This window comes from Mycobacterium sp. NTMscope_Eco_3, from assembly GCF_976985685.1.
Map to the genome: position 1 here is coordinate 4,340,478 of NZ_CDRJYZ010000001.1, position 56,724 is coordinate 4,397,201.

General features: G+C 68.6%; 51 protein-coding genes and 2 riboswitches (2 of these 53 running past the window's edge). Of the genes, 25 read left to right on the forward strand and 26 right to left on the reverse strand.

The window, feature by feature from the left end:
- The 3 genes from AC0KTM_RS20000 to AC0KTM_RS20010 form a co-directional block, all read left to right on the forward strand.
- Positions 1-616: the 3' portion of a sugar porter family MFS transporter gene (locus AC0KTM_RS20000; protein WP_238956751.1), read on the forward strand. 737 nt of this gene lie to the left of the window's left edge; the window shows 616 of its 1,353 coding nt (coding positions 738-1,353); its start codon lies off the left edge, out of view; it ends in the stop codon at positions 614-616.
- The gene (gene nagA, locus AC0KTM_RS20005) at positions 607-1,719 is read left to right on the forward strand and encodes an N-acetylglucosamine-6-phosphate deacetylase (protein ID WP_238956752.1); all 1,113 of its coding nucleotides are present in this window, start codon (positions 607-609) and stop codon (positions 1,717-1,719) included. The genes AC0KTM_RS20000 and nagA overlap by 10 nt, the downstream gene beginning before the upstream one ends.
- A gap of 12 nt (positions 1,720-1,731) precedes the next feature.
- A riboswitch (guanidine-III (ykkC-III) riboswitch) is annotated at positions 1,732-1,795 on the forward strand.
- Positions 1,796-1,806: 11 nt separating this feature from the next.
- Positions 1,807-2,121 carry a DMT family transporter gene (locus AC0KTM_RS20010; protein ID WP_225329314.1) on the forward strand — a complete coding sequence of 105 codons (315 nt, stop codon included), beginning with the start codon at positions 1,807-1,809 and terminating at the stop codon, positions 2,119-2,121.
- Here AC0KTM_RS20010 and yhjD read toward each other — a convergent pair.
- Positions 2,118-3,155, reverse strand: coding sequence for an inner membrane protein YhjD (gene yhjD, locus AC0KTM_RS20015; protein ID WP_238956753.1), 1,038 nt, complete (start codon positions 3,153-3,155; stop codon positions 2,118-2,120). The genes AC0KTM_RS20010 and yhjD overlap by 4 nt on opposite strands.
- A gap of 11 nt (positions 3,156-3,166) precedes the next feature.
- Positions 3,167-4,186, reverse strand: coding sequence for a tryptophan--tRNA ligase (trpS, locus tag AC0KTM_RS20020; protein ID WP_238956754.1), 1,020 nt, complete (start codon positions 4,184-4,186; stop codon positions 3,167-3,169).
- Positions 4,187-4,383: 197 nt separating this feature from the next.
- Between trpS and AC0KTM_RS20025 the strand changes: the two genes are divergently transcribed.
- Positions 4,384-5,193: an alpha/beta fold hydrolase gene (locus AC0KTM_RS20025; RefSeq protein WP_238956755.1), complete on the forward strand. Its 810-nt coding sequence runs from the start codon at positions 4,384-4,386 to the stop codon at positions 5,191-5,193.
- Here AC0KTM_RS20025 and AC0KTM_RS20030 read toward each other — a convergent pair.
- Together AC0KTM_RS20030 and AC0KTM_RS20035 are read right to left on the reverse strand one after the other, a co-directional pair.
- A complete protein-coding gene (locus AC0KTM_RS20030; RefSeq protein ID WP_238956756.1) occupies positions 5,186-6,427 on the reverse strand; it encodes an NADP-dependent isocitrate dehydrogenase in 1,242 nt (413 codons plus the stop codon). The two genes, AC0KTM_RS20025 and AC0KTM_RS20030, sit on opposite strands and share 8 nt — an antisense overlap.
- An 18-nt stretch (positions 6,428-6,445) precedes the next feature.
- Positions 6,446-8,683, reverse strand: coding sequence for an NADP-dependent isocitrate dehydrogenase (locus AC0KTM_RS20035; protein ID WP_238956757.1), 2,238 nt, complete (start codon positions 8,681-8,683; stop codon positions 6,446-6,448).
- Between the two features lie 159 nt (positions 8,684-8,842).
- Positions 8,843-8,960: riboswitch (SAM riboswitch) on the forward strand.
- A gap of 175 nt (positions 8,961-9,135) precedes the next feature.
- Here AC0KTM_RS20035 and AC0KTM_RS20040 point away from each other — a divergent pair.
- The 4 genes from AC0KTM_RS20040 to AC0KTM_RS20055 are packed head-to-tail and all read left to right on the forward strand — an operon-like array spanning position 9,136 to position 12,863.
- Positions 9,136-10,512: a bifunctional o-acetylhomoserine/o-acetylserine sulfhydrylase gene (locus AC0KTM_RS20040; protein WP_238956758.1), complete on the forward strand. Its 1,377-nt coding sequence runs from the start codon at positions 9,136-9,138 to the stop codon at positions 10,510-10,512.
- A gap of 13 nt (positions 10,513-10,525) precedes the next feature.
- Complete coding sequence (gene metX, locus AC0KTM_RS20045) at positions 10,526-11,674, forward strand: homoserine O-acetyltransferase MetX (protein ID WP_238956759.1); 1,149 nt, start codon at positions 10,526-10,528, stop codon at positions 11,672-11,674.
- Positions 11,671-12,405, forward strand: coding sequence for a class I SAM-dependent methyltransferase (locus tag AC0KTM_RS20050; protein WP_238956760.1), 735 nt, complete (start codon positions 11,671-11,673; stop codon positions 12,403-12,405). The genes metX and AC0KTM_RS20050 overlap by 4 nt, the downstream gene beginning before the upstream one ends.
- A 23-nt stretch (positions 12,406-12,428) precedes the next feature.
- Positions 12,429-12,863 (forward strand): VOC family protein, encoded by a 435-nt coding sequence (locus AC0KTM_RS20055; protein WP_238956761.1) that lies wholly within the window; start codon positions 12,429-12,431, stop codon positions 12,861-12,863.
- 28 nt (positions 12,864-12,891) lie between these two features.
- Here the strand turns inward: AC0KTM_RS20055 and AC0KTM_RS20060 are convergent, their stop codons facing one another.
- Positions 12,892-14,256 carry an HNH endonuclease signature motif containing protein gene (locus tag AC0KTM_RS20060; protein WP_238956762.1) on the reverse strand — a complete coding sequence of 455 codons (1,365 nt, stop codon included), beginning with the start codon at positions 14,254-14,256 and terminating at the stop codon, positions 12,892-12,894.
- A gap of 402 nt (positions 14,257-14,658) precedes the next feature.
- On the opposite strand from AC0KTM_RS20060, the gene AC0KTM_RS20065 reads away from it, so the two are divergent.
- Positions 14,659-15,042, forward strand: a complete 384-nt coding sequence (locus AC0KTM_RS20065) for a hypothetical protein (RefSeq protein ID WP_238956763.1) — start codon at positions 14,659-14,661, stop codon at positions 15,040-15,042.
- A gap of 463 nt (positions 15,043-15,505) precedes the next feature.
- Entirely contained in the window at positions 15,506-16,063 is a 558-nt protein-coding gene (locus tag AC0KTM_RS20070) for a DUF732 domain-containing protein (RefSeq protein WP_238956764.1), read from the forward strand.
- Here the strand turns inward: AC0KTM_RS20070 and AC0KTM_RS20075 are convergent.
- Together AC0KTM_RS20075 and AC0KTM_RS20080 are read right to left on the reverse strand one after the other, a co-directional pair.
- Positions 16,060-16,341 (reverse strand): DUF3017 domain-containing protein, encoded by a 282-nt coding sequence (locus AC0KTM_RS20075; protein WP_225329302.1) that lies wholly within the window; start codon positions 16,339-16,341, stop codon positions 16,060-16,062. The two genes, AC0KTM_RS20070 and AC0KTM_RS20075, sit on opposite strands and share 4 nt — an antisense overlap.
- Entirely contained in the window at positions 16,338-17,183 is an 846-nt protein-coding gene (locus tag AC0KTM_RS20080; protein ID WP_225329301.1) for a bifunctional methylenetetrahydrofolate dehydrogenase/methenyltetrahydrofolate cyclohydrolase, read from the reverse strand. Before AC0KTM_RS20080 ends, AC0KTM_RS20075 begins: the two co-directional genes overlap by 4 nt.
- A gap of 192 nt (positions 17,184-17,375) precedes the next feature.
- Between AC0KTM_RS20080 and AC0KTM_RS20085 the strand changes: the two genes are divergently transcribed.
- The 3 genes from AC0KTM_RS20085 to AC0KTM_RS20095 are packed head-to-tail and all read left to right on the forward strand — an operon-like array spanning position 17,376 to position 23,678.
- Positions 17,376-18,590, forward strand: coding sequence for an NADH:flavin oxidoreductase (locus AC0KTM_RS20085; RefSeq protein WP_225329300.1), 1,215 nt, complete (start codon positions 17,376-17,378; stop codon positions 18,588-18,590).
- Between the two features lie 30 nt (positions 18,591-18,620).
- Positions 18,621-21,287, forward strand: coding sequence for an FHA domain-containing protein (locus tag AC0KTM_RS20090; RefSeq protein WP_238956765.1), 2,667 nt, complete (start codon positions 18,621-18,623; stop codon positions 21,285-21,287).
- Positions 21,288-21,323: 36 nt separating this feature from the next.
- Entirely contained in the window at positions 21,324-23,678 is a 2,355-nt protein-coding gene (locus AC0KTM_RS20095; protein WP_472416486.1) for an ATP-binding cassette domain-containing protein, read from the forward strand.
- 19 nt (positions 23,679-23,697) lie between these two features.
- Here AC0KTM_RS20095 and AC0KTM_RS20100 read toward each other — a convergent pair whose 3' ends face one another.
- The 6 genes from AC0KTM_RS20100 to AC0KTM_RS20125 form a co-directional block, all read right to left on the reverse strand.
- Positions 23,698-24,249, reverse strand: a complete 552-nt coding sequence (locus AC0KTM_RS20100) for a pentapeptide repeat-containing protein (RefSeq protein WP_472416488.1) — start codon at positions 24,247-24,249, stop codon at positions 23,698-23,700.
- Entirely contained in the window at positions 24,246-24,833 is a 588-nt protein-coding gene (locus tag AC0KTM_RS20105; protein WP_374109702.1) for a GTP-binding protein, read from the reverse strand. The genes AC0KTM_RS20100 and AC0KTM_RS20105 overlap by 4 nt, the downstream gene beginning before the upstream one ends.
- Positions 24,814-25,197, reverse strand: a complete 384-nt coding sequence (locus AC0KTM_RS20110; RefSeq protein WP_238956767.1) for a DUF742 domain-containing protein — start codon at positions 25,195-25,197, stop codon at positions 24,814-24,816. The genes AC0KTM_RS20105 and AC0KTM_RS20110 overlap by 20 nt, the downstream gene beginning before the upstream one ends.
- Positions 25,198-25,203: 6 nt before the next feature.
- Positions 25,204-25,605 carry a serine protease inhibitor gene (locus AC0KTM_RS20115; RefSeq protein ID WP_225330588.1) on the reverse strand — a complete coding sequence of 134 codons (402 nt, stop codon included), beginning with the start codon at positions 25,603-25,605 and terminating at the stop codon, positions 25,204-25,206.
- A complete protein-coding gene (locus AC0KTM_RS20120; protein WP_472417522.1) occupies positions 25,602-28,391 on the reverse strand; it encodes an ATP-binding protein in 2,790 nt (929 codons plus the stop codon). Before AC0KTM_RS20120 ends, AC0KTM_RS20115 begins: the two co-directional genes overlap by 4 nt.
- A gap of 249 nt (positions 28,392-28,640) precedes the next feature.
- Positions 28,641-29,246 (reverse strand): class I SAM-dependent methyltransferase, encoded by a 606-nt coding sequence (locus tag AC0KTM_RS20125; RefSeq protein ID WP_225330118.1) that lies wholly within the window; start codon positions 29,244-29,246, stop codon positions 28,641-28,643.
- A 17-nt stretch (positions 29,247-29,263) separates the two neighbouring features.
- Between AC0KTM_RS20125 and AC0KTM_RS20130 the strand changes: the two genes are divergently transcribed.
- A complete protein-coding gene (locus AC0KTM_RS20130; RefSeq protein ID WP_238956768.1) occupies positions 29,264-29,725 on the forward strand; it encodes a tRNA (cytidine(34)-2'-O)-methyltransferase in 462 nt (153 codons plus the stop codon).
- Positions 29,726-29,728: 3 nt separating this feature from the next.
- On the opposite strand, the gene AC0KTM_RS20135 is transcribed toward AC0KTM_RS20130, so the two are convergent.
- Both AC0KTM_RS20135 and AC0KTM_RS20140 read right to left on the reverse strand, forming a co-directional pair.
- Positions 29,729-30,373 carry a nitroreductase family protein gene (locus AC0KTM_RS20135; protein ID WP_225330120.1) on the reverse strand — a complete coding sequence of 215 codons (645 nt, stop codon included), beginning with the start codon at positions 30,371-30,373 and terminating at the stop codon, positions 29,729-29,731.
- Positions 30,374-30,462: 89 nt separating this feature from the next.
- Positions 30,463-33,750, reverse strand: a complete 3,288-nt coding sequence (locus AC0KTM_RS20140; protein WP_472416490.1) for an error-prone DNA polymerase — start codon at positions 33,748-33,750, stop codon at positions 30,463-30,465.
- 55 nt (positions 33,751-33,805) lie between these two features.
- On the opposite strand from AC0KTM_RS20140, the gene otsB reads away from it, so the two are divergent.
- Entirely contained in the window at positions 33,806-34,954 is a 1,149-nt protein-coding gene (gene otsB, locus AC0KTM_RS20145) for a trehalose-phosphatase (protein WP_472416492.1), read from the forward strand.
- Here the strand turns inward: otsB and AC0KTM_RS20150 are convergent, their stop codons facing one another.
- A complete protein-coding gene (locus AC0KTM_RS20150) occupies positions 34,955-35,821 on the reverse strand; it encodes a MaoC family dehydratase (RefSeq protein ID WP_472416494.1) in 867 nt (288 codons plus the stop codon).
- A gap of 83 nt (positions 35,822-35,904) precedes the next feature.
- On the opposite strand from AC0KTM_RS20150, the gene AC0KTM_RS20155 reads away from it, so the two are divergent.
- Positions 35,905-36,621 (forward strand): histidine phosphatase family protein, encoded by a 717-nt coding sequence (locus AC0KTM_RS20155; RefSeq protein WP_472416496.1) that lies wholly within the window; start codon positions 35,905-35,907, stop codon positions 36,619-36,621.
- A gap of 65 nt (positions 36,622-36,686) precedes the next feature.
- Complete coding sequence (locus tag AC0KTM_RS20160) at positions 36,687-38,705, forward strand: SDR family oxidoreductase (RefSeq protein WP_225330124.1); 2,019 nt, start codon at positions 36,687-36,689, stop codon at positions 38,703-38,705.
- Here the strand turns inward: AC0KTM_RS20160 and cmaA1 are convergent, their stop codons facing one another.
- Complete coding sequence (cmaA1, locus tag AC0KTM_RS20165) at positions 38,706-39,593, reverse strand: cyclopropane mycolic acid synthase CmaA1 (protein WP_225330125.1); 888 nt, start codon at positions 39,591-39,593, stop codon at positions 38,706-38,708.
- A gap of 39 nt (positions 39,594-39,632) precedes the next feature.
- On the opposite strand from cmaA1, the gene AC0KTM_RS20170 reads away from it, so the two are divergent.
- The 4 genes from AC0KTM_RS20170 to AC0KTM_RS20185 all read left to right on the forward strand — a co-directional run bounded on the left by AC0KTM_RS20170 (position 39,633) and on the right by AC0KTM_RS20185 (position 43,777).
- On the forward strand, positions 39,633-40,658 hold the full coding sequence (locus AC0KTM_RS20170; protein WP_238956771.1) for a nucleoside hydrolase: 1,026 nt from the start codon (positions 39,633-39,635) through the stop codon (positions 40,656-40,658).
- A 5-nt stretch (positions 40,659-40,663) separates the two neighbouring features.
- Positions 40,664-41,131: a hypothetical protein gene (locus AC0KTM_RS20175; RefSeq protein WP_225330127.1), complete on the forward strand. Its 468-nt coding sequence runs from the start codon at positions 40,664-40,666 to the stop codon at positions 41,129-41,131.
- Positions 41,132-41,234: 103 nt separating this feature from the next.
- Complete coding sequence (kasB, locus tag AC0KTM_RS20180; RefSeq protein ID WP_238956772.1) at positions 41,235-42,494, forward strand: 3-oxoacyl-ACP synthase KasB; 1,260 nt, start codon at positions 41,235-41,237, stop codon at positions 42,492-42,494.
- Between the two features lie 125 nt (positions 42,495-42,619).
- Positions 42,620-43,777, forward strand: coding sequence for an alpha-hydroxy-acid oxidizing protein (locus AC0KTM_RS20185; RefSeq protein WP_225330129.1), 1,158 nt, complete (start codon positions 42,620-42,622; stop codon positions 43,775-43,777).
- Here the strand turns inward: AC0KTM_RS20185 and AC0KTM_RS20190 are convergent.
- Positions 43,768-45,330, reverse strand: a complete 1,563-nt coding sequence (locus AC0KTM_RS20190; protein WP_472416498.1) for a DNA polymerase Y family protein — start codon at positions 45,328-45,330, stop codon at positions 43,768-43,770. The genes AC0KTM_RS20185 and AC0KTM_RS20190 overlap by 10 nt on opposite strands.
- A gap of 48 nt (positions 45,331-45,378) precedes the next feature.
- Positions 45,379-46,068 carry a hypothetical protein gene (locus tag AC0KTM_RS20195; protein ID WP_472416500.1) on the reverse strand — a complete coding sequence of 230 codons (690 nt, stop codon included), beginning with the start codon at positions 46,066-46,068 and terminating at the stop codon, positions 45,379-45,381.
- A 250-nt stretch (positions 46,069-46,318) separates the two neighbouring features.
- Between AC0KTM_RS20195 and AC0KTM_RS20200 the strand changes: the two genes are divergently transcribed.
- Together AC0KTM_RS20200 and AC0KTM_RS20205 are read left to right on the forward strand one after the other, a co-directional pair.
- The gene (locus AC0KTM_RS20200; RefSeq protein ID WP_238956774.1) at positions 46,319-46,915 is read left to right on the forward strand and encodes a TetR/AcrR family transcriptional regulator; all 597 of its coding nucleotides are present in this window, start codon (positions 46,319-46,321) and stop codon (positions 46,913-46,915) included.
- The gene (locus AC0KTM_RS20205) at positions 46,912-48,192 is read left to right on the forward strand and encodes a cytochrome P450 (protein WP_238956775.1); all 1,281 of its coding nucleotides are present in this window, start codon (positions 46,912-46,914) and stop codon (positions 48,190-48,192) included. The genes AC0KTM_RS20200 and AC0KTM_RS20205 overlap by 4 nt, the downstream gene beginning before the upstream one ends.
- Here the strand turns inward: AC0KTM_RS20205 and AC0KTM_RS20210 are convergent.
- Genes AC0KTM_RS20210 through AC0KTM_RS20220 form a run of 3 tightly spaced genes read right to left on the reverse strand, consistent with a single transcriptional unit; the run spans position 48,152 to position 50,945 of the window.
- Positions 48,152-49,351, reverse strand: a complete 1,200-nt coding sequence (locus AC0KTM_RS20210; protein ID WP_472416502.1) for a cytochrome P450 — start codon at positions 49,349-49,351, stop codon at positions 48,152-48,154. The two genes, AC0KTM_RS20205 and AC0KTM_RS20210, sit on opposite strands and share 41 nt — an antisense overlap.
- Entirely contained in the window at positions 49,348-49,944 is a 597-nt protein-coding gene (locus AC0KTM_RS20215; protein WP_238956777.1) for a TetR/AcrR family transcriptional regulator, read from the reverse strand. Before AC0KTM_RS20215 ends, AC0KTM_RS20210 begins: the two co-directional genes overlap by 4 nt.
- On the reverse strand, positions 49,941-50,945 hold the full coding sequence (locus AC0KTM_RS20220; protein WP_238956778.1) for an NAD-dependent epimerase/dehydratase family protein: 1,005 nt from the start codon (positions 50,943-50,945) through the stop codon (positions 49,941-49,943). Before AC0KTM_RS20220 ends, AC0KTM_RS20215 begins: the two co-directional genes overlap by 4 nt.
- Before the next feature lie 85 nt (positions 50,946-51,030).
- On the opposite strand from AC0KTM_RS20220, the gene AC0KTM_RS20225 reads away from it, so the two are divergent.
- On the forward strand, positions 51,031-51,843 hold the full coding sequence (locus tag AC0KTM_RS20225; protein ID WP_238956779.1) for an SDR family NAD(P)-dependent oxidoreductase: 813 nt from the start codon (positions 51,031-51,033) through the stop codon (positions 51,841-51,843).
- A gap of 8 nt (positions 51,844-51,851) precedes the next feature.
- Positions 51,852-52,427, forward strand: coding sequence for a carboxymuconolactone decarboxylase family protein (locus AC0KTM_RS20230; RefSeq protein ID WP_238956780.1), 576 nt, complete (start codon positions 51,852-51,854; stop codon positions 52,425-52,427).
- On the opposite strand, the gene AC0KTM_RS20235 is transcribed toward AC0KTM_RS20230, so the two are convergent.
- From AC0KTM_RS20235 to guaA, 4 genes are all read right to left on the reverse strand, one after another.
- The gene (locus AC0KTM_RS20235) at positions 52,372-53,052 is read right to left on the reverse strand and encodes a TetR/AcrR family transcriptional regulator (RefSeq protein WP_238956781.1); all 681 of its coding nucleotides are present in this window, start codon (positions 53,050-53,052) and stop codon (positions 52,372-52,374) included. The genes AC0KTM_RS20230 and AC0KTM_RS20235 overlap by 56 nt on opposite strands.
- A complete protein-coding gene (locus AC0KTM_RS20240) occupies positions 53,039-54,184 on the reverse strand; it encodes a sulfotransferase family protein (RefSeq protein WP_238956782.1) in 1,146 nt (381 codons plus the stop codon). The genes AC0KTM_RS20235 and AC0KTM_RS20240 overlap by 14 nt, the downstream gene beginning before the upstream one ends.
- On the reverse strand, positions 54,181-55,386 hold the full coding sequence (locus AC0KTM_RS20245; RefSeq protein WP_238957378.1) for a DUF1214 domain-containing protein: 1,206 nt from the start codon (positions 55,384-55,386) through the stop codon (positions 54,181-54,183). The genes AC0KTM_RS20240 and AC0KTM_RS20245 overlap by 4 nt, the downstream gene beginning before the upstream one ends.
- Before the next feature lie 178 nt (positions 55,387-55,564).
- Positions 55,565-56,724 carry the 3' portion of a glutamine-hydrolyzing GMP synthase gene (gene guaA / locus AC0KTM_RS20250; protein WP_238956783.1) on the reverse strand. The gene runs 445 nt beyond the window's last position, so the window shows 1,160 of its 1,605 coding nt (coding positions 446-1,605); its start codon lies off the right edge, out of view; it ends in the stop codon at positions 55,565-55,567.

The window sequence follows — 56,724 nt, forward strand, 5'->3', positions numbered from 1 at the left end:
CACCATCTTCGTCGTCGTACTCGGCTTCCTGATCCAGATCACCGGCATCAACGCGATCATCTATTACAGCCCCCGGATATTTCAGGCCATGGGCTTCACCGGCAATTTCGCGCTGCTGGGGTTGCCGGCGCTGGTGCAGGTGGCCGGGTTGGCCGCCGTCGGGACGGCGCTGCTGCTGGTCGACCGGGTGGGCCGACGGCCAATCCTGTTGTGCGGCACCGCCATGATGATCGCCGCCGACGTCGTGCTGATGGCCGTGTTCGGCCGTGGGATCGGCGGCGCGGTCGCCGGGTTCGCGGGCGTGCTGCTGTTCATCTTCGGCTACACCATGGGTTTCGGCTCGCTGGGCTGGGTGTACGCCAGCGAAAGCTTCCCGTCCCGGCTGCGGTCGCTTGGGTCGAGCACGATGCTGACCTCCAACCTGGTGGCCAACGCCATCATCGCCGCCGTCTTCCTGACCATCCTGCATTCATTCGGCGGCGCAGGCACTTTCGCGGCGTTCGCCGCGCTCGCGTTGATCGCTTTCGCCTTCGTCTATCGGTATGCGCCGGAGACCAAGGGCCGCCAGCTCGAGGACATCCGCCACTTCTGGGAGAACGGCGGCCGGTGGGGCTGATCGCCGCGGGAACCATGGTCCTGGACGGGCGGATCTGCCGGCCGGGCTGGCTCGAGACCTCCGCCGGGCAAATCGCGGCCTGCGCGCCCGGGCCGCCGCCCCGCCCGCCCGACCGGGACTTCCCGGATTGCGCTGTGGCGCCGGGGTTTATCGACATGCACGTGCACGGCGGCGGTGGGGCCTCCTACACCGACGCCGACGGCATCGGCGACGCCGCTGCCTTCCACCGGCGCCACGGCACCACCACCACGTTGGCCAGCCTGGTGACCGCCGCCCCCCCGGAATTGCTCAGCGGGGTGCGCGCACTCACCGACGCCACCAGGCGGGGCACCGTCGCGGGCATTCATCTCGAAGGCCCCTGGCTGAGCCGGGCGCGCTGCGGGGCCCATGACCCCGCTCAGATGCGCGACCCGGACCCAACGGAGATCGACGCGGTGCTGGCCGCCGGCGGCGATGCGATCAAGATGGTCACCCTGGCGCCGGAGCTGCCCGGGGCCGACGCCGCGATCCGGCGCTTCGTGGACGCGGGAGTCGTTGTGGCGGTGGGACATACCGACGCGAGCTACGAGCAGACCCGGCACGCCATCGCGTTGGGCGCCACGGTCGGCACGCATCTGTTCAATGCGATGCCGCCGCTGCATCACCGCGAGCCCGGCCCGGCGCTCGCGTTGCTGCGGGATTCACGGGTGACCGTCGAGCTCATCGCCGACGGCGTGCACCTGCACCGGGACGTGGCGCGCGCGGTCATCGAGGCGGCCGGCGTGGACCGGGTCGCGGTGATCACCGACGCGATCGCCGCAGCGGGCGGCGCCGACGGCGCGTATCGACTCGGCGCGGTGCGCATCGATGTGGTTTCCGGCGTCGCGCGGGTGCAGGGGACGTCGACGATCGCGGGCAGCACGGCCACCCTGGATCAGTTGTTCGCCAGGGTGGCCGCCGACGCCGGGCTGGCCGCGGCGGTTCAGGTGACGTCGGCGACGCCGGCGCGCGCGCTGGGGCTCGATCGCGTGGGCAGCCTGCGGCCCGGCTATAACGCCAATCTTGTGGTGCTCGACCGTGATTTGCGGGTGACCGCCGTCATGGTGCGCGGCGACTGGCTCTGAGCGTTATCATCAGAGACGTCAGCACCTGACACCGGACGAGGGGCCCCGTACCCGGCCAGCGACAAGACGGCGCCGTGGAGGTGCGCAATGGCATGGCTCGTCTTGATCGCGTCGGGGGTCTTGGAGGCGGTGTGGGCGACCGCCCTGAACAAGTCCGACGGCTTCTCCCGGCTCGGCCCCTCGCTGGTCTTCGTTGTCGCGCTGGCGCTTTCGATGGCCGGACTGGCGACCGCGATGCGCACCCTGCCGGTCGGAACCAGCTATGCGGTATGGGTCGGCATCGGGGCCGTGCTCACGGTGGGCTACGCGGCGGTCATCGGCGACGAACCGGCGTCGTTGACCAAGCTGTTGCTGATTGCCGGGATCGTGGCCTGCATCGCGGGTTTGAAGGTGATCAGCTAGCGGCCACGGCGGGCAAGCCCGGCGATTCGGGAAAGGGCCAGCGCCCCAACGGCTCCCAGGGTCATCGCGGTCAGCGTCTGGCGAGTGCCCAGGCCCTCGTCCATGTGCACCCGCGGCGCGATGATCGCCGGAGCGGGGGGCTCGACGTGGCGGTCGCGCGGATCGGTGGACGCCGTCGCCCCCCACGCGGTGCAGAACAGGACGAGATAGGCGGTGATGTAAGCGAACACCATCAACCCCAGCACCGGGCCGAAGGCCGCGCCCGCGGGGCTGCGCAACACCGTCTTCAGATAGATCGACCCCACCTGTTTGAACACTTCGAAGCCGACGGCCGCGATCAGCCCGGCCCGCATCGAATCGACGAAACTGACCTTTTCCCGGGGCAGGCGCGCGATCATCCACGTGAACAGCAGCCACGACACGAACGTCGCGATCAGGATCGAGAAAACCCAGAAGAGCCAGTCGAACACCGCAAACTGCGGTACGCCAAGCCATTTCAGCAGTGTGGCCATGGGTGCGGCGTGGCCGATGGTGGTCAGCGCGACGGTGGCCACGATCACCGCGAACGTCCCCACCATCGCCAGCAGATCGGAGAACTTGCTGCGCACGAAGCCCGTCGACTCGGCCTGCGAGTCCCACCACATCTCGGTCAGCGCTTGGCGCAGGTGTGAAATCCAGCCCAGGCCCGCCCACACCGCGGTGACCAGACCGATGACACCGACCGAAGTCCGGGCGTCGATCGCCGAGTTCATCAACTCCTGCAGCTGATTTCCCAGCGTGCCCGACACCTGGGACCGTATGTGATCGTCGATCGTGCTCAGCAGGTGGGGCCGGCGGGCCAGCACGAATCCGAACACCGCGAAACCGACCATGAGCAACGGAAACAACGCGAAAATCGTGTAATAGGTGAGTCCGGCGGCAAAGAACCCGCCGTTGCGTTCGTCGAAACGCTGGTAGGCGCGGATGACATGGTCGAGCCACCCGTACCGGGCCCGCAGCCGATCAAGAATGCCTTCCTTGGCCGGCTCGCTCATGGTGGAACTTCTTACCTCCGTTGCGGAAGGAACCCAAGCCGATCGTAAACCCGTTGGACCGTTTTCCCGGCGACATCCTGGGCCCGTTCGGCTCCGGCCGCCAAGATGGCCTCCAATTCGGCCAAGTCGGCCGTCAGTTCGTCGACGCGGGCCTTGATCGGGGTGACGAACTCGACCACCGCCTCCGCGGTGTCCTTCTTTAAATCGCCGTAACCCCTTCCGGCATAGCCCTCGACGAGCTTGTCGACGCCGATGCCGCTGACCGCGGACTGGATGGTCAGCAGGTTGGAGACGCCGGGCTTGGCGTCGGTGTCGAAGCGGATCTCGCGCTCGCTGTCGGTCACCGCCGAACGAATCTTCTTGGCCGACAACGCCGGATCGTCGAGCAGGTTGATCAGCCCGGCGTCGGTGGCCGCGGATTTGCTCATCTTCGACGTCGGGTCGGACAGGTCGTAGATCTTCGCGGTCGCCTTGGGGATCAGCATGTCCGGCACCACGAACGTGTCCGGGAATCGGGCGTTGAACCGCTGCGCCACGTCGCGGGCCAGCTCGAGATGCTGGCGCTGGTCTTCGCCCACCGGCACCAGGCCGGTGTCGTAGGCCAGCACGTCGGCGGCCTGCAGCACCGGGTAGGTGAATAAACCCACGGTGGTGGAGTCGGCGCCCTGGCGCAGCGACTTGTCCTTGAACTGCGTCATCCGCGACGCCTGCCCGAAGCCGGTGAAGCAGCCCAGCACCCAGGCCAGCTGGGTGTGGCCGGGCACGTGGCTCTGCACGAAGACGGTGCTGCGGGCCGGGTCGATGCCCAGGGCCAGGTATTGGGCGGCGGTGACCAGGGTCCGCCGCCGCAGCGCCTCGGGATCCTGGGCGACGGTGATGGCATGCAGGTCGACCACGCAGAAGTACGCGTCATGGTCGTCCTGCAGGTCGACCCACTGGGTGAGGGCGCCCAACGCGTTACCCAGGTGAAGCGAATCGGACGTGGGCTGCACGCCGGAGAAAATGCGGCTGGATCCGGTAGCGGTGCTCATGATGCACCGATCTTTTCACGTGCGGCGGCGGGCGCTCAGTGTGCGGCCACCCGCACGTTCGGCGCCGAGTGTGCGGCCAGCCGCGCGCCCGCGATCAGGCCGTGTTGCGGTACCGGCGGTACCGCCTTTAATGTCGGGATATGACGACTCGTACGCCGACCCACCTTGGCCCCGAGGATGGTTCCGGAGAGCCGGTCGTGCTGCTGCACGGGTTCCTGATGTCGCAGACGGTGTGGGATCCGGTGGCGCCGCGGCTCGCCGACACCGGCCGTTACGAGGTCTTCGCCCCGACCATGGCCGGGCACAACGGCGGACCCTATGCGGGCACCTGGCTGCTGAGCTCGTCGGTGCTGGCCGACCATGTCGAGCGTCAGCTCGACGAACTCGGCTGGGAGTCCGCGCACCTGGTGGGCAACTCGCTGGGCGGCTGGGTGGCCTTCGAGCTCGAGCGCCGCGGGCGGGCGCGCAGCGTCACCGGCGTCGGCGCCGCGGGCGGCTGGACGCGCTGGAGCCCGGTCAAATTCGAGGTCATCAGCAAGTTCATCGCCGGGATGCCGGTCCTGGGACTGGCCCGGCTGCTGGGCCCGCGGGCGCTGCGGCTGCCGCTGAGCCGCCGCCTGGCGACCCTGCCGCTGAGCGCCACCCCGGAGGGGGTCAGCGTGGAGCAACTGCGCGGCGTGGTCGATGACGCCGCGCACTGCCCGGCCTATTTCCAGCTGCTGATCAAGTCGCTGCTGCAGCCCGGGCTGCTGGAGCTGGCGCAGACCGCGGTGCCCGTGCAGCTGGTGCTGTGCGAGAAGGACCGGGTGGTGCCGCCGAGCAGGTTCAGCCGCCATTTCACCAACTTCTTGCCCGAGGGAACGAAGATCACCAAGCTCGACGGCGTCGGGCACGTGCCGATGTTCGAGGCGCCCGAACGCATCACCGCGGCCATCGCCGACTTCATCGACGAGTGCGCCGCGGGCCCGGACCGGCTCTCCGAGCGGCACCGGCCGCCGGCTAGTTAGCCAGCTCCTTTTTTAGGTTCTCGGCGATCGAGTCGAGGAATTCCTCGCTCTGCTGCCACTGTTGATCGGGGCCGATCAGGATGGCGAGGTCCTTGGTCATCTTCCCGCTCTCGACGGTGGACACGATGACGTTTTCCAGCGTCTGCGCGAACTCGATCACCTCGGGGGTGTCGTCCAGCTTGCCGCGGTGCGCCAGCCCGCGCGTCCAGGCGAAGATCGAGGCGATCGGGTTGGTGGAGGTCGGTTTGCCGGCCTGATACTGCCGGAAGTGCCGGGTGACCGTGCCGTGCGCGGCCTCGGCCTCGACCGTCTTGCCGTCGGCGGTCATCAGCACCGAGGTCATCAACCCCAGCGAGCCGTAGCCCTGAGCGATGGCGTCGGACTGCACGTCGCCGTCGTAGTTCTTGCACGCCCACACGTAGCCGCCCTCCCACTTGAGGCAGGCGGCCACCATGTCGTCGATCAGCCGGTGCTCGTAAGTCAGGCCCTCGGCCTCGAAGTCTTCCTTGAATTCCTCGTCGTAGATGCGCTGGAACTCGTCCTTGAACATGCCGTCGTAGGCCTTGAGGATGGTGTTCTTGGTCGACAGGTACACCGGCCATTTCGCGTTCAGGCCGTACTTGAACGACGCGCGCGCGAAGTCGCGCACGGAGTCCTTGAAGTTGTACATCCCCATCACCACGCCGCCGTCCTCGGGGATGGACACCATCTCGTGCACCATCGGCTCGCTGCCATCGGCGGGGGTGAACGTGATGGCGACGGTGCCGGGCTTGTCGACCTTGAAGTTGGTCGCGCGGTACTGGTCGCCGAACGCGTGGCGGCCGATGACGATCGGCTTGGTCCAGCCCGGAACCAGGCGCGGCACGTTGGAAATGACGATCGGTTCGCGGAAGATGGTGCCGCCCAAGATGTTCCGGATCGTCCCGTTCGGCGAAAGCCACATCTTCTTGAGGTTGAACTCGGAGACGCGGGCCTCGTCGGGGGTGATCGTCGCGCACTTGACGCCCACGCCGTGCTTCTTGATGGCGTAGGCCGCGTCGATCGTCACCTGGTCGTCGGTGCGGTCGCGGTGCTCGATGCCCAGGTCGTAGTAATCCAGATCGATGTCGAGGTGCGGAAGGATCAACATCTCCTTGATCAGCTTCCAGATGACGCGGGTCATCTCGTCGCCGTCGAGCTCGACCACGCGGCCCTTGACCTTGATCTTGGCTTCTTTGGAACCCGGGCTCGACATCGGTGCCTTCCTGCGGCGTCAGCCTTGTGCGGCGGCGAGCACCTCGTTGAACGTCTTGCTCGGCCGCATCACCGCCGTCGTCTTCTCGCTGTCGGGGTAGTAGTACCCGCCGATGTCGACCGTCTCACCCTGCACCTCGGCGAGCTCGGCCACGATGGTGTCCTCGTTCTCGCCCAACGACTCGGCCAGCTTGGCGAAGCGCTCGCGCAACTCCTCGTCGTCGTTTTGCGCGGCGAGTTCCTGCGCCCAGTACAGCGCCAGATAGAACTGGCTGCCCCGGTTGTCGAGTTCACCCGTCTTGCGCGACGGACTCTTGTTGTTGTCCAACAGCTTTCCGATCGCGGAATCCAGCGTCTTGCCCAGCAGCTTGGCGCGCTCGTTGTCGGTCTTGATGCCGATGTCCTCGAAACACGCTCCCAGAGCGAGGAATTCACCGAGGGAATCCCAGCGCAGGTGGTTCTCCTCGACGAGTTGATGGACGTGCTTGGGGGCCGAGCCGCCCGCGCCGGTCTCGTACATTCCGCCGCCGGCCATCAACGGCACGATGGACAGCATCTTGGCGCTGGTGCCCAGCTCCAGGATCGGGAACAGGTCGGTGAGGTAGTCGCGCAGGATGTTTCCGGTCGCGGCGATGGTGTCCTGGCCGCGCATCGCGCGCTCGAGCGTGTACCGCATGGCCCACACCTGCGGCATGATCTGGATCTGCAGGCCCTCGGTGTCGTGCTCCTTCAGGTATTCCTTGACCTTCTTGCGCAGCTCGACCTCGTGCGGGCGTTCGGTGTCCAGCCAGAAGACCACGGTCATGCCCGAGTTGCGTGCCCGGTTGACGGCCAGCTTGACCCAGTCGCGGATCGGTTCGTCGCGGACGATGGGCATGCGCCAGATGTCGCCGGTTTCCACGTTCTGGGTCAGCAGGACTTCCCCGGTGTCGAGGTCGACGATGTTGGCGACGCCGCTCTCGGGGATCTCGAATGTCTTGTCGTGCGAGCCGTATTCCTCGGCCTGCTGCGCCATCAGCCCGACGTTGGGGACCGTGCCCATGGTCGCGGGATCGAACGCGCCGTGCGTCTTGCAGAAGTTGATGATCTCTTGGTAGATCCGGGAGAACGTGGACTCCGGGTTGACGGCCTTGGTGTCCTTCTGCCGCCCGTCGGCGCCCCACATCTTGCCGCCCGCACGGATCATCGCCGGCATCGACGCGTCGACGATCACGTCGCTGGGCGAGTGAAAGTTGGTGATGCCCTTGGCCGAATCGACCATGGCCAGCTCGGGGCGGTGCTCGTGGCACGCGTGCAGGTCGCGGATGATCTCGTCGTGCAGCGACGCGGGCAGCGCCTCGATCTTGCTGTACAGGTCGACCAATCCGTTGTTGACGTCGACGCCGAGTTCGTCGAAGAGCTCCTGGTGCTTGGCGAAGGCCTCCTTGTAGAAGATCTTCACGGCGTGCCCGAAGACGATGGGGTGCGAGACCTTCATCATCGTCGCCTTGACGTGCAGCGAGAACATCACGCCCGTCTCGTAGGCGTCCTGCATCTGCTCCTCGTAGAACTCGATGAGGGCCTTCTTGCTCATGTACATGGAGTCGATGACGTCGCCCGTGCGCAGCGAGACCATGGGCTTGAGCACGATCGTCTTGCCGCTCTCGGTCTCGAGCTCCATCTTCACGTTGCGCGCGCGGTCCAGCGTCATCGACTTCTCGCCGTGGTAGAAGTCGCCGCCCTTCATGGTCGCGACGTGCGTGCGTGACGCCGGCGACCATTCCGCCATGCTGTGCGGGTGCTTGCGCGCGTACTCCTTGACGGCCTTGGGTGCGCGCCGGTCCGAGTTGCCTTGTCGCAGTACCGGGTTCACCGCGCTGCCGAGGCACTTGGCGTAGCGGTCGCGAATCTCCCTGTCCTCGTCGGTCTTCGGGCTCTGCGGAAAGTCCGGAATCTTGAATCCCTTGCCTTGCAGCTCCTTGACGGCGGCGATCAGCTGGGGCACCGAGGCGCTGATGTTCGGCAGCTTGATGATGTTGGTGTCGGCCAGCTTCGTCAGCCGGCCCAGCTCCGCGAGGTTGTCCGGGACCCGCTGCTCTTCGGTCAGGTGTTCGGGGAACTCGGCGAGGATCCGGGCCGCCACCGAGATGTCGCTGGTCTTGATCTTGATCCCCGCGGGTTCGGCGAAGGCACGCACGATCGGCAGGAACGCGTAGGTCGCCAGCAGCGGCGCCTCGTCGGTCAGCGTGTAGATGACGGTCGGCTGTTCGGCGCTCACGGTCTCTCTCCCGGCGGCAAGATCTTCGATATCGGACAATTCTGTGGGGGGCTCAGCAATCTAACTGCCACGTTATCAAGGGTGTTTGGACAGGTGTCGACCTGCATGTGCACCGCCACGGTTGGCGGCGGGTCGGCACAGTACGATAATCTTCGTATTGGTCATGAGCGCCAGCATCAAGCCCCGGCTTGCTGGCCGGCAACCCTCCAACCGCGGTGGGGTGCCCCGGGTGATGACCAGGTCTATGTAGCCACAGGCTGCACGGCAAGCGCGGGTCCGCCATAACGGACCCCTGACTAGAGGGGACACGTGATGTGCTTCTGTCCAGCTCCTTCGGCTCCGCTCACCCTTACGGATCGGCCGATGTGCGCAATCGTCCGCCGCTGCTAGTCGGCCGGCCACCGAGAGACCGCTGAGACCCGAGCCCATATCCCAGGAGAGAGCCAACCCACGTGAGTTCCGACAACGGTACTACCAGCGACAACACGGATCCGACCGCGCATTGGTCGTTCGAGACCAAGCAGGTGCACGCCGGCCAGCAGCCCGACCCGGCCACCAACGCCCGCGCCCTGCCGATCTACCAGACCACCTCCTACGTCTTCGACGACACCACGCACGCCGCCGCCCTGTTCGGGTTGGAGGTTCCGGGCAACATCTACACCCGGATCGGCAACCCGACCACCGACGTCGTCGAGCAGCGCATCGCCGCGCTCGAGGGCGGTGTGGCGGCGCTGTTCCTGAGCTCCGGCCAGGCGGCGGCGACGTTCGCGATCTTGAACCTGGCGTGTGCCGGAGATCACATCGTCTCGAGCCCCAGGCTCTACGGCGGGACCTACAACCTGTTCCACTACTCGCTGGCCAAGCTCGGAATCGAGGTCACCTTCGTGGAAGACCCCGACGATCTGGATTCGTGGCGGGCCGCGGCGCAACCGAACACCAAAGCCTTCTTCGCCGAGACCATTTCCAACCCGCAGATCGACATCCTGGACATCCCCGGCGTCGCCGGGGTCGCCCACGACAACGGCGTCCCGCTGATCGTCGACAACACGGTCGCCACGCCCTACCTGATCCAGCCGTTTCGGCACGGCGCGGACATCGTCGTGCACTCGGCCACCAAGTACCTCGGCGGCCACGGCTCGGCGATCGCCGGGGTCGTCGTCGACGGCGGCACCTTCGACTGGACGCAGGGCCGGTTCCCGGGATTCACCACACCCGACCCGAGCTACCACGGCGTGGTGTTCGCCGAGCTCGGCCCGCCGGCCTACGCGCTCAAGGCGCGCGTGCAGCTGCTGCGCGACCTCGGTTCGGCCGCCGCACCGTTCAACGCGTTCCTGGTCGCCCAGGGCATCGAGACGCTGAGCCTGCGCATGGAACGTCACGTCGCCAACGCGCAACGCGTGGCCGAGTTCTTGGCGGGCCACGAGGGCGTGCTGTCGGTGAACTACGCCGGACTGCCCGGCTCGCCCTGGCATGAACGGGCAAAGAAGCTGGCGCCCAAGGGAACCGGGGCGGTGCTGTCGTTCGAACTGGCCGGCGGTGTCGATGCCGGCAAGGCCTTCGTGAACGCGCTGAAGTTGCACAGCCACGTCGCCAACATCGGCGACGTGCGTTCGCTGGTGATTCATCCGGCGTCCACGACGCACGCCCAGCTGTCCCCGCAGGAGCAGCTGAGCACCGGGGTCAGCCCGGGGCTGGTGCGGCTGGCCGTCGGCATCGAGGGGATCGACGACATCCTCGCCGACCTGGAGCTCGGCTTCGCCGCGGCAGCCAGATTCGGTGCGGCCGCGGGGGCGTCCGGCACCGATCCGAAGGCCGTGGCGGCGTTCTAAAGGAATCCTGCCCATGACGATCTCCGACGTGCCCACCCAAACGCTGCCTGACGAAGGCGAAATCGGCTTCGTCCATATCGGCGCGCTGACCACCGAGAGCGGCGCGGTCATCGACGACGTGCACATCGCCATCCAGCGCTGGGGCGAGTTGTCGCCGACACGCGACAACGTGATGGTGGTGCTGCACGCCCTGACCGGTGACTCGCATATCACCGGGCCGGCCGGGCCCGGACATCCCACCGGCGGCTGGTGGGACGGCATGGTCGGCCCGGGCGCGCCGATCGACACCGACCGCTGGTGCGCGGTGGCCACCAACGTGCTCGGCGGTTGCCGCGGCTCCACCGGGCCCAGCTCGCGGCGGCGGGACGGAAAGCCCTGGGGCTCAAGGTTCCCGCGGATTTCGATCCGCGACCAGGTGCAGGCCGACATCGCCGCGCTGGCCGCGCTGGGGATCGACGAGGTCGCCGCGGTGGTCGGTGGATCCATGGGCGGCGCAAGGGCTTTGGAGTGGATGGTCGGCCACCCAAACCGGGTCCGGGCCGGGCTGCTGCTGGCCGTGGGCGCGCGCGCCACCGCCGACCAGATCGGCACCCAGTCCACGCAGATCGCTGCCATCAAGGCCGACCCGAACTGGCAGGGTGGCGACTATCACGACACCGGGCTGGCGCCCGACACCGGACTGGCGATCGCGCGGCGCTTCGCGCATCTGACCTACCGCGGTGAGGTGGACCTCGACACCCGGTTCGCCAATGACGGGCAGGGCGACGAGGATCCGGCCGACGGCGGCCGCTACGCGGTGCAGAGCTACCTGGAGTACCAAGGCGACAAGCTGCTCGAGCGCTTCGACGCGGGCAGCTACGTGGTGTTGACCGAGGCGCTGAACAGTCACGACGTCGGCCGGGGGCGCGGCGGGGTGGCCCAGGCGCTGGGTGGGTGCCCGGTCCCGGTGGTGGTGGGCGGCATCGCGTCCGACCGGCTGTACCCGCTGCGCCTGCAGGAGGAGCTGGCGGAGCACCTGCCGGGCTGCACCGGCCTGCAGGTGGTCGACTCCGATTGCGGGCACGACGGCTTCCTGGTGGAAGTCGATGCGGTCGGCGAATTGATCCGCAAGACACTGGTGTTGGCCGACGCGGACAGCAGGGAAGGCACGTCGCAACGGTGACCCGCTCGCGGCAGGACCGTTCTTTGTCATTCGGCTCGGCGGCCGCGGCCTATGAGCGTGGCCGCCCCTCCTATCCCCCGGAGGCGATCGACTGGCTGTTGCCGGTCGGCGCGCGCCAGGTGCTCGATCTGGGTGCGGGCACCGGCAAGCTGACGACCCGGCTGGTGGAGCGCGGCCTGGACGTGGTGGCCGTCGACCCGATCCCGGGCATGCTGGAAGTGTTGCGGACCTCGCTACCCGAGACCCGCGCGCTGCTGGGCACGGCGGAAGAGATTCCGTTGGAAGACAACAGCGTTGACGTGGTGCTGGTGGCCCAGGCCTGGCATTGGGTGGACCCCGAGCGCGCGATACCCGAGGTGGCCCGCGTGCTGCGGCCGGGCGGGCGGCTGGGCCTGGTGTGGAACACCCGCGACGAACGGCTGGGCTGGGTGCGCGAGCTGGGCCGGATCATCGGCAGTGACGGCGACGGCGGCCGCACCCAGGTGCAGCTGCCCGAGCCGTTTACCGACCTCGCGCAGCATCAGGTCGAGTGGACGAGTTACCTTACGCCGCAAGCGTTGATCGACCTCGTCGCGTCGCGCAGTTACTGCATCACGTCGCCGACTGAGGTTCGCTCCAGGACGCTCGACGAGGTGCGCGAGTTGCTGGCCACCCATCCGGCGCTGGCGAATGCGACCGGCCTGGCGCTGCCCTATGTCACCATGTGCACCCGGGCGACGCTGGCCGGCTGAGCGCTTGCGTAGTGTCTCGTCGCATGGAGCAGCGACTGAGTCTCATCACCCTGGGCGTCGCCGACCTGCATCGCGCCCGCCGCTTCTATGCGCGCCTCGGCTGGCACGGTCAAGTGGTGCAGGAAACGGTCTTCTTTCAGGCCGGCGGCCTCGCCGTGAGTCTGTGGGCGCGAGAGAAGCTTTCGGCCGATCTCGGCATCGCCGACCAAGGCGATGACGGCTTCGGCGGCATCGCCATGGCTCACAACGTGCGGTCGCGCGCCGAGGTGGACGAGATCCTGGCCGCGGCAACAGATGCCGGAGCCACCATCACACGCGCCGCTGCCGAGACGTTCTACGGCGGGTACGCGGGCGCGTTCCGCGATCCCGATGGTCACGCGTGGGAAATCGCCCACAACCCTGGGTTCGCGCTAGCCGAGGACGGCGCGATCACAGTGCCCGACTTCTCGGAAGCCTGATCGCCGTCGTTGAAGTACCCCAGCCCGGTTACCACCCGTCATCGTCCTCGTCACGCAGCAGTTTCTCCGGATGGTGAAAGGTGTTGGTGCATGGCCGATTGCGCTCGAGGTGCGGTGGTGGTTTCCATTCGGTCTCGCCTTTGGCGTTCTTGCGGGTGGTCCAGCCGCGGGGTTGGAGCAGGCGGTGGTGTGGGCCGCAGGCGAAGGTGAGGTCGTCGATGTCGGTGGTATGGGAGGTGGCGTAGTCGGTGACGTGATGCACTTCGCAGTAGTAGCCCTTAACCCCGCAGCCTGGGGCGGTGCAGCCGCGGTCCTTGGCGTACAACACGATCCGCTGCCCCGGGGAAGCCAGCCGTTTGGTGTGATACAACGCCAGGGCCTTGCCCTTGTCGAAGATCGCCAAGTAGTGGTGCGCGTGGCGGCCCAGGCGGATCACCTCACTCATCGGCAGGATGGTGCCCCCGCCGGTCAGGCCGCGCCCGGCGGCGGCCTCCAACTCGGCCAGGGTGGTGGTGACGATGATGGAGGCGGGTAACCCGTTGTGCTGACCCAACTCCCCGGAGGCCAGCAGCGCGCGCAGTGCGGCCAGCAGGGCGTCGTGACCGCGTTGAGCCTTCGAGCGCGTATCCCGGTCGATGGCGGCTTGGCTGGGGGTCCCGTCGACACACGGGGTGTCGTCGAGAGGGTTGCACATCCCCGGGGCGCCGAGTTTGGCTTCCACGGCTTCGACGGTGGCGCGCAGCTCGGGGGTGATCAGGCCACGCAGCTGCGACATGCCGTCGGCTTGCTGGGGGCCCAGGGTCACGCCACGGCTACGGGCCCGGTCCTCATCGGTGAAGATGCCATCAGGATTGAGGACATTGGACATTCCGCGGGCCAGCTCGGTGAGGTGTTCGGGGCCGAACTGGGTTCCGAACCCGGCCAGTTGGGCTTCGGCAAACTCGCGGGCCGCGGCGTCGACCCAGCCGGGCAGCTGGCGGCAGAACTTGCGGATCACGGCCACCTGACCGGCGCCCAGGTCTCCGACGCGCTGGGCCGCGGCGGTGGCGGGCAGGGCCGGCGGCAGGGGTTCACCGGTCAGTCCGTGGCGGGGTCCCAGGTCGCGGGCTTCCTTGATGCGCCGAGACGCCTCGTGACGGCTGATCAGGGTGCGTTCGGTCAAAGCGTGGGGTAGCCCGCCGCCGAGTTCCTGCGAGGGGGCTTGGCGGGCAAGCGAATTGAGCAGCGGATGCTCGATGACCGGGATGCGCCGGCGCAGCCTCTCACAGCGCTCCAACACCGCCAGCTGCTGCTGGACGTTCAACGCGTCGAGCACCAACGCGCAGGCGCGGTCCAGGTCGGCATCGAGCGCGTCGAACACCGCGTCGACATCGGGCAGACCAGTGGAACTCACACCGCCAAACTATCGACACACACCGACAAAAAACGGCGCAATGTGACCACAGAAACCGCAGTGAAACAAGGGATTTCGGTATGCGTTTTCCGTATTCGAAAACGCGTCCGCGGGGGTTGCGTCCAGCAAGGTGGTGTAAATCGCAGCGGCGTGTCGGTCCCGAATGTGGAGGGGCCATCGCGTGAGTCTCTGTGGTGAATCGACCAAGTATCACTACCGAGAGGAGCATCGCGCTTCCGAAACCACACTGGCGCTTCTCAAACCCGCCCAAGACTCCAACGACGAGTCCGTTGCCGTCCCCGCCGCGATCACGGCATAGTGGAAACTCGCAGAGCCTCAGGCGAAACGCCCGCTCGAATTGCACCACTCCACGGGGGCGCTACCCGGGTTAGGACTGTCAATATGAGAATCGAGGAGGTAGACGAGCGCCTCGTCGGCGGCGAATACGACCGTCCGACGTACTTCGTTCTCGACTGGTACGGGCTCGACGACGACACCAGTCTCGCCTCGGCCGCCTGCATAGTCACCGACGTGGAGATACCGGAACTCATCGACTGGATCGAGTCGCGCATCACCGATCCGGACTGGAAGCCAGCATGGGACGCTCCGCTGCACAGCTCGGAAGTCAGCGTGCTCTACAACGGTCGCGAGGTTAAGTCGCCGCGCGCGATCTTGTTGTGGACCTACTTCAGCCGGCCAGAAAATACCTATCACGAGGGTTTACACCGAGTGGATCAGCCGGATTATCGGCGGCCTTCAGCAAACACCGAGCGATGGCACCGCTGACGGCGCTACGACAAGCCCCACGACGGGAGTCACACTACTTCGGAGAAGAGACTTTAGGCGCAGCTCACGGTGGCGGCTGGGGCGCGATGACAGCAGGCGGTGGAAACCGCAGAGGCTCAAGCGAATCGGCGGCGCTACTTACACCACTCCACGGGACGTGGCCTCCGCGGAATGGCGAGAAGGCCGACGGTGCGCCCGCCGATACTTGACCCAGTCGCCCATCGAGAACCTTTGCACCGCTTGGCGTGCGCGCCCGGCGCACCGTCGTCGGAGCCGCGGCGGCCACCGATCCGCCTGCCCGAACCGCCCGCTCAATAAGCCCCATCGCGAACGCACCGACCTCACGAAACGCTTATTGTGCGAACCTTTACCGCACCGTTTCGTAAACGTGACAGTGATAGATCAGAGTTCGTAGCGTGATTCGAGTGCCGTCGGTGCACTCCATGCGGACGGGGAGGCTGGCGTGAAGGCACTTGCACGAACTCATCGGGGGATCTGGGTTTTGCGTCATCAGCCCCTCCCGATTCGCCTGCTCGCCGCGGTGGCCGGCCTGCTCACGGTGGCCTCGGCCTTCGCGGCGCCGGCCGAAGCGGAGGGCAACGGCGACGACTTCATCGACGCGCTCAATCACGCGGGCATCGACTTCGGCGAACCCGGAAACGCGATGGCCGTCGGCGAATCGATCTGCCCGATGCTTTCGCAACCGGGCGGCAGCTTCGCCGCGGCCGCGTCCAGCATCTCCGGCCGGGGCATGTCCCCACAGATGGCCAGCATGTTCACCACGATCGCGATCCAGACGTATTGCCCCCAGGAGATGGCGAACATCGCCAGCGGCAACCTGTCCGGCGCCATGCCGCAGGTTCCGGGAATGCCCGGACAGATCCCGGGGATGGCAGGTCAGATCCCGGGGATGACGGGCCAAATCCCGGGCATGGCGGGCCAGGTCCCCGGAATGACGGGCCAGATCCCGGGCATGGCCGGGCAGCTGCCCGGACAGGTTCCGGCGCTGCCGAGTTTCTAAACGGTGCCCAGCGGGTCGATCGTCCACGCGATGTAGACCATCGCCGCGCCGACCACCGCGGTGGTGATGAAGTCGATTCCCTTGCCGCGCACCACCAGTAGACCGGCCCGCTCCTCGGACAGCACCAGTCGCAGCAGCGCGGCCACGCCCACGCCGATGCCGATCAACAGCGAACCGCGGCGCCAGAAGTTGGCCCCCACCAAGGCCAGCGCCGTGGCAAAGATCAGGCCCACCAACAGAATCGGCCATTGGGCCCGCAGCACGGTCCGCGCGGTCATTCCCGCTCGGCCAGCTCGACGACGTTGGTCAGCAGGAACGCGCGGGTCAACGGGCCCACACCGCCGGGGTTGGGTGACACATGGCCGGCGACGTCCCACACATCGGGGTGCACATCGCCGACGAGTCCGTCGTCGGTCCGGCTGACCCCCACGTCGAGCACCGCGGCGCCGGGACGCACCATGTCGGCGGTCAGCAGGTGCGGAACCCCGACGGCCGCCACGATGATGTCGGCCTGCCGGGTCAACGCCGGCAGATCGCGAGTCCCGGTGTGGCACAACGTCACCGTGGCGTTCTCGGAACGGCGGGTCAGCAGCAGCCCCAGCGGGCGACCGACCGTCACACCGCGGCCGATGACGACCACGTGCGCCCCGGCGATCTCGACGTCGTAGCGGCGCAGCAGATGCACGATGCCGCGCGGCGTGCACGGCAGCGGGGCCGGATTGTTGAGCACCAGCCGGCCCAGGTTGGTCGGGTGCAGCCCGTCGGCGTCCTTGTTCGGGTCGACCCGCTCCAGCGCCGCGTTCTCGTCCAGGTGCTTGGGCAACGGCAACTGCACGATATAACCGGTGCAGTCGGGGTTCGCGTTCAGCTCGTCGATGGTGTCGTTGAGCGCGGCGGTGCTGATGTCGGCGGGCAGGTCGCGGCGAATCGAGGTGATCCCGACCTTGGCGCAGTCGGCGTGCTTGCCCCGCACGTAAGCCTGCGAACCCGGGTCCTCGCCCACCAGGATGGTGCCCAATCCGGGGGTGCGTCCCGATGCGGTGAGTGCGGCCACGCGCTGTTTGAGGTCGACGAAGATTTCGTCGCGGGTGGCCTTGCCGTCCAGCGTGATTGCTCCCACGCTGACAGTCTGGCAGATATCGATGATGGCGACCCGCCGCGCCCGGCTACGCCGCGCTCGCGATCGCCATTAGATCGATGATGGCGACCCGCCGCGCCCGGCTTCGCCGCGCTTGCGATCGCCATTAGATCGATGATGGCGACCCGCCGCGCCCGGCTTCGCCGCGCTTGCGATCGCCATTAGGCTCCCGGTATGTCTACCCCTCCGGACGTCTTCAGCCCCGCGAAGCTCGGTCCGATCACGCTGCGTAACCGCACTATCAAGTCCGCCACGTTCGAGGCGCGCACGCCGGACGCGCTGGTGACCGACGACCTCATCGAATACCACCGGCTGCCGGCCGCCGGCGGGGTCGGCATGACGACCGTCGCCTACTGCGCCGTCTCCCCCGGCGGGCGCACCGAGGGCAACGGGATCTGGATGCGGCCGGAGGCGGTGCCGGGGTTCCGCCGGCTCACCGACGCGATCCACGCCGAGGGCGCGGCGGTCAGCGCGCAGATCGGCCACGCCGGCCCGGTGGCCAACGCTAAGTCGAACAAAGCCAAGGCGCTGGCGCCGGTGCGGTTCTTCAACCCGATCGGAATGCGGTTCGCCAAGAAGGCAACCCGCGAGGACATCGACGAGGTCATCGCCGGGCACGCCAACGCCGCGCGGCTGGCCATCGAAGCCGGCTTCGACGCCGTCGAAATCCATTTGGGCCACAACTACTTGGCGAGTTCGTTTTTGTCCCCGCTGATCAATCGCCGCGACGACGAGTTCGGCGGATCGCTGCAGAACCGGGCGAAGGTCGCCCGCGGCATGGTGATGGCCGTCCGGCGCGCGGTCGAAAAGGAAGGCACACCGATCGCGGTGACCGCCAAGCTGAACATGGCCGACGGCGTTCGCGGTGGCATCAGCACGGAGGAATCGCTGAGGACCGCCAAGTGGCTGGAGGAAGACGGCGGGCTGGACGCGATCGAATTGACCGCGGGCAGCTCGCTGGTCAACCCGATGTACCTGTTCCGCGGCGACGCGCCGCTCAAGCAGTTCGCCGGCGCGTTCAAGCCGCCGCTGCGCTGGGGCATGCGTATGACGGGCAAGAAGTTTTTGCGCGAGTACCCCTACCGCGAGGCCTATCTATTGCGCGACGCCAAGCTGTTCCGTGCCGAGTTGAAGATGCCGTTGATCCTGCTCGGCGGCATCACCAACCGGGAGACGATGGACCTGGCGATGGCGGAGGGATTCGAATTCGTCGCGATGGCGCGCGCGCTGCTGGCCGAACCGGATCTGATCAACCGGATCGCCGCCGAGGACGCCCAGCATCGGGTGCACTCCGCGTGCACGCACTGCAATCAGTGCATGCCGACGATCTACAGCCGGACCCACTGCGTCGTCACCGGCGCGCCGGACGCCGTAGGCGCTCCAGGCTGATCCACAGGGCCGCAAGCTACAGTTGTGGCGATGTCCGCACCAGCCCCGCCAGCGCTAACCGTCCATCACGAAGGATCTGAACGTACCTTCGCAGCGGGCCACGACGTGGTCGTCGGGCGCGATCTGCGGGCCGACATGCGCATCACGCACCCCCTGATCTCGCGCGCCCACCTGTTGCTGCGTTTCGACCAGGGCAAGTGGCTGGCCATCGACAACGGTTCGCTCAACGGAACTTTCGTCAACGGCCGACGGGTGCCGGTCGTCGAGATCCACGACGGGCAAACGCTCAACATCGGAAACCCGGACGGGCCGCTGCTGACGTTCGACGTCGGCCGGCACCAGGGCATGGCCGGGCGGCCCCCCAAGACCGAATCGATGAACATCCCGGTGGCGGCCCCGCCACAGGCGGCGGCCTGGTCGGCGCAACCGGGTCCGCCCGTCGCCGCTCCACCCGGCCCGCCGCCACCCCCGGCCGGGCGCACGCCCAACTGGGCGGCGCCGCCGCGGCGACCGCAGCCCGCGCCCGTGCACCGGCCCGGCCCGGCGGGGCACACCATGTACGGCGGCGGTGGTGGGCGACCGCCCGCCTACCCGCCCGCCGCGCCACCCCCGCCGCACAATGCGGCGGTGCACAGCCCCCCGCCGGTGCAGCACATACCCGCGGCGGCCCCGCACACCCGGGCGGCGCCCACCAGCGCCAAGCCGCCCGAGGTGGCGAACCTGGCGACCAAGATGTTCCAGGCGCTGATGCCGTCGCGGTCCGGGGCGATCCAGCAGCCGGCCGGGTCGCAAACCATCGGCCGGGCCACCGACAACGACATCGTCATCCAGGACGTGCTCGCCTCGCGCCATCACGCGTTCTTGCTCCAGACGCCGCTGGGCACCGAGATCCGCGACGCGCACAGCGTGAACGGCACCTTCGTCAACGGCGTCCGCGTCGGCTCGGCGGTGCTGACCGAGGGCGACGTGGTCACCATCGGCAACGTCGACCTGGTGTTCACCGGCGACAGCCTGGTCCGGCGCACCGAGGCGGCGACGCGGACCGGCGGCCTGGAGGTCAACTCCGTCTGCTACACCGTCGACCACGGCAAGCAGCTGCTCGACCACATCTCGGTGACGGCCCGCCCCGGGACGCTTACGGCCATCATCGGTGGTTCGGGCGCCGGGAAGACCACGCTCTCGCGGCTGATCGTCGGCTACACCAGCCCCACGTCGGGCACGGTGACCTTCGAGGGCCACAACATCCACACCGAGTACGCGTCCATGCGCAGCAGGATCGGGATGGTCCCGCAGGACGACGTGGTGCACCGCCAGCTCACGGTCAACCAGGCCCTCAACTACGCCGCCGAGCTGCGCCTGCCCCCCGACACCAGCAAAGAGGAACGGGCCCGCGTCGTCGCGCAGGTGCTCGAGGAACTCGACATGACCCAGCACGCCGAGACGCGGGTCGACAAGCTCTCGGGTGGCCAGCGCAAGCGCGCCTCGGTCGCGCTCGAGCTGCTCACCCAGCCGTCGCTGCTGCTTCTCGACGAGCCGACGTCCGGCCTGGACCCGGCGCTGGACCGTCAGGTCATGCTGATGCTGCGCCAGCTCGCCGACGCGGGCCGCGTGGTGCTGGTGGTGACCCACTCGGTGTCCTACCTGGACGTGTGCGATCAGATCCTGCTGGTCGCGCCCGGCGGTAAGACCGCGTTCTGCGGGCCGCCCGACCAGGTCGAGGCCGCCATGGGCACCCGTAACTGGGCCGACATCTTCGCCAAGGTGGGCGCCGACCCGGACGAGGCCAACCGCCGCTTCAAGGAACGCAATCAGCGCTCGGAGCAGCCACCGAGTCCGGAGAGCCCGGCGGATCTGGGCGAACCACCCCAGACCAACCTGTGGCGGCAACTGTCCACGATCGCCCGCCGCCAGGTCCGCCTCGTCGTGTCCGACCGCGGCTACACGATCTTCCTGGCGATCCTGCCGTTCCTCATCGGCGCGCTGTCGCTGACGGTGAAGGGCCCGCACCCCGGCCTCGGGCCGGCCGATCCGATGGGCCCCGCGCCCACGCAGCCGCAGTACATCATGGTGCTGCTGAACATCGGTGCGGTCTTCATGGGCACCGCGCTGACCATCCGAGATCTCATCGGCGAGCGCGCGATCTTCCGGCGGGAGCAGGCCGTCGGGCTGTCCACCACCGCCTATCTGCTGGCCAAGATCGCCGTGTTCTGCGTCTTCGCGACCGGCCAGGCCGCGATCGCGACCATCATCGTGCGGCTGGGCAAGGGCGCGCCGACGGCACACCCCCAGTTCTTCGGCAACTCCACCTTCTCGCTTTTCGTCACCGTGGCGGGCACCTGTGTGGCGTCGGCGATGCTCGGCCTGCTGTTGTCGGCGCTGGCGCAGTCCAACGAACAGATCATGCCGCTGCTGGTGGTGTCGATCATGTCGCAGCTGGTGTTCTCCAGCGGGATGATCCCGGTCTACCAGCGCATCGGTCTCGAACAGATGGCGTGGCTGACGCCCGCGCGCTGGGGGTACGCCGCGGGCGCGTCCTCGATCGACTTCCCGTCGCTGGTGAAGGTCAAGCAGATCCCGACCAACGACCCGATCTGGCAGCACTCGAAACACATCTTCGTCTTCGACATGGCCATGCTCACCCTGCTCTCGATCGGTTACACCGGCATCGTGCGCTGGCACATCCGGCTGAAACGCTGAGGCCGCTCTCAGGCGGGGACCTCTAATCTGGAAGCGATGACCCGATCTGCCCAGCCCGTGCTGACGGCTCGATCCGAGCGCTCCGAAGGCAGCTTCGCCGCCGGCCGCGACGTGGTCGTCGGGAGCGACCTGCGTGCCGATTTGCGGGTGGCGCACCCGCTGGTCGCCCGCGCGCACGTGCTGCTGCGCTTCGATCACGGCCGGTGGCTGGCGGTCGACAACAACACGCTCAACGGGTTTTATCTCGACGGCCACCGGGTGCCGGTCGTCGACATCCACGACGGCCAGACCATCAACATCGGCAAGCCCGACGGCCCGCGGATCACGTTCGAGGTGGGCCGGCCGCCGGCACGCTCGTTCCGCCTGCGAGACCCCCAGCGCGCCGTGCCGCGGCCGCAGCCCGGCACGGGCGGCGGCGACGTCGGGGAGTCTCCCACCACGCGGTTTACGGCCCCGGGGACCCAATCCGCCGGCCGACCGGTGACCGGACGGACCGCCTCGATCGGGCGCGCGCTCAGCAACGACGTCGTCGTCCACGACGTGCTGGCCTCGCGCCACCACGCCTTCTTGACCCCGACGCCGGCCGGCCCCGAGATCCGCGACGCGAACAGCAGCAACGGGACCTTCGTCAACGGTGTCAGGGTCGGCTCGGCGGTGCTGTCCGACGGCGACGTCGTCACGATCGGCAACGTCGACCTGGTGTTGCGCGGCGGCATGCTGGTCCGCCGCCAGGAGGCGGCGACCCGCGCCGGCGGCCTCGAGGTGCGCGAGGTCAACTTCGGCATCGGCGGGAAGAAGCTGCTGGACCGGATCTCGCTGACCGCCCGCCCCGGTACCTTGACCGCCCTCATCGGCGGGTCCGGCGCGGGCAAGACCACCCTGTCGCGGCTGATCGCCGGGTACGCCACCCCGACTTCGGGCTCGGTCACCTTCGAGGGCCACGACATCCACACCGAGTACGCCTCGTTGCGCACCCGGATCGGGATGGTCCCACAGGACGACGTCGTGCACCGCCAGCTCACGGTCAGCCAGGCGCTCGGGTACGCCGCCGAGCTGCGCCTGCCGCCGGACACCAGCAAGGCCGACCGCGCCCAGGTGGTCGCCCAGGTTCTCGACGAGCTCGGCCTGACCGGGCACGCGAACACCCGGGTCGACCAGCTGTCCGGCGGGCAGCGCAAACGCGCGTCGGTGGCGCTGGAGTTGCTCACCGGGCCGTCGCTGCTGATCCTCGACGAACCGACGTCGGGCCTGGACCCCGCGCTGGACCTGCAGGTCATGACGATGCTGCGGCAACTCGCCGACGCCGGCCGCGTCGTGCTAGTCGTGACGCACTCGCTGACCTACCTCGACGTCTGCGACCAGGTGCTGCTGATGGCGCCGGGCGGCAAGACGGCGTTTCTGGGCCCGCCCGGCCAGATCGGCGCGGCCATGGGCACCACCAACTGGGCGCACATCTTCGCCAAGGTGGGCGCCGACCCGGACGAGGCCAATCGCCGCTTTCTGGCCCAGAACAAGCCCCCGCCGCCGAGGCTGACCGAGGCGCCGGCCGAGCTGGGCGCGCCGCCGCATACCAGCAAGCGCCACCAGTTCTCCACGATCGCCCGCCGTCAGGTACGGCTGGTCGTTTCCGACCGCGCCTATTTCGTGTTCCTGGCGGTGCTGCCGTTCGTCATGGGTGCGCTGTCGCTGACCGTCCCCGGCAGCGCCGGCTTCGGCTATGCCGATCCGGCCGGCGAGTCGGCGGGCGAGGCCGGGATGATCCTCACCTTGCTCACCATGGCCGCCGCGTTCATGGGAACCGCGCTGACCATCCGCGACCTCATCGGGGAACGGCCGATCTTCCGGCGGGAACAGGCGGTCGGCCTGTCGAGCACGGCCTACCTGCTGGCCAAGGTCGCGGTGTTCAGCGCGTTCGCCGTCGTCCAGGCGGCCATCGCCACCGCCATCGTGGTGCTGGGCAAGGGCCCGCCGACGCGGCCAGCGGTGCTGCTCGGGGACGCCACCGTCGAGCTGTTCGTCGCGGTCGCGGCGACGTGCGTGGCCGCGGCGATGCTCGGTCTGCTGCTCTCGGCGCTGGCGCGGTCCAACGAGCAGATCATGCCGCTGCTGGTGGTGTCCCTGATGATGCAGATGGTGCTCTCCGGCGGGATGGTGCCCGTCACCCACCGGATCTTTCTCGACCAGGTGTCCTGGCTGGTGCCCTCGCGGTGGGGGTACGCGGCGCAGGCGTCGACGGTCGACCTGTGGACGGTCTCGCCCGGTCCGCAGAGTCCGCGGGACAGCCACTTCGAGCACACGCCGGCGGCCTGGCTGTTCGATATGGGAATGCTCGCGGTCCTCACGGTCGGCTACGCCGCGCTGGTGCGGTGGCGCATCCGGCTCACCCGCTGAACGATCACCCGCTGAGAGATCAGCCGTCCAGCCGCAGCCCATGCGCCAGCGCGAAGGCCATCGCCTGATCGACGTCGACGCGCGCGCCGGCCAGCGACGCCGTCGTCCACAACCCCGGGTCGATGCCTGCGCCACGCAGGTCGGCGCCGTCCAGCCGGGCGCCGGCGGTCCGCGCGCCGCGCAGGTCCGCGCCGCGCAGCACGGCCTTGCGCAGGTCGGCCTCCACCAGGCTGGTCTCCCGCAGCCGGCAGCCGCTGAAGTCGACGCTGCGAAGGTCGATGCCGGCGAGCACGGCGAGCGTGAAGTCCACCTCGTCGAACGTAATCGGCCGCAGCCGGCACTGCACCAACACCGACCCCAGCATCGAGCATTGGGCAAAAGTGCTGTGCCACAACGCCGTCCGGTGGAACGTGCAGTTGCGGAAGGCCGAGCCGCGGTGTTGGGACTCGGCCAGGTTGGCGCCGCTGAAATTGCATTCGGTGAACACGGCCCGCTCGGTCCGCAGGCGGCTCAGGTCTTCGTCGGTGAAGTCGTGGCCGTCAAACTCGCGGTCGACCCACTCGGTGGTCAATTGGGCGTCAGGCTGGCCAGGGCGTATTCGCTGACCGCGATCAGGGCGTCGGTCGCCGACCGGCGATCGCGGGCGTCGACCGTGATCACCGGAATGTGCGGGGGCAGGGTCAGCGCTTCGCGCACCTCGTCGACCGGGTAGCGCGGCGCCCCGTCGAACTCGTTGACCGCGACCAAAAACGGCAGGTTGCGGTGCTCGAAGAAGTCGACGGCGGCGAAGCTGTCCTGCAGGCGCCGGCAGTCGACCAGCACCACCGCGCCGATCGCGCCGCGGACCAGGTCGTCCCACATGAACCAGAAGCGGCGCTGCCCCGGCGTGCCGAAAAGGTAGAGCACCAGGTCTTCGGCCAGGGTGATCCGGCCGAAGTCCATCGCGACCGTGGTGGTCCGCTTGTCCGGGGTGGCCTCGAGCGCGTCGACGCCGGTCGAGGCGTCGGTGAGCATCGCCTCGGTGCGCAGCGGCATGATCTCGGAAACCGCCCCGACGAACGTCGTCTTGCCGGCCCCGAACCCGCCGGCGATCACGATCTTCGTCGACGCGTGAGCGCCGGAATCGGGCTGCACCTCAGAGTGCGCGTAAGCCACGCAGAGTCCTTCCTATGAGTTCGTGGCGCTCATCACGGGTCGAACGCTCGGACAACGTCCTGTGCACCCGAAGGTAGCCGGACAGCACCAGATCCCCGACCAGGACGCGCGCGACGCCGAGCGGTAGGTCCAGCCGGGCCGAGATTTCGGCGACCGACGGGCTCGGCGGGCCCTGGCCGCACAGCTGGATGATTCTGCCCCGCGCATCGTTGGGCGGCCACCGGTGGGTCGGGCCTGCCTGCAGCGTCTGAAGCGGCGCTTCCAGGGGCAACTCGACGTTCGTGTCGGTCCGCCCGGACGTCAGGGTGTACGGGCGGACCAGGTTCCCCTTACGGTGTGCGGGCCAGGTCTCGGGGGTGTCCATCGCAGCTCACGAGTGGGCGGCGGACCGGCGGGTCGACTGCACCACGCCCCCGACCCGTTCGACGAGCACGGCCATCTCGTAGCCGATCTGACCGATGTCGCACGACGTCGCCGCGAGCGTCGCCAGGTGCGAGCCGTCCCCGACGCGCATCAACAACAGGTAGCCGTTCTGCATCTCGACCACCGATTGCAGCACCTGCCCGCCCTCGAAGAGCTGCGCGGCGCCCGTCGCCAGGCTGGCCAGCCCGGAGGCGACGGCGGCCAGCTGGTCCGCGCGTTCCCTGGGCAGGTGCTCGCTGGCGGCGATGGGCAGCCCGTCGACGGACACCAGCAGCGCGTGCGCGACGCCGGGGACCTCGCGGGCGAACCTGGTCACCAGCCAGTCCAGTGAGGTGTCGGGTGAGGTCATTGTTGGTCGGGTCCTTGTTCCGTGTCGCGGGCGTGCGAGCGTCCGGTGCGCACGCCGCCGAAATGGTTACTGAACGAGGCGCGCACCGCCTCGGGGTCCCGGGTGACGGCCGCGTGCTGCGGCTCCCGGTGCGACGGCGATCTGCCGTTGAGTCCGTGCTCGGGCTCGTCCCGTTCGGTCAGCCCGGTTCCGTTGGCACCGCCGGGCACCAGCCGGGCGCCGGGGGTGCGGACCGGCAGTCCGTGGTCGGTGGTGTGCGACTCGACGGGCTTGTCCTCGGCGGCCGCCGCCAGCGTCCAACCGCGGTCCCAGACCGACTGCCAATCCAGGTCGGGGCTGTTCACCAGGTCATGGGGGTCGCCCAGCATCTCCGAGAGCATCCGCCGGTAGATGACGTCATCGTCGGTCGGCGGGCTGGCGGGCTTGTCCTCGCGGGGTTCGCGGGGCCGGGCGGCGAAGAAGGCCGAGGTGTCCGATGCCGCCCGCACCGGTGGGGCCGGCGCCGGTGTGGGCTCCGGTGTGGGGGTGGGCGCGGGCTGCGGCGTGGCCCTCGGCTCCGCGGGCCGGGCGGCCGGCGCAGACTTGGGCGCGTTTTCCCACCAGGGGGTCGCGAGTTCGCGCCGCCGCTGCGGGGGCGGTTGTTCGGCGGGTGGGGCCGGGACCTCGGTGATGCCGCTGGAACCCGGGTTGCGCCGCGGCAGCAGGGTGACCGAGGGCCCGGGCGCGGGCCCGGCGTTGCGGGCCGCCGGCTCGCGGGTACCGTCGCGCCGCCCGGCGTCCTCGGCGGCCGGGGGCGCGGCGATCGCGCTGGCGAGTTTGGCGCTCGGAGACGACACCGCCCGAATGTGCCGGGGCGCAGCCGTTTCCGCGGGGGCCAGGCCGGTGAGCACCGTGCGCGGCAGGTAGACCTCGGCGGTGGTGCCCGAGCCCGCCTCGTTGGCCGCGGGGCCGCGTAGCCCCACCCGGATGCCGTGCCGGTCCGCGATCCGGCCGACCACGAAAAGCCCCATGTGGCGCGCGTTGTCTGGGCTGACGTCGCCGCCGGCCTGCAGCCGCATGTTGGCGATGCGCCGATCGGCGTCGTTCATCCCCAGGCCGGAGTCCGCGATCCGCACCACGACTCCCCCGTCGCCACCGCGGGACGCCGAGACCCGCACGGACGTCGTCGGCGGCGAGTAGCGCAGCGCGTTGTCGATCAGCTCGGCGAACAGATGGATGGCGCCGCCCGCGGCCGCGCCGGCCAGCGCGCACTCGGGCAGCCCGGCGATCTCGACGCGGCGATAGTCCTCGACCTCGGACACCGCGGCACTGACCACCGTCGCCAGCGGCACCGGGTCGCGCTGGTCGCGCGCGAGCTGCGCGCCGGCCAGCACCAGCAGGTTGGCGCTGTTGCGGCGCAGCCGCGCCGCCAGGTGGTCCAGCCGGAACAGGCTGTCGAGGCGCTCGGGATTCTCCTCGTTGCGCTCGAGCCGGTCGATGAGCGCCAGCTGCTGGTCGACCAGCGAGCGGCTGCGCCGCGACATGGTCTCGAACATGTCGTTGACCAGCAGCCGCAGCCGCGCCTCGTCGCCGGCCAGCAGCAGGGCCTGGGCGTGCAGTTCGTCGACGGCGTGGGCGACCTGGCCGATCTCCTCGGTGGTGTACACCGGCAGTGGCGTCGGAATCGGTTCGGCCCCACCGGCTTTCACGTGGGCGATCTCCTCCTCGAGATCGGTGTGGGCGACCTTGAGCGCGCCGTCGCGCAGGATGCGCAGCGGCCGCACCAGCGCGCGCGCCACCAGCAGCACCACGAGCAGCGCGACGACGATCGCGGCCAGCACCAACACGGTGTCGACGATGGCCGCGTGGCGCCGGTCGGCGGCCTGGGCGTGCACCGCCTTGGTCACCGAGGCGGTGACGTTCTTGATGACCTGTTCGGCGATGTCGTCGGTGGCTTGGATGGACCGCAACAGATCGGGGTTGTCGACGAGCACGCTGGCGGGATCGGACATCATCGCCATCCGGGTCACCATCTGCTGTTGCAGCGTCTTGGCCTCGGGCGACCCGGCCCCGAGCACTTCGCTCATGCCGAACAGCGTCGACGGTTCGGTGCCCGCCAGGGTGGTCATCGAGGTGCGCAGCTGCGGCTCGGGCAGGTCCGCCCCGCGGGTGATGAGGATCTTTTGCATCGTCATCTGCCCGCGCGCGCCGACCGCCCGGCTCAATCCCTGCGCCTGGGCGCGGATGTGCTCGTCGTCGACGCGCACCGATGCATTGATGACGTCTTCGGCCGTCAACAGGATCGGCGCGTAGAGGGTCACCCGTTCCCGCAGGCCGAGGCCGTTGTCAGACGCCTTGTTCACCAGCATCTGGCCGCCGTCGAGCAGGGTGTTGAGGCCCGATCGGACGTCGTCGGTGACGTCGGTGTCGGCCAGCCTGCCCTGCAGTTCGCCTTTGCGGGCCTCGTAGTTCTTCTTGGCGCCCTCGACGTCGCGCCCGGTGGAACCGGCCTGCAGCGCGACGTCCAGCGCCGACATGTATTTGGTGATCGTCGGAACCACGTCGGCGCGGGTGGCGGCCAGTTTCAGGCCCGCCGCGCTGTCCATCGCGGCGTGGATGCGAAGCACACCGAACACCGTCGCCAAGATCAGCGGCACCAGCACGATCGCCAGCACCTTCCAGCCGACCGGCCAGTTGCCCAGCGACCAGGCGGGCGGGCGTTTGACCGCCGCGTCGGCGGCGCGAACCGGTGCGGGCGGGGAGGCGTCCGCCTCGGCCGCAGCGGCCGGGCGGCTGAACATGGTCACGTCATCGCGGCCGCGCGACCGGCCGCTGCGCTGACCCTGAGCGCTGAACAAAACGAGAGGCTCATAAAACTTCCTGCTTTATTTCCACCCGCCCCGTGCCAGATAGGCGCGCGCGTGTAAGTGTGGCAATCCGACGAGTATGACAGCCCGCGGCCCAGCCCACCAGAATCGTTACTGAGCAGACAGGTCCCTCCAAGGTGGCGCCGCGCGCCCGCGGTCACCCCTGGCAAACACGGATCCGCGAAAACTCTAGGCGGGCCGAAGGATTGCCACCAGAAAGTCGGAGTCGTCGGTGAACGGCCGCAGGTCCCAGGTGGACAGCAGCACATCGATCGCGAATCCCGCGTCGACCGCGTCGCCCAGAAACACCTCGAAGTCATAGTCGCGGCCGGCGCCGAAGCCGATCGCCGCGCGGCCGTCGTCGGCGACGTGGGCGCGCAGCCGGCTCAGCACCTGGACCCGGGTGCTGGGGGCCAAAAACGTCATGACGTTACCGGCGGAGACGATGACGTCGAACGGTTCGGCGATGCCGCGTGCGGGCAGGTCAAGCTCGGCGAGGTCGCCGACGAGCCACCGGGGTCCGGGATGGTCCTGCTCGGCCGCGGCGATGAGCGCGGGGTCGACGTCCACGCCGACCACCCGGTGGCCGGCGTCGGCGAGGTAGCCGCCCAACCGGCCGGGCCCGCAGCCGGCGTCGAGGATGCGGGCGCCGCGGGGCGCCATGGCGTCCACGAAGCGGGCCTCACCGGCCAGGTCGTCACCCGCGCGGGCCATGGCGCGGAATCGCTCGATATACCAATGGGAATGCCCGGGATCGGCAGCGACCTTCTGCATCCAAATGCTCTGCTCGACCATGCGACCATTATCGCGTTGTGTTCAAGCTGATGTTCTACTCCCCGCGCATCGCCCCCAACACGGGCAACGCCATCCGGACGGCGGCGGCGACGGGCTGCGAATTGCATCTGGTCGAACCGATGGGCTTCGACCTGTCCGAACCCAAGCTGCGACGGGCCGGGCTGGACTACCACGACCTGGCCTCGGTCACCGTGCATGCCTCGCTGGCGGCGGCCTGGGACGCGTTGTCACCCGAGCGGGTGTTCGCGTTCACCTCGCACGCGCCCACCTCGTTCGCCGACGTGCGCTACCGCGCCGGCGACGTGCTGATGTTCGGCCCCGAGCCCACCGGCCTGGACGCGGCGACGCTGGCCGACGAGCACATCACCGCGCAGGTCCGCATCCCGATGCTGGCGGGCCGGCGCTCGCTGAACCTTTCCAACGCCGCGGCGATCGCCGTCTACGAGGCGTGGCGGCAGCACGAGTACGCCGGCAGCTAGGGGTCACCAGCTGTCCCAGTGCGTGAGCTGCTCGGCGGGCAGCCGCTTGGCCGGGCGGAAGTCGGTGCCCTTGGTGTAGGCGATCGGGAACAGGCCGCCCTGGCTGTAGCGGTCGTGCGGAATGCCGAGGACCTCGGCGACCTGTTGCTCGCCGTCGCGCAGCAGGTGCAGCGTCGTCCAGCACGACCCCAGTCCCCGCGAGCGCAGCGCCAGGCAGAAGCTCCAGACCGCCGGGAACAGCGACGCCCAGAACGACACCCCACCCAACGGCGACTTGTCCGGGCGGCCCTCGAGGCAGGGGATCAACAGCACCGGCGCGGAGTGCATGTGCTCGGCGAGGTAGGTGGCGGAGTCCTTGACCTTGGGCATCCGCTCACCACGGGTGTCCCCCTCGGGGTACTCGGCCCCCGGAGCGCTGAGGTAGTCGCGGGCGTTGGCCAGGTAGACGTCGGCGATCGCCTTCTTCTTCTCGGCGTCCTCGACGAACACCCACTGCCAGCCCTGCGAATTGGAGCCGGTGGGCGCCTGCAGCGCCAGTTCGAGGCATTCCATCAGCACGTCGCGGCCCACCGGCTTGTCGAAGTCGAGGCGCTTGCGGACCGAACGGGTGGTGGTGAGCAGTTCGTCGACAGACAAGTTCAGGGTCATGGGTGGAGATTACCTTCGGCCGCGAAACTGTATTCCACGACGCGTTTCTCGAGTGAACCCGTCGCTAGTTGCAGTTTCGCGGAGGGTTCTCACCGGAAGTCGCGCGATTTCGAGCCGACCGCCAGGGTGATGCGGCCCAACCGCTCGGCGACGACGGTGATCGCGCCGCTGGCGTTTTGGACCTGCCCGCGCACCAGCAGCGCCGGCGCCGAGTTCGCCAGCTTGCGGTGCCGCGCCCACACCCCCGGCGCGCAGAGCACGTTGACCATCCCGGTTTCGTCCTCCAGGTTGAGGAACGTCACCCCCTGGGCCGTCCCGGGGCGCTGCCGGTGGGTCACCGCACCGGCGATCAGCACGCGGTCGCCGTCGGGCACCGATCCCAGCTTCTCGGCGGGCACCACCCCCATCGCGTCCAGGTCTTCCCGCAGGAACTGCGTCGGGTAACTGTCCGGGGAGATGCCGGTGGCCCACACGTCGGCGGCGGCCAGTTCCAGCTCGCTCATCCCCGGCAACGCCGGGACGTGCGAGGACGAGCCCACCCCGGGCAAGCGGCCCGGCCGCTGGGTGGCCGCCGCCCCGGCCGCCCACAGCCCCTCGCGCCGGGACATGCCGAAGCAGGCAAAAGCCCCGGCGGTGGCCAGCGCCTCGGTCTGCGGCACGCTCAATTGCAGTCGCGACGTCACATCCAGCAGAGAGGTGAACGGGCCGTTGGCTTTTCGTTCCTCGACCAGCCGCTCGGCCAGGTCGTCTCCGATATGGCGGACCGCACCCAGACCCAGCCGGACCTCGGTTCCGGCGTTCTCGCACGTGGCGTGCGCCAGGCTGGCGTTGACGTCCGGGCCGTGCACCGTCACGCCGTGCCGGCGGGCATCGGCCACCAGCGACTGCGGCGAGTAGAAGCCCATCGGCTGGGCGCGCAGCAGCGCGGCGCAAAACGCCGCCGGGTGGTGCAGCTTGAACCACGACGAGTAGAACACCAGCGACGCGAAGCTCAGCGCGTGGCTTTCCGGGAAACCGAAATTGGCGAAGGCCTCCAGCTTTTCGTAGGTGCGGTCGATCACCTCGTCGGGCGCGCCGTGCAGCGCACGCATGCCGTCGTAGAACCGGCCGCGCAGCCGTCGCATGCGTTCGGTGGAGCGCTTGGATCCCATGGCGCGGCGCAGCTGGTCGGCCTCGGCGGCGGAAAACCCGGCGCAGTCGACCGCGAGCTGCATCAGCTGCTCCTGAAAGAGTGGTACCCCCAACGTCTTTCGCAGCGCCGGCTCCATGGAGGGGTGGTCGTAGACCACCGGGTCCAGGCCGTTGCGCCGCCGGATGTAGGGGTGCACCGACCCGCCCTGGATGGGGCCGGGGCGGATCAGCGCGACCTCGACCACCAGGTCGTAGAACACCCGCGGCTTCAGCCGCGGCAGGGTGGCCATCTGCGCGCGCGACTCCACCTGGAACACGCCGACGGAATCGGCGCGGGCCAGCATCTCGTACACCGCCGGCTCGGAGAGGTCGAGGCGGGCCAGGTCCACCTCGATCCCCTTGTGCTCGGCCACCAGGTCGATCGCGTAGTGCAGCGCCGAGAGCATGCCCAGCCCGAGCAGGTCGAACTTCACCAAACCGATTGCCGCACAGTCGTCTTTGTCCCATTGCAGGACGCTGCGGTTCTCCATCCGCGCCCACTCCACCGGGCACACGTCGGCGATGGGGCGGTCACAGATCACCATGCCGCCGGAGTGAATTCCCATGTGCCGCGGCAGGTTCCGGATCTGGTTCGCCAGGTCGACCACCGGCTCGGGGATGCCCTCGACGTCCGGCGAGTCCGCCAGCCCGCTCCAGTGGCCGATCTGCTTGCTCCACGCGTCCTGCTGGCCCTGCGAGAAGCCCAGCGCGCGGGCCATGTCGCGCACCGCGATCTTCCCCCGGTAGGTGATGACGTTGGCGACCTGGGCGGCGTAGTCCCGGCCGTATTTGTCGTAGACGTACTGGATGACCTTTTCGCGCTGGTCGGACTCGATGTCCATGTCGATGTCGGGTGGCCCGTCGCGGGCCGGCGACAGAAAGCGCTCGAACAGCAGCTCGTTGGCCACCGGGTCGACGGCGGTGACGCCGAGGGCGTAGCAGACCGCGGAGTTGGCCGCCGATCCCCTGCCCTGGCACAGGATGTTGTTGTCCCGGCAGAACCGGGCGATGTCGTGCACCACCAGGAAGTAGCCCGGAAACCGCAGCTGAGCAATGACTTTCAGCTCATGCTCGATCTGGGCGTAGGCGCGCGGTGCGCTCGGCCCGTAGCGGTCGCGCCCCCCGGCCATGGTCAGCTGCCGCAGCCAGCTGTCCTCGGTGTGCCCGTCGGGCACGTCGAACGGCGGCAGCTGCGGCGCGATGAGCGCCAGCCCGAACGCGCACTGCTCGCCCAGCTCGGCGGCCGCGGTCACCACCTCGGGGCCCCCGGCGAACAGCCGGGCCATCTCCGCACCGGAACGCAGGTGCGAACCGCCCAGCGGGGCCAGCCACCCGGCGGCCGAATCCAGGGACTCGCGGGCCCGGATGGCGCCCATCGCCATGGCCAGCCGGCGCCGCGACGGCCCCGCGAAATGCGCGCCGGTGGTGGCGACGACGCCGACGCCGAAGCGCGGCGCGAGGGCGGCCAGCGCCGCGTTGCGTTCGTCGTCGAGCGGTTGACCGTGATGGGTCAGCTCGACGCTGACCCGCCCGGCACCGAACCGGTCCACCAGGTCGGCCAGCGCCTGCTCCGCCGCGGCGGGCCCGCCGTCGGAAAGCGCTTGGCGCACATGGCCTTTGCGGCATCCGGTCAGGATGTGCCAGTGCCCGCCGGCGGCCTCGGTCAGCGCGTCGAAATCGTAACGGGGCTTGCCCTTCTCGCCGCCGGCCAGATGCGCCGCGGCCAGTTGCCGCGACAGCCGCCGGTAACCCTCGGGCCCGCGGGCCAGCACCAGCAGGTGCGGGCCGGCGGGATCGGGCCGCTCGGTGCGGGCCTCGCAGCCCAGCGATAGTTCGGCGCCGAACACGGTACGCATGTCGAGCTCGGCGGCCGCCTCGGCGAACCGCACCGCCCCGTACAGGCCGTCGTGGTCGGTGAGCGCCAGGGCGCGCAGGCCCAGCCGCGCCGCCTCCTCGACCAGCTCCTCGGGCGTGCTCGCCCCGTCTAAGAAGCTGAACGCCGAATGCGCGTGCAGTTCGGCATACGACACGGAATGAGCGACGGACGCGTGGGGCGCCCGGCCGTCACCCGGCGGCCGATACGTCGCGCGCTTGCGCGACAGCGGGGCGTCCTCGGGAAGCCCCGCCGGCTCCCCGGCACGGCGCGGCTTGCTGTCGAGCACCCGCTCCATTTCCGCCCAACTCGGCGGCCCGTTGAACCAGCCCACCCTGGCAGTCTATCGAAAGTATGTTCGATAGGAGCTATCGTGAGAGGGTTGGCTCATGCCGGTCATCGACCCGCGCCGCCACGACGCCGTGCTGTTCGACCTGGAAACCGACGACAGCGCGCTCGGCTCGCCATTGGCCGCGCAGCTGCGCGAGATCGGGGTGGGCGCCGCCGCCGTTTCCGCCGACGGGCCGGTGCGGACGGCCGCGGGCCTGAAGGTGCGCCCGGGCCGCGCCGTCGTGGTCGCCGGGGACGCGGCCGGCGTCGAGGCCGCCCGCGCCGCGGGATTCGCGTTGGTGATCGGTGTCGGCCCGGCCGGGCGCGCCGGCGCGCTGCGTGACGCCGGGGCCGACGCCGTGGTCGGCGACCCGGGCGAGGTCGTCGTGCGCACCGGGGACCGCCGGATGTCGCAGCTGCCCGACGCGATGCAGGCCCTGACCGACACCGCCGGCGGCCTGGCCGACCGGCGCCCGGCCGTGTTCTTCGACTTCGACGGCACGCTGTCCGACATCGTCGACGACCCGGACGCCGCCCGGCCCGTCGCCGGGGCCACCGAGGCGCTGGGGAAGCTGGCCGCCCGCTGCCCGGTCGCGGTGCTGTCCGGTCGCGATCTCGCCGACGTGACGAATCGCGTTGGCGTACCGGGTATTTGGTATGCCGGCAGCCACGGTTTCGAGCTGACCGCACCCGACGGGACACACCACCAAAACGACGCGGCGACCGCGGCCATCCCGGTGCTGGAGCGGGCGGCGACCCAGCTGCGCGACCAGCTCGGCGCGATCCCCGGAGTGGTGGTGGAGCACAAGCGATTCGGCGTCGCCGCGCACTACCGCAACGCCGAACGCGACCGCGTCGGTGAGGTGCTCGCGGCGGTGCGCGCGGCGGGTCGCCGCGACGCGCTCCGGGTGACCACCGGCCGCGAGGTCATCGAGCTGCGCCCGGACCTGGACTGGGACAAGGGAAAAACGCTGCGCTGGGTGATCGACCACCTGCACCAGGCCGGGGCGGGCGCGCTGACGCCGGTCTACCTCGGCGACGACATCACCGACGAGGACGCGTTCGACGCGGTCCACGATGATGGTGTGCCGATCCTGGTGCGGCACAACGACGACGGCGACCGCGCCACCGCCGCGCTGTTCGCGCTGGACAGCCCCGCGCGGGCCGCCGAATTCACCGACCGGCTGGCCGATCAACTCGACGCCTAGTCAGGCGTATTCCACCGCGCCGTCGTCGAGCACCACGCGGACGCCGGAACCCTCGGCACCCGACGCCTCGGTACGGAACACGGCCTTGCCCTCCCCGGTGCGCCAGATCAGCGTGGTCAGTGTCTCGCCGGGGAACACCGGCGAGGTGAATCGCGCCGCGATCGAGGTGATGTTGGCCGCGACGCCGCCACCGAGCTCGGACACCAGCGCGCGACCCGACACCCCGTAGGTGCACAGCCCGTGCAGGATCGGCTTGGGGAACCCGGCCAGCTCGCGCGCGAACCACGGGTCGCTGTGCAGCGGGTTGCGGTCACCGGAGAGCCGGTAGATCAGCGCCTGGTCCTCGCGGGTGGGCAGCGCGATCCGCGCGTCGGGCTCGCGGTCCGGGAATTCCGGGGCGACAGGCCGCTGGCCCGGCATTCCCCCGAACCCGCCCTCGCCGCGGATGACCAGCGTGGTGAGCGTCTCGGCGATCAGCTGCTTCGAGTCCGGGTCGGTGCCCCGGCCGCGCAGCACGAGGATCGCGTTCTTGCCCTCACCCTTGTCCTGGATGTCGGCGACCTCGGACACCACCGAGAGCTTGCCCGCGGGCGGCAGCGGCGCGTGCAGCCGGATGCTCTGCGATCCGTGTAACAGCATGGCCCAGTTGAACTTTCCGACCAGGCCGGCCGCGCCGAAGGCCGGGCAGCAGATCACCGCGTAGGTGGGCAGCACCTGTTGGTCGATGTCGTGGCTGTTCTCGGTGGTGAAGGCCAGGTCGTCGATCCCGGCGCCGACGCCGAGCGCGTAGAGCAGCGTGTCCCGGTCGGTCCATTCGAAGAGCATGGGTTCGGTCACCGCGCCGACGGCACTCGGGTCAATCGCCATGGGGGTCTCCTTTCGAGGATTTTCTGCACGTAACCATCGCAAACCCTTCCCACCGAAGCCGTCGGCAGGGCAGGCTATCTTCCATGCCCAAGCGCAGCTGGTTCCGCAAGGCCTCAGTAGCAGTCGCCGCGCTCACCGCAACGGTAATCGTCGCCGGCTGCGGCGGCGGCTCGCCGCAGGCGCGCTCCATCACGGTGACGTTCGTCCGGCACGCCCAGTCGGAGGCCAACGCCGCCGGCACCATCGACACCGACGTGCCGGGCCCCGGCCTCACCGCGGAGGGCAAGGGGCAGGCAGAACAGCTCGCGCACCAACTCGGCCGCAAGGACTACGACAGCGTCTACGCCTCCACCATGACCCGGACGCAGCAAACCGCCGCGCCGCTGGCCGCCGAGCTCGGCAAGCAGGTCGAGGTTCTGCCCGGCATCCAGGAGATCGACGCCGGCTGGTACAACGGCAAACCCGAGTCGATGGCGAAGTCGACCTACCTGGTGGCGCCGGTGAACTGGATCAAGGGCGACGTGTCGTACAGCATCCCGGGCTCGATCAGCGGAAAAGAGTTCAACGACCAGTTCACCGCGGCCGTCAACAAGGTCTACAACAGCGGCCACCACAACCCGGTGGTGTTCTCGCACGCGAACTCGATCATGGTGTGGACGCTGATGAACACCCGCAACGGCAAGGAAAGCCTGATGACCACCCACCCGTTGCCCAACACCGGCCGCGTGGTGATCAACGGTAACCCGATGACCGGCTGGACGCTGGTCGACTGGGACGGGATCCGCGACTTCCACAGCTAGGCGCACCAACCCTCGTGTGAAGATCGGCAGTTGACGTCCGCGGCTGCCGAAGCCACGATGTCTTCATGCGGTATGTCGTTACCGGCGGTACCGGGTTTATTGGCCGCCGCGTCGTGTCTCGTCTTTTGGAATCCCGCCTCGACGCGCGGGTGTGGGTGCTGGTGCGACGGCAGTCGCTGGGCCGCTTCGAACGGCTCGCGGCCCAGTGGGCTGAGCAGTGGGGTGAGCGGGTCAAACCGCTGGTCGCCGAGCTGCCGGAGCTGGACCTGAGCGACGACGTCCTCGCCGAGCTGGGCGAGATCGACCACGTGGTGCACTGCGCGGCGATCTACGACATCACCGCCGGCGAGCCCGAGCAGCGCGCCGCCAACGTCGAGGGCACCCGCGCGGTGATCGGCCTAGCGCAGCGCCTGGACGCGACGTTGCACCACGTCTCGTCGATCGCCGTGGCGGGCGACTTCCGCGGCGAATACACCGAGGACGACTTCGACGTCGGGCAGCAACTGCCGACGCCCTATCACCAGACCAAGTTCGAAGCCGAACTGCTGGTGCGCTCGACGCCCGGGCTGCGCTATCGCATCTACCGCCCGGCGGTGGTGGTGGGCGATTCACGCACCGGCGAGATGGACAAGGTGGACGGGCCGTACTACTTCTTCGGCGTGCTGGCCAAGTTGGCGGTGCTGCCGTCGCTGACCCCGATCCTGCTGCCCGACACGGGCCGCACCAACATCGTCCCCGTCGACTACGTCGTCGACGCGCTGGTCGCGTTGCTGCACGCCGACGGCCGGGACGGGCAGACCTTCCACCTGACCGCCGAGAAGACCATCGGTCTGCGGGGCATCTACCGCGGTGTGGCCAAGGCCGCCGGGCTGCCGCCGCTGCGCGGGTCGCTGCCCCGCTCGGTGGCCGCCCCCGTCCTCAATGTGCGCGGCCGCGCCCGGGTGGTGCGCAACATGGCGGCCACCCAACTGGGCATCCCCGCCGAGGTGTTCGACCTGGTCGACCTGCCCCCCACCTTCGTCAGCGAGCGGACCCGAAACGCCTTGCAGGAACTCGGGATCCGGGTGCCCGAGTTTTCCTCCTATGCGCCCAAACTGTGGCGGTACTGGGCGGAGCATCTCGATCCGGACCGCGCCCGCCGCGACGATCCACGAGAACCGTTGCGGGGCCGGCACGTCATCGTCACGGGCGCCTCCAGCGGGATCGGCCGGGCGTCGGCGATCGCGATCGCCGAGCGGGGCGCCACCGTGTTCGCGCTGGCCCGCAACGGCGCGGCGCTGGATGCGCTGGTCGCCGAGATCCGCGCCAATGGCGGTGCCGCCCATGCCTTTACCTGCGATGTCACCGATTCCGCGTCGGTGGAACACACCGTCAAAGACATCCTGGGGCGCTTCGACCACGTCGATTACCTGGTGAACAATGCCGGCCGCTCGATCCGCCGCTCGGTGGTCAACGCCTACGACCGGATGCACGATTACGAACGGGTGATGGCGGTCAACTACTTCGGCGCGGTGCGGATGGTGCTGGCGCTGCTGCCCCATTGGCGCGAGCGGCGATTCGGTCACGTCGTCAACGTGTCGAGCGCCGGCGTGCAGGCGCGCAACCCCAAGTACAGCTCTTACCTACCGACCAAGGCGGCGCTGGACGCGTTCTCCGACGTGGTCGGATCGGAGGTGCTGTCCGACCACATCACGTTCACCAACATCCACATGCCGCTGGTGCGCACCCCGATGATCGTGCCGTCGCACCGGCTCAACCCGGTCCCGGCGATCAGCCCCGAACGCGCGGCGGCGATGGTGGTGCGCGGGCTGGTGGACAAGCCGGCGCGCATCGACACCCCGCTGGGTACGCTCGCCGAGGCCGGAAATTACTTCGCCCCCAGGACTTCTCGGCGAATCCTGCATCAGCTCTATCTCGGCTATCCCGACTCGGCCGCGGCACGGGGGGTGGCACCCGTTGCAGAGGCGCGGCCGACGACCGCGCGCCGCAGACCCAGCCGGCCCGTCCGCGCCGTCACCGGCGGCATCCGCACACCCCGGACGGTCAAGCGGCTGGTGCGCCTGGTGCCCGGCGTGCACTGGTGATCATTTCTCCAACGTGAACTGGTTGACGTCGACGTATCCGACCCGGAAGGCGTCGGCGCAGCCGGTCAGGTATTTCATGTACCGCTCGTAGACTTCCTCGGACTGCACCGCGATCGCCTGCTCCTTGTGGGCTTGCAGCGCGGCGGCCCAGATGTCGAGGGTCTTCGCGTAGTGCGGCTGCAGCGACTGGATGCGGCTCACCGTGAAGCCGTTCGCGGTGGCGCGCTCCTGCACCATCGGTATCGACGGTAACCGCCCGCCCGGGAAGATCTCGGTGACAATGAATTTGATGAATCGGGCGAACGTGAACGAGATGGGCATGCCGCGCTCCACCATCTCCGTCGGGTGCAGACCGGTGATGGTGTGCAGCAGCATGACCCCGTCGTCGGGCAGCAGGCGATGCGCCATGGTGAAGAACGCGTCGTAGCGCTCGTGCCCGAAGTGCTCGAAGGCGCCGATGCTGACGATCCGGTCGACGGGCTCGTCGAACTCCTCCCAGCCCTGCAGCAGGATCCGGGCGGAACGGGGGCTGCCGGACTGCGCGATCAGCCGCTCGACGTGCTCGGCCTGGTTGCGGCTCAGGGTGAGGCCGACGACGTTGACGTCGTATTTCTCCACGGCGCGCATCATGGTGGCGCCCCAGCCGCAGCCGACGTCGAGCAACGTCATGCCCGGCTGCAGCCCGAGTTTGCCCAGGGCGAGGTCGATCTTGGCGATCTGCGCTTCTTCCAGCGTCATATCCTCGCGCTCGAAGTAGGCACAGCTGTACGTCTGGGTCGGGTCGAGGAATAGCCGGAAGAAGTCGTCCGACAAGTCGTAGTGGGCCTGCACGTCGTCGAAGTGCGGCGTTAACTCAGTGCCCTCCGGGGGCTCCGACGTTGTGGGCATCAGCTCAGCCTAATAGCCGAGATGGCTATGTTGTAAACAATGAACGCTCCCGTTTTCGTCGACGTCGACACCGGCGTGGATGACGCGCTGGCGCTGATGTACCTGCTCGCCAGCCCGGACGCCGAGGTGATCGGCATCGCGTCGACCGGCGGAAACGTCGGCGTGGAGCAGGTTTGCGAAAACAATCTGGGCCTGTTGCGGCTGTGCGACGTCACCGGCATACCGGTTTCCCGGGGCTCCGATCAGACCCTGACCGGACCGATGCGACTGCCGTCAAAAGTCCACGGCCCCAGGGGATTAGGCTATGCCGAGCTGCCGCCCGGCGGGGGCTCGCTCACCGACTACGACTCGGCGGACGCCTGGGTGCGCGCGGCGCGCGCCCACCCCGGCGAGCTCATCGGCGTGGCGACGGGCCCGCTGACCAATCTGGCGCTGGCGGTGCGCGCCGAGCCCGCGCTGCCGACGCTGCTGCACCGGCTGGTGATCATGGGCGGCTCCTACGACCACCGGGGCAACACCACCGCGGTGGCGGAATGGAACATCAGCGTGGACCCCGAGGCCGCGGCCGAGGTGCTGGCGGCCTGGGGCCATGAAGGCGTTGAGCAGCAGCGCCTTCCGATCCTGTGCGGACTGGACTTGACCCGCAAGGTCGCGATGACACCGGAGCACCTGGCCCGGCTGGCTGCCGCCGCCGGGTCGACGACGACGCCGCTGAGCGAGCACGACGAACGCGGAACCCGGTCGACCGCGTCCAATCCGCTGATCCGGGTGATCGAGGACGCCACGCGGTTCTACCTGGAGGCCTATCACGATCTCGGCCACGGATATCAGGCGCACATGCACGATCCGTTGGCCGCCGCCGTCGCGCTGGATCCGGGGCTCGTCACGACCCGTCCGGCGACCGTGGACATCGAGTTGACGGGGACCCTGACCCGGGCCATGACGGTGACCGACTGGTCGGGCCATCGAGAACCCAACGCGCTCATCGGGATTGACGTGGATGCGGCCGCTTTCTTCGATCTGTTCATCGAGCGGGTGGGTCCCTTCGCGCGCCGGTTAGCCTAGACCGCATGAAGATTCGTGCCATCGAGCTGATCCGCGCGGGATGGGGCGGTGTGCTGCTGGCCGCCCCCGCCGAGGTGTTGAGCCGCATCCACGGCGTGCGGGTCGATCGCCGGGCGATCGTCGTCACCCGCATCCTGGGCGCTCGCCATCTGGTCCAGGCGGCGTTGTCGGGGGTCAACCCCGGCCCGGAGGTGCTGGCGGCCGGGGTCTGGGTCGACACGGTGCACTCGGCGACCGCGCTCGGCCTCGCCCTGATCGACCGGCGCCGGGCCCGCGGCGGGGTGATCGACGCCGTCGTCGCGGGGTCGTGGGCGGGCCTGGGCTGGCGCCACCTGCGCACCGGCCAGGCCAGGACCGACGGCGTCCGCGGCCGCGACCGGCTGGCCCGCACCGCCCTGCGGGCGTTGCCCGGCGGCCGCGCGCTGATGGCCCAAGCGCAGGCGGTAGGCGCCAATCGGCGGCACGCCTCGTGACGTTTGGGATAATGGTGGCTTGTGTTTGGCATGATTTGGTGGGGTGAGTGGGGCTCGACGTCAATCGTTAGCAGCTCTCATCAAGTGAAAGGTTTCGGGAGTCATGGCGGAGCTGGTTACCGGGAAGACGCTGCCGAACGTGGTCGTAACGGGCATCGCGATGACGACGGCGCTGGCGACTGACGCCGAGGCCACGTGGAAGCTGCTGCTGGACAGGCAAAGTGGTATCCGCAAGCTCGAGGATTCGTTCGTCGAGGAGTTTGACCTGCCGGTGCGCATCGGCGGTCATCTGCTGGAGGATTTCGACGGCGGGCTCACCCGCGCCGAGCTGCACCGCATGGGCTACCTGCAAACGATGTCGACCGTCCTGGGTCGTCGGGTGTGGGAGAACGCCGGCTCGCCCGAGGTCGACAGCGACCGGCTGATGGTGTCCATCGGCACCGGCCTGGGCTCGGCGGAGCAGATCGTGTTCAGCTACGACGACCTGCGCGCGCGAGGCGCAAAGGGGGTCTCCCCGCTGGCGGTGCAGAAGTACATGCCCAACGGGGCCGCCGCGGCGGTCGGCCTGGAGCGCCGCGCCAGGGCCGGGGTGATCACCCCGGTGTCGGCGTGCGCGTCGGGATCGGAGGGCATCGCCCAGGCGTGGCGCAACATCGTGTTCGGGGAGGCCGACATCGCGATCTGCGGTGGCGTCGAGGTCAGGATCGAAGCGGTCGCGATCGCGGCGTTCGCGCAGATGCGGATCGTGATGTCGACCAAGAACGACGACCCGGTCGGCGCCTGTCGCCCGTTCGACCGCGACCGGACCGGCTTTGTGTTCGGCGAGGCCGGCGCCCTGATGGTCATCGAAACCGAAGAGCACGCCAAGGCCCGCGGCGCCAACATCCTGGCCCGCATCATGGGCGCCAGCATCACCTCCGACGGCTACCACATGGTCGCCCCGGACCCCAACGGCGAACGCGCCGGGCACGCGATGAGCCGCGCCATCCAGCTCGCCGGCCTGTCCCCCAGCGACATTCACCACGTCAACGCGCACGCCACCGGCACCTCGGTCGGTGACGTCGCCGAGGGCAAGGCCATCAACAACGCGCTGGGCCCCCACGGCGGCAACGCCGCCGTCTACGCGCCGAAGGCGGCCCTGGGCCACTCGGTGGGCGCGGTGGGTGCCGTGGAATCGATCCTGACCGTGCTCGCGCTGCGCGACCAGGTCGTCCCGCCGACGCTGAACCTGGAAAACCTCGACCCCGAGATCGACCTGGACGTGGTGGCGGGCAAACCCCGCCCGGGGAACTACGAGTACGCGATCAACAACTCGTTCGGGTTCGGCGGACACAACGTGGCGACCGTCTTCGGGCGGTACTGACCGATACGTATCGGAGCGCATCGAAACCGCTTATCGCGGAATGTGTTTTCGCCGCACTGACCAACCCGTGGGGTCGCATCCTCGAACACCGTTTGGTGCACCGGGTGCGGGGTACTGGACCGACTATGGCCTTCGCCGACTACCAAAACGAGTTGTACGACCAGTCGCTGCACGGAAATCAGCCGCAGTACCCGATCAGGTTCGAGGACCTGGAGAAAAAGGCCGCGGCGGCGATGACACCGAAGGTGCTGCAGTACGTCGCGGGCGGCGCCGGTGACGAGCACACCCAGCGCGCCAACTGCGCGGCCTTCAAGCGGTGGGGACTGTATCCGCGGATGGGGGTCGCGCCCGAGGAGCGCGACATGTCCGTCGAGCTGTTCGGCATGAGGTTCCCGTCTCCGATCTTCATGGCACCCATCGGCGTCATCGGGGTGTGCGATCCGGACGGCCACGGGGACATACTCTGCGCCCGGGCCTCCGTCCGTACCGGCGTCCCGTTCTTCGTGGGCACGCTCACGTCCGACCCCATGGAGGTCGTCGCGGCCGAACTGGGCGATACGCCGGCGTTTTTCCAGCTGTACACGCCGCCGGATCGCAAGATGGCCGCCAGCCTGGTGCACCGCGCCGAGGCGGCCGGCTTCAAAAGCATCGCCGTCACCCTGGACACCTGGGTCACCGGCTGGCGGCCCCGCGACCTCAGCGGCGGGAACTACCCCCAGGTGCCCAGCGGGTGTCTGGCCAACTACACCAGCGATCCGGTTTTTCGCGCCAAGCTGAGCCGCGGCGAAGACGCCACCGAGGCGGCGGTGCGCAAGCTGCCGATTTTCGGCGGCCCGTTCCGGTGGGAGGACCTGGAGTGGCTGCGGTCGGAGACCGACCTGCCGCTGATGGTCAAGGGCATCTGCCATCCCGACGACGTTCGCCGCGCCAAAGACATTGGCGTGGACGGCATTTACTGCTCCAACCACGGCGGGCGACAGGCCAACGGCGGGCTGCCCTGCCTGGATTGCCTGCCCGACGTGCTCGAGGCGGCCGACGGGCTGCCGGTGCTGTTCGACTCCGGTGTGCGCAGCGGGGCCGACATCATCAAGGCGCTCGCGCTGGGGGCGACCGCCGTCGGGATCGGCCGGCCCTACGCCTACGGGCTGGCGCTCGGGGGCGTCGACGGCATCGTGCACGTGCTGCGCTCGCTGCTGGCCGAGGCGGATCTGATCATGGCCGTCGACGGATATCCCTCGCTCAAGGACCTGACCCCCGAGGCGCTGCGGCCCACCTACTCGTAACTCCCCTCGAGATACCAGCGCCGCTGGCGATAGCACAACAGCAACGCGCGCTCGCTCTCCAGCAAGATCTGGGCGCGGGCGGTGCGACCCCCTCTCGGTCCGACCCTTGGTCCGCCCCCATTGCCGGCCGCGGGCCGATCGTCCCACCACCGCTCGTCGACCGGCCAGGGCCCGGCCCACCAGCACAGCCGCTCGTCTCGGCCCTGGGTGATCATCCGGGCGGGGTCGGCGGAGAACAGCCCGCGGTTGGTCACCCGTATCGGATTCCCTTGGGCGTCAAGCAGTTCCACCGGATCGTCCAGCAACACCGCCGGTGACGGCTCGGGCAGCCGGCCGGGCCACGGCAGATCGGGATCGGCCCGCGGCACCGGCTCGTCGCCCAGCGGGATCAGCGTGATGCGCTCGGCCGGCCCGCGACCACCGGACAGCACCGGCACTCGCACCGCCTCCGGCCCGAGCAGGCCCTGCACCCGCACCAGCGCCCGGCGGGCCCGCAGCCTGTCCTCCTCCCCCAGCCCGCCCCAGAGCGGCAATTGCAGCGCCTCGGCGGATACCACCTCCACCGCGGCCAGCCGCAACAGTGTCACCGCGGCGGTGGGCCGGGGATCGCGCGCGGTGCGGTTGCTCAACCAGCCGTCGAGTTGCCAGCGCACCCGGTCGGCGGTGGCGTCCTCGGTCAACGGCTCGGCGCATCGCCACACCCGATGGCGTTCTTCGCCGTTGGCGGTGACGGCGTGGATGGCCAGCCGGGTGCATCCCACGCCGGCGGCCATCAGCTTCTGGTGCAGCGCGCCGGCCAGCGAGCGCCCGGCGAATGCCGCAGCATCGACCCGGTCGATCGGCGGATCGCAGTCCAGCACGGCCTCGAACTCGGCCGGCGGTTCCCGCCCGGAGGGCGGCCGTTCGGGCTCGCCGCGGGCCAACCGGTGCGCGCTCACCCCGTCGGCGCCGAACCGGGAGGCCACGTCGCTGCGCGACAGCGCCGCGAACTGCCCGATGGTGCGAATCCCCATCCGCCACAACAGGTCCGTCAGCTCTTCCCGGCCCGGACCGGACAGGCTCGGCTCGGTGGCGAGTTGGCGGATGGACAGCACCGACAAAAACCTCGCGTCGTCTCCCGGCTCGACGACGCGGCCCGCCCGCGCCGCGAAGACCGCGGTGGACAACTGGTCGGCGATCCCGACCTGACACTCGGCGCCGGCTGCGGCCACCGCGTCGATCAGCCGTTCGGCGGCGGTGGCCTCGGACCCGAAATAGCGGGCCGCCCCGCGCACCGGCAACACCAGGAGCCCGGGCCGCAGCACCTCGGCGCGTGGCACCAGATCGTCCACCGCCGCGATCACCGCTTCGAAGAAGCGGGCGTCACGGTCCGCGTCTGCGGTGGTGACATGCAGTTGCGGGCACCGGGCCGCCGCCTCCCGGCGCCGCAGCCCCCGCCGCACCCCCACCGCTCGGGCGGCCGACGAGCAGGCGATCACCCGGTTGGCCAACGTGACCGCGACCGGGACGGTCGCGGACAGATCCGCGGCCGCCGCGACCGCGGGCCAATCCATGCACCAGATCGCCAAAACCCTTGAACCAGAAGGGGTTACCACCGGAATTCACCCCGCTCGTGCTTGCGGCATCACCCGTCGCCCCGCACACATCCCGCTGACCTGCAGCCGCACCCCGCTGATCCGCCCGAATCCGGGGGCGGGCGCTCCCCAGTGGGGGGTGATCTCATATCCACAGACCCGGGCCGCGAGCCGCGTCGGCGCCCCCTGCCATTCGCCGCCGGTGACCAACAGGGTGCACCCCTTGTTGCGGGCCCGCGCCACCACCGCCCGCGCCCGGGTCGGCGGCACCCGGCGCCCGCCCAGCCCGAGGACCACCAGATCCATGCCGTCGACGAGCACCGCGGCCACCTCCACCGGATCGGTTCCGGGATCCGGTATCACCGCGAGCCGGCTCAGGTCCGCCCCCATCTCCGCGGCGGCCAGCAGCCCGATATCCGGCTGGCCGATGATCGCGGCGTTGCCACCGGCCGCCGTGACCGCGGCGACCATGCTCAACAGCAGCGATCGGGCACCCGAGAGCACCGCCACCGTTCCCCGCGGCAGCGGCGCCGGCAACAGGTCCGCCAGCCACTGCGGCAGCGCCAGCTGGGATTCCGAGTCCAGCAGCTCGTCGGCGGGCGCGCCGACGGGTGATCCGGCCCTCTTTGCGGAGATGCCCGCCATCCGCCGGCGCAGCGATTCGAGCTGCTCAGCACGGGTTTCTTCGTGGTGACTGGAGGCAAAAGCCGCGGTCATGACCTAGCCTCCTTGATCACCATTCGAAAATATGTTCGAAGTAAACACCTGCCCTCTGACAACCGTCAAGCGACGGGAGGGGCGGCTTTATGCGATCGATACCGGTGGGGCTGATGGTGTCTTTTGGGCGGGATTTTTAGCCGCCGGGCGACGGCTATGCCGCCCATGCGGCGAGCCATCCGCGACCCTTGCCATGTCAACCCAGCAAGCATATGGTTGCAATACCCAAGCGTTTGATTGGACGGTGCCCATGGCCGACAGCACCCGCGATCGGATCCTCAACGAGGCGCTGCGACTCTTCGCCGAGCACGGCTATGCCGGCACGTCGATCGCGTCGATCGAGAAGGCAGCCGGCCTGTCCCCGCACTCGGGATCCCTCTACACCCATTTCGGGTCGAAGGAACAGGTCATGGCCGCCGCTGTCGAGCGAGCCATCCAGACCGCCGACGCGAGCTTCACTCTCGCGCCGATGTTGTCGCTCGGCAATCTGGAGGCCGAGCTGACATTGGTTGCCCGGGGCTCATTGGTGCTGATGACCAACTGGCGCGATCTGATTCGCGTGATGGTCAAGGAAGGCGACCGCTTTCCCAATGTGATGGCCGATGCCCGAGATCGCCTCTTCGTCAGGTCGCATCAGTTTCTCGCCAAGTGGCTCGAAGGCAAAGCGCCACAAGATGGTTCACCCGACCGCGATTTCGAGGCGATTACCGCGATCTGGCTCGGAGCGATCGAAAACTATTGGATCGCCGCGTCTATGCACGACGATCGCCCACTCGGAATCGACGAGGAGCGATTCGTTCGGCAATGGGTTCTCACGCTGATGACCGCGATCGGAGCAGGGAAATGACAAAAGCGCACTTCGATCTCAACGATCCCGCGGTGATCGCGGACCCCTACCCGCACTATGCGCGGCTACGCGATCACGCTCCGGTCTATCACTGCGCGGACCCGGATCTGTGGATACTCAGCCGTCACGACGACGTGGCGGTCGCGGTGCGCGATGCCACGCGGTTCTCCTCCGACCTGGGCAAGTCGTCGCGTTTCGACGACAACCCGTTTAACCCCACGATGAAGGTCCCGCACCTGCTCGCCGCAATGCTGGGTCGCATTGCGCCGATTCGCACCGTATTGACCAGCGATCCGCCCGAGCACACCCAGTTGCGCCGCAAAGTGAGCCGGGCCTTCACACCGAGACGAATCACCGCCTGGGAGCCGCGAATTCAGGAGATCGCCGAAAGCCTCGTCGACGACATCGTCGCCAAGGCCGGCAACGAGCCGATTGATCTGGTTGCCAACCTGGCATCGCCGCTGCCGACGATCGTGATCGCCGAGATGATGGGCATTCCGGCCGATCGCCACAACGACTTCAAGCGCTGGTCGGACAACCTGGTCAACGGGCTGCTCACCGGTGGCAGCAAGACCAAGATGCTGGCCGGCATAGCCGAGATCACTTGGTTCTTCGCGAATACGGTACGCAGTCGGCGCCGCAACCCCGGCGACGACCTCGTCAGCCTCCTGATAGCCGGCGACCGTGACACCGAGGCGCTCAGCCTGGTGGAACTCATCAACTTCTGCGTCCTGCTCTTGGTCGCCGGCAACGAGACGACCACCAATCTCATCTCTAACGCGATGCTGGCGCTGCTGGATCGGCCGAACCTGTGGCAGCAGATCACGGCCGATCCGGCCTTGGCCGCCACCGCGGTGGAGGAGACGCTCCGGTTTGACGGACCCGGCCAGGGCCTGCTCAGGATCGCCGCGACCGACATCACCATCGGCGACACCACCATCCCCGCCGGCGCCAGGGTGCTGCCACTGATCGGCTCCGCAAACCGCGATCCGCGTCATTGGGACGACCCGGACGAGTTCCGCATCGACCGAAACTCCTACGAGCACATCGCGTTCGGCTCCGGCATCCATTTCTGCATCGGCAACGCTCTGGCCCGGATCGAAGGTCGCGCGGCGATCGAGACACTCGCGCGTCGGTTACCGCACCTGGCACGGGCCGGGACGCCGATCCGGATCGCCAGCCCGGTGCTACGGGGACACCGGTCACTGCCAGTCGTCATCGACCGTAGAGAGCGACTCAGCCCAGCACCCGCACCGGCACGTTGTTCCAGCCGATGACGTTGGTCATGGCCACCCGGTGCAGCCCCTCCCGCACGATCGCGTAGCGCGGCATGTGATCCAGCAGCTTGTCCAGCGCGACGGCGCTCTCCGTCCGGGCCAGCGCGGCGCCCAGGCAACTGTGCACCCCGTAGCCCAACCCCAGGTTCTGCGCCTGGCTGCGGTCCCGGTTGATGTCGAAAACGTCCGCGTCGGTGAACGCCCGCTCGTCCCTGTTGGCCGAGCCCACACAGAGCAGGACGGGGTTTCCGGCGGGGATCGTGGTGCCGTGCAACTCAACGTCTTTCATGGTGTACCGCACCAGGTACTGTGCGGGCGCCTCCCACCGCAGCAACTCCTCCACCGCGGCGGGAATCCGGCTGCGGTCCTCGAGCAACATCTGCCATTGATCTGGGTGCTCGGCGAAAGTGACCACCGCGTTGCCCACCAACTTGGTGACCGTCTCCGCACCCGCCCCGCCCAACATTGAAGCGAAGCCGGCGATCTCGACGTCGTCGAGTTTGGTTGCCACGCCGTCGCGCTCGACTTCGGCGGCGATCAGATCGCTGATCATGTCGTCCTGCGGATTGGCGTGCCGTTCTTGGATGATGTTGTAGTAGATCAGTCCGGTCTCGATGCCCGCCTGAACGCCCTCTTCGGGCGTCGCGACGTTGCCGTACTCCCGCTCCAGCGTCTTGTCCAGGAGAAGGCGGACCCGCTGGCGGAGCTCGGCGGGCACGCCGAGCAGCCGGGTGATCACTTCCACGGGAAACAACGCCGAAAAGTCCTGCACCACATCGAATTCGACGGGATCGGCCGCGGCGAGAAATCGTTCGATCTGTTGGACGACCAGCCGACGCTGGCGTTCGATGGCGCGCGGCGTGAACACCTTGTTCACCAGGTTGCGCATCCGGCGGTGCTGGGGCGGATCCATCATGATGATCAGCGGCGGCACGGGATTACCGGACTGCACCATCTCGAGATCGACCCCGCGCGAGGACGAGAATGTTTCGAAGTCTTTGATGGCGGCCGCGACATCGGCGTGACGGGTCAGCGCATAGAAGTCGTAACGCTCGTTGTAATAGACGGGCTCCTCGTCGCGCAGCCGCCGGTAGGTGGCGTAGGGGGCGTTGAAGAAGTCGTTCGAAAACGGATCAAAGACAAGTTTCGAGGCGGTCAACGCGTCCTCCTGGATCCACCGACGGGCAGACCGGCCGCGGCGCGGATCTCGCGGCGGGCCACCGCCGGGTCGTTATCCGGGAATACGTAGTGGCTCAAGGCGACTCGCGCGATTGCGCCCGCCAGGTTGCGGCTGTTGACCGCGTTATCGAAACCGTCCTCGCGAGCGCATTTCTCCAAGACGGGCAGCAATCCTTCGATGATCATGGGTAACGCCCGGGCCATCTGTTGATGGGCGAAGCCCGGCTCCAAGTCGAGCTGACGCCCGGGGGGCTGCTCCTCGACGAACGTCGCCACGACGTCGATCGCGGCTTCCAGTCGTGCGACTCCGGTTACCCCGATCATCGCCCTCTCCATGGCGGTGCTGAAGCGCCGGTACTCCTGCTTGCCCAGCGCGTCGATGAGATCTTCTTTGCAGTCGAAGTAGCGGTAGATCGTCGGCCGCGACACCCCCGCCAGGGTCGCCACATCCGACAAGGACAATTTCCGGGCGCCGGTCCGCAGCACGAGGCGGCGTGCGGCGTCGAGTATCCGATCGCCGAGATCGCCGTGATCCGAACCGGATCGGCGAGCCTCGGCCGTCGACGCTTTCACGCGGCCACCGGATCGAGCCGGCCGAGTTCGCGCAGCCACGGGATCAGCAGGCGCAGCCCGTCGTCGAAGGACATCGGGTGGTAGCCCAGCCGCCTGGTGGTCAGGTTGTCGTCGGCTCTGGGCTTGCGCACGTCTTTGGCCGCGGCCTCGGCGATGGCCATTAAGGTCGGTCCGAACTCGGCGGTCAACGCTTGCGGATCCGACCGGTAGTCGAGATCCTCGACGCGGTGGTCGATTCCGGCGATCTCGCAGGCCCGGTTGATGCCGGCGGCGGTGCTGATGGTGTCTTGCGGCTGGCCGATCAACAGATAGCGCTCACCGGCCACCCCGCGGTCCAGCGCCGCAATCGAGCCCTTCGCGACGTCCCGGCCCGCCACCCATGTCACGGGAAACGCAAGGTAGCGCTTGATCTTTCCGCGCATGCCGGCCAGCAACACCCGGTTGAAGCTGGTCCGGTGCAGGGCCCGTTCCACCACCGGGGCCGGCCCGAAGATCGCGCCGGGATGGCAGGTCAGCACGTCCTCGCCCGCGGCGGCACGTTGGTGAGCCTCGAGGAAGGCGGCGAGCTTGGTGACCGTATAGGGGTCGTCGGGCGGCTGTTGGAGAACGGGAGCCTCTTCGAAGTCGAGGTCGGTGCTCAGATCGATGAACGTGGCCGTGCTCAGGGCGACGACCCGACGCATGCCGTGGCTTTTCGCCGCGTCGAGCACGTTGGTTGTGCCGATCATGTTGACCGCTTTGAAATCCTCGAGGTCCTGACTGGCCCCGCCCAGCAGCGCCGCGCAGTGGATCGCCGCCTCGGCGCCCTTGGCCGCGCGAAGCACGTCGTCGGCGTCGCTGATGTCGCCCTTGACCAATTCGACGCCGATGGCGGCCAGCACCGCCGCCTCGTCCGGGTTGCGGACCAGCGCGCGGACGTGGTCTCCGCGCTCGATCAGCTGTTCGCAGACGTTGCCGCCGGTCTGGCCGGTGGCGCCGGTGACGAAGATGGTGCTGGCCATGGCGGCGGCCCCTTCCCTGGCTACATATGAGACAAATCAAGTAAATATCGTAACGCTTGACTTGCTATTCCTCTAGGATTAGTCCATGACGCTCGATCCGGCAAGCATTCTTTTGACCGACCGTGTCGCCGTCGTCACCGGCGGCGGTGCGGGCATCGGTCGCGGCATCGCCGCGGGACTGACACGATTTGGCGCGAAGGTGGCGATCTGGGAGCGCAACCCCGAATCGTGCGCGGCGGCCGCGGCCGAGATCGGCGCGCTCGGCATTCCCACCGACGTCCGCGATAGCGCCGCGGTCGACACCGCGCTGACGCAGACCACCGCCGAACTCGGCCCGGTCACGATCCTGGTCAACAATGCCGGTGGGGTCTTCTGGTCCGGGATCCTCGACACCAGCGAGAACGGCTGGGACGCGCTGTACAAATCCAACCTGCGCCACGTCTACCTGTGCACCCAACGGATCGCGCGCGGCTTGGTTGAGCGCCGGTTGGCGGGCAGCATCATCAGCGTCACCTCGATCGAAGGCGCCCGCGCCGCACCGGGTTACGCCACCTATGCGGCGGCCAAGGCCGGGGTCATCAATTACACCAAAACCGCGGCCCTCGAACTCGCGCCGCATGGGATCCGGGTCAACGCGCTGGCACCCGATATCACCTTGACCGAAGGGATCATGCACGTGGCACCCCCGGGCTCCGAAGAGCGGTTCGGGCTCACGGTCCCGATGGGTCGCGCGGGACGGGTCGACGAGATGGCCGGCGCGGCAGTGTTTCTCGCCTCCGACATGTCGAGCTACATCACCGGCCAGACGATCCATGTCGACGGCGGCACCCACGCCGCCGGTGGCTGGTACCACCACCCCGAGACCGGCGCCTACGCCCTGGGCCCCACTAACAGCTAGGACGAACCATGCCACGCATCGAGCCGATCCCGATGGACCGATTGAGCACGGCTTCGCGCCGCATCGTGGATGCGGGCATGGCAGACGGCCGCTACGCCACACCGGTTCCCTTGCAGATATTCGCTTACCGCAGTGCGCAATTGGCCCAGGTGGACATGGCCAGAACACAGCTGGGAGCGGACACGCTGCTGGGCGGCCGGATACTGGAACTGCTGCGCATACGCAGTGCCCAACTGGGCGAGTGCGAGCCGTGCAGCCAATCACGCAAGCACGATTCGATCACCGAGGACGATGTGGCGTGCCTGCTGGCCCCACAGCACGACTCTTTGACGCCGCAGGAGCGCCTGGCCGTGGAATTCCTGGACCGCCTGTCGGGCGACCATCATTCGATCGACGACGAGTTTTATCGGCGATTGGGCGAGCATTTCACCGCCGCGCAGATCGTCGAACTCGGCTTCACCTGCGCCTCGACGATGGGGCTGCACCGCTTTCTGCACACCCTCGACGTGTACGGCGAATCGATCCCGGTCATCGGCTACTCCCCCGACCAGGTCGATGCCGCCCATCCGCAAGGGCAGCGCTGATCGCTTCGAGCGACAACCCCAGGCCGCCGAGGCAGAAACGCTGCACGCGATCCCGGATCTGGTCGGGATCCCGGCTCGCCGTCGCCCAGTGCCGTTCGACATTGGACCACACCACGCCCTGGATGGAGAGCGCCTCAACATCGGGATCGATCTCTGGAAATATGCCCAGATCCCTTCCGCGCGCGAGTTCTTGGACAAGCGGGTGCAGTATTTCGCGATACGCGGGGGCAACGATTTCGGGAGCGGCGAACATCTGGCGTTGCGCCTCGATCGACATCTGGCGTAGGTCAGCGCGGATCTGCTGATTGAAGGCGAGGTCGAGTCGGCCGGCGATCCAGGCCAACACCGCACGAACCGGATCGACTCCCGACATGCGTTGCTGCAGCCGCGCGACCTCACCGCGAGCCATCTCCAGGAATACCGCCGCCACCAGCTGATCCTTGGAGTCGAAGTGACGGTAGAACGCCCGGGTGCTCAGCTGCGTCCTGCTGAGCAGCGCAGCGACAGACAGTGCCTGGACTCCTTCGGTCCGAACGACTTCGGCGGCCGCGGACACGATCGCGGCGTGTACCTGCGGATCGGGTTCGAGTTTTTGACGCCCGCCGGCCCGATCAGGCCGAAGCATCGTAGGTCGCCATGTAGTCGCTGAACGCCTCGTGCACCCGCGCAGGGGTCAACCCGTAGTCGGCCAGGTCGTAGGTGTGGGTGCCGCGGTGACCGGGCTTGTGTTCCTCGGCCCACTGGCGAACCTTGGCCCGCGCCGAGTCGGTGAACCTCAGACCGAGCCTTTCGTAGCTGTCGGCCACGGTGGTGACCGGGTCGGATTGCAGGGCGGCAAACGAAACGTCGACAAACCGGTCGTCACCGAACTTCCTGCGGAATTCCATGGCCCGACGCATGCCCTCGGCCCACCATGCCAGCTGCTCGGCGCCGAGCTCTTCGGGGTCTTTTCGGTCACTGCTCCAGCTTCGGACGTAGGCGATGAGACTGCAGACCGATCCCAAAACCTTGGCCGGATCACGGTGGCTCCACAGAAATTTCGCGTCCGGATAGGCTTCGACGAACGCGTCGAGGGCGAACATGTGCACCGGGGTGCGCAGGTGCCACAGGTTCGGTTTGCAATGCCATTGCAGCAATTTGAGCACGTCGCGGTGGAACGCGTAGGTTTCGCGCATGTCGTTGCGCAGCAGCCATTCCACGTAGCCGGGCACGCGCACCACGCCGTCGAAGTGGAAGGTGCGAAAGCTCATGCCCATCAGGTCCTGGCATTCGGTCGCGGCCTCGGGTTCGGAATTGGTCATGGCCCGGAAATCGGGGAACATCTGCTCGATCATCGCGATGCCGTCGGCGCACTGCGCGATGCGCGGGTCGCTGTGCTGGGTGGCGGCCTCGGGCGGCGGAGTCGGTGCCTGAGATTCCCACGTGCGCAGCGACCTGAATTGTGGGTCGGCAGAAACTAATTGACTCAGCGCGGTGGTGCCGGTGCGGGGCAGGCCGAGGACGACGACGGGACCCTCGACCATTTCGTCGACGATCTCGGGATGCTGCTTGTAGGTTTCCACGATCTTCAGCCGCTGGATGAGGGCGTTGCTGATGGTGGCGTGCTGGATGACGCGGCCGAGGTCGTTGAGTTCGGCTTCGGTGTTCAATGCGTCGACGGTGCGCTCGAGGCCCTCACGGTAGTAGGACGAACCGAAGTCGTCGAGCCCGGTGGCGGCGCGCGCACCGTCTTCGAGGTCGTCAGCCGAGAAGCTCACCGGTAGAACCTTTCGTGTACGGCGCGGCGACGGGCCTCGATGACGTGCGCGCGTTCGGCGGGAGTGATCATCGTGGTCTCTGCCGGCAACGCCGCCACGACGTCGTCGACCTTCACGACCCGTGTGTCGGGCACCGGCGCGGTTTGCGTTCGGACGCAACGCAAAAGCATCGCGCCGTTGCTGTGGCCCGCGGTGTCGAGCCAGTTCGCCACCCCGGGATCAGTTGCGGAAATGACGGCGCGAAAGACCCCGTCGGGGTCGATGACCGCCTGGTGGCCGTTGAGGCTGGATTGATGGCGGCCGTAGTGGATCGTCTCCAACCACGGGTTGCCCAACGAGATGCTCCAGTAGACCCCCTCGGGGGGCTGTACCGCGAGGATGAGCGCCTCGTCGGGCCCGAGCTCGAATCGCCCGATCACAGGCCGATTTTCGGCGGCAGCGCCCATCTCGGTCATGTCCATCGGCGGAATGAATCCGTTGGCGGGCGGCATCGCACCGAAGTCGAGAAAGAACTTCAGGTTGTCGTAGACGAAGTCCCCCAGGGCGTAAAGCTGTTGGGCGACCGAGGAATCCAGCTCGACCGAACGGACTTCGGGTACCACTTCTTCCCCGACGCGCTCGATGTGCAGCGACGCGGGAACCTCGGTGTCCCAGTCGTAGAAGAAGTTTCGTACGGTCAGCGTCGGGTGCTCCCCCGCCAGCCGCAACCAGTTGCCCTCGTGCTCGTCGGCCGAGAGGATCGCCTCGAAGCGCCCATCCGTGTCGACGTCGAGGTCGTCGACGAGGCAATTGGAGGTGGCCGCGATTCCGTCCATGGTTTGCAACCCGACGTAGCGGGCCGTCCCCCGGTTGCCGAAGAGCCGATAGGTCTCGCCGGCGCGCAGGCTCGCGTTCAGGTACACGCAGTCGGGGCATTCCAGGCCCCAGGTGACGATGTCGTCCATGCTGGCGCGATTGACGGCGAGCACCGGGTCGGGATCGGCCCGCAGCGCCATGTCGGTGCCGACCGCCAGGAGCACCATCAGGTGACGCATCCCCGACGCATAGTCGAGGCGGTTCTTGTTGACCGGTGCGCTCCGGACGAGTTGTTCGGCCGCGTTCAGCCGCTCCTGGAGGTGCGCCCAGGCCTGGGAGAGGTCGGCCGCCGGGCCGTCCCCTGGTGACAGCGCCGCCTCCGCGATCGAGTGCGGCAGCCAGGCCATCGGGTTCTTCCAGGCTGGTTGTGCCTGTTCACGGGTTTGCTCGGCCACCTTGTCCTCCAGCCGGCGTCGGCGCCACGACCAATTGAAAATGGTGTTTTCAATTGCGCCATGCGTACCACTCGGATGGAGGGACTGTCAATGGGACGGGTCGTCGGCGAAGCGCGTCACGCCCGGGCGGCTACTCCCACTCGATGGTGCCCGGCGGTTTGCTGGTGATGTCGAGCACCACGCGGTTGACCTCGGCCACCTCGTTGGTGATGCGGGTCGAGATGCGCTCCAGCACCTCGTAGGGAACCCGGGTCCAGTCGGCGGTCATGGCGTCCTCACTGGTCACCGGCCGCAGCACGATCGGGTGCCCGTAGGTGCGGTTGTCGCCCTGCACGCCGACCGAGCGGACGTCGCCCAGCAGCACCACCGGGCACTGCCAGATCAGGCTGTCCAGGCCGGCGGCGGTCAGCTCCTCGCGCGCGATCGAGTCCGCCCGCCGCAGGGTGTCCAACCGCTGCGCGGTGACCTCGCCGACGATCCGGATGCCCAGGCCGGGACCCGGAAACGGTTGGCGCGCAACGATTTCCTCCGGCAAGCCCAGCTCGCGCCCGACCGCGCGCACCTCGTCCTTGAACAGCAGCCGCAGCGGCTCGACGAGTTTGAACTTCAGGTCGCCGGGCAGGCCGCCGACGTTGTGGTGGCTCTTGATGTTCGCGGTGCCGCTGCCGCCACCGGACTCCACCACATCGGGATACAGCGTGCCCTGGACGAGGAAGTCAACGCCGGAACCGTCGGAAGCGTTGTCCCCCACAATGTCTCGCACCGCGCCCTCGAACGCCCGGATGAACTGGCGGCCGATGATCTTGCGCTTGCCTTCGGGATTGGTCACGCCCGCGAGCGCGTCGAGGAAGGTGTCGGCCGCGTCGACGGTCACCAGGTTGGCGCCGGTGGCGGCCACGAAGTCGCGCTGCACCTGCGCGCGCTCGCCCTCGCGCAGCAGCCCGTGGTCGACGAAGACACAGGTCAGGCGGTCGCCGATGGCGCGCTGCACCAGCGCGGCGGCCACCGCGGAATCCACGCCGCCGGACAGCCCGCAGATCGCGTGGCCGTCGCCGATCTGGGCGCGCACCTGCTCGACCAGCGCCTCGGCGATGTTGGCGGCCGTCCAGTCCGCGCCGAGCCCGGCGAAGTCGTGCAGGAAGCGGCTGAGCACCTGCTGCCCGTGCGGGCTGTGCATCACCTCCGGGTGGTACTGCACCCCGGCCAGGCGACGGGCCCGGTTCTCGAAGCCGGCCACCTGCGCGCCCGCGCTGCTGGCCACCACCTCGAATCCGTCCGGCGCGGCGGTGA

Excerpts from the sequence above, each read along its gene's own strand:
- AC0KTM_RS20010 (WP_225329314.1), top strand. The coding sequence starts at position 1,807 with ATGGCATGGCTCGTCTTGATCGCGTCGGGGGTCTTGGAGGCGGTGTGG.
- yhjD (WP_238956753.1), bottom strand. The coding sequence starts at position 3,155 with ATGAGCGAGCCGGCCAAGGAAGGCATTCTTGATCGGCTGCGGGCCCGG.
- trpS (WP_238956754.1), bottom strand. The coding sequence starts at position 4,186 with ATGAGCACCGCTACCGGATCCAGCCGCATTTTCTCCGGCGTGCAGCCC.
- AC0KTM_RS20030 (WP_238956756.1), bottom strand. The coding sequence starts at position 6,427 with ATGTCGAGCCCGGGTTCCAAAGAAGCCAAGATCAAGGTCAAGGGCCGC.
- metX (WP_238956759.1), top strand. The coding sequence starts at position 10,526 with ATGACGATCTCCGACGTGCCCACCCAAACGCTGCCTGACGAAGGCGAA.
- AC0KTM_RS20055 (WP_238956761.1), top strand. The coding sequence starts at position 12,429 with ATGGAGCAGCGACTGAGTCTCATCACCCTGGGCGTCGCCGACCTGCAT.
- AC0KTM_RS20065 (WP_238956763.1), top strand. The coding sequence starts at position 14,659 with ATGAGAATCGAGGAGGTAGACGAGCGCCTCGTCGGCGGCGAATACGAC.
- AC0KTM_RS20075 (WP_225329302.1), bottom strand. The coding sequence starts at position 16,341 with ATGACCGCGCGGACCGTGCTGCGGGCCCAATGGCCGATTCTGTTGGTG.
- AC0KTM_RS20085 (WP_225329300.1), top strand. The coding sequence starts at position 17,376 with ATGTCTACCCCTCCGGACGTCTTCAGCCCCGCGAAGCTCGGTCCGATC.
- AC0KTM_RS20090 (WP_238956765.1), top strand. The coding sequence starts at position 18,621 with ATGTCCGCACCAGCCCCGCCAGCGCTAACCGTCCATCACGAAGGATCT.
- AC0KTM_RS20095 (WP_472416486.1), top strand. The coding sequence starts at position 21,324 with ATGACCCGATCTGCCCAGCCCGTGCTGACGGCTCGATCCGAGCGCTCC.
- AC0KTM_RS20110 (WP_238956767.1), bottom strand. The coding sequence starts at position 25,197 with ATGGACACCCCCGAGACCTGGCCCGCACACCGTAAGGGGAACCTGGTC.
- AC0KTM_RS20115 (WP_225330588.1), bottom strand. The coding sequence starts at position 25,605 with ATGACCTCACCCGACACCTCACTGGACTGGCTGGTGACCAGGTTCGCC.
- AC0KTM_RS20125 (WP_225330118.1), bottom strand. The coding sequence starts at position 29,246 with ATGGTCGAGCAGAGCATTTGGATGCAGAAGGTCGCTGCCGATCCCGGG.
- AC0KTM_RS20135 (WP_225330120.1), bottom strand. The coding sequence starts at position 30,373 with ATGACCCTGAACTTGTCTGTCGACGAACTGCTCACCACCACCCGTTCG.
- otsB (WP_472416492.1), top strand. The coding sequence starts at position 33,806 with ATGCCGGTCATCGACCCGCGCCGCCACGACGCCGTGCTGTTCGACCTG.
- AC0KTM_RS20150 (WP_472416494.1), bottom strand. The coding sequence starts at position 35,821 with ATGGCGATTGACCCGAGTGCCGTCGGCGCGGTGACCGAACCCATGCTC.
- AC0KTM_RS20155 (WP_472416496.1), top strand. The coding sequence starts at position 35,905 with ATGCCCAAGCGCAGCTGGTTCCGCAAGGCCTCAGTAGCAGTCGCCGCG.
- AC0KTM_RS20160 (WP_225330124.1), top strand. The coding sequence starts at position 36,687 with ATGCGGTATGTCGTTACCGGCGGTACCGGGTTTATTGGCCGCCGCGTC.
- cmaA1 (WP_225330125.1), bottom strand. The coding sequence starts at position 39,593 with ATGCCCACAACGTCGGAGCCCCCGGAGGGCACTGAGTTAACGCCGCAC.
- AC0KTM_RS20170 (WP_238956771.1), top strand. The coding sequence starts at position 39,633 with ATGAACGCTCCCGTTTTCGTCGACGTCGACACCGGCGTGGATGACGCG.
- AC0KTM_RS20175 (WP_225330127.1), top strand. The coding sequence starts at position 40,664 with ATGAAGATTCGTGCCATCGAGCTGATCCGCGCGGGATGGGGCGGTGTG.
- kasB (WP_238956772.1), top strand. The coding sequence starts at position 41,235 with ATGGCGGAGCTGGTTACCGGGAAGACGCTGCCGAACGTGGTCGTAACG.
- AC0KTM_RS20185 (WP_225330129.1), top strand. The coding sequence starts at position 42,620 with ATGGCCTTCGCCGACTACCAAAACGAGTTGTACGACCAGTCGCTGCAC.
- AC0KTM_RS20190 (WP_472416498.1), bottom strand. The coding sequence starts at position 45,330 with ATGGATTGGCCCGCGGTCGCGGCGGCCGCGGATCTGTCCGCGACCGTC.
- AC0KTM_RS20195 (WP_472416500.1), bottom strand. The coding sequence starts at position 46,068 with ATGACCGCGGCTTTTGCCTCCAGTCACCACGAAGAAACCCGTGCTGAG.
- AC0KTM_RS20200 (WP_238956774.1), top strand. The coding sequence starts at position 46,319 with ATGGCCGACAGCACCCGCGATCGGATCCTCAACGAGGCGCTGCGACTC.
- AC0KTM_RS20205 (WP_238956775.1), top strand. The coding sequence starts at position 46,912 with ATGACAAAAGCGCACTTCGATCTCAACGATCCCGCGGTGATCGCGGAC.
- AC0KTM_RS20220 (WP_238956778.1), bottom strand. The coding sequence starts at position 50,945 with ATGGCCAGCACCATCTTCGTCACCGGCGCCACCGGCCAGACCGGCGGC.
- AC0KTM_RS20225 (WP_238956779.1), top strand. The coding sequence starts at position 51,031 with ATGACGCTCGATCCGGCAAGCATTCTTTTGACCGACCGTGTCGCCGTC.
- AC0KTM_RS20230 (WP_238956780.1), top strand. The coding sequence starts at position 51,852 with ATGCCACGCATCGAGCCGATCCCGATGGACCGATTGAGCACGGCTTCG.
- AC0KTM_RS20235 (WP_238956781.1), bottom strand. The coding sequence starts at position 53,052 with ATGCTTCGGCCTGATCGGGCCGGCGGGCGTCAAAAACTCGAACCCGAT.
- AC0KTM_RS20245 (WP_238957378.1), bottom strand. The coding sequence starts at position 55,386 with ATGGCCTGGCTGCCGCACTCGATCGCGGAGGCGGCGCTGTCACCAGGG.